Below are 57,671 nucleotides of genomic sequence, written 5' to 3'. Positions count from 1 at the left end.
TCCGCGCAGCCCAAGAAGGCCGGCAAGGGGAGGCGGCTGCCCGGCGAGGCGGCCATACCGTCCTATACCCCGTCCATCGCGGCGCGAAGCATCGACGGGCACCTGTTACGCACCGGTTATGAGGTCTACGCCTGGTACCGGCTCGCGCCGCAGCGCTGGTCGTTCCGGTCGGACTCGCAGCGCCGCGACCTGATCGCGGCCATCGCCGGGCAGTACGCGGAGCTCCAGGGCCGCTGGCTGCACCTGCGCGTGACCAACCGGCCGTACCCGATCCGCATGTGGGCCGAGGCCCACGTGCACAACGCCGTCGGCCGTCCCCAGGACGTCCAGGGCGCGCTGTCCTTCGACGACTACCTCATCGGCGAGCAGCAGCAGCTGATGGGCCGTTCGATGGCCGAAAAAGAGGTCTACCTGGGCGTCCAGGTGCAGACCAGGCGGATGATCGACCGCGCGGTCGAAAGCGCCGCCCCGGTGCTGCGCAAGATCCTCCCGGAGGCCGTCGACGCCGAACTGGCCGCGCTCGACTCCGAGGTCGAGCACCTCGACCAGGTGATCGGCTCAGCCGGCCTCGAAGGCCGCCCGGTGCACGCCGAAGAGATGTCCTGGCTGATGCACCGGTCGTGCTCGCTGGGCCTGCCCGCGCCGCGGAACATGCCCGCGGTCCCGGGCGCAGCCTGGGAGCCGGAGGACCTCGCCAGCTTCACCGACGCGGCGGACTTCCACGCCGAGCCGTACGCGCCGACGGTCACCGTCCGCGGCCGCACCGGCTCGAACGCCGGGGTCTCGCGGCATCTCGCCGTCCTCACCGTCGGCCAGATGCACGGCCTGCAGATCCCCGAGGTCGACGACCCGTGGATCCAGCACGCGGACCGGCTGCCCGCCGCGGTCGAGGTGTCCGCGCGGATCTACGTCCGGCGCCCCGAGGAAGTCGCGGGCGAGCTCCAGCGCCAGATGAACAAGGTCCGCTCGCAGGTCAAGCACTACACCGACGAGCACGAGCTGGAACCGCCGCAGTCGTTGGCCCGCCAGGCGGGCCGGGTGCTGGAGATCGACGACGAGATGACGTCGGGGTTCACCGCGCTGGCCACCCGTGTCCGGTCGTGGTGGCGGCTGGCGGTGTCCGGGCCGACGGAGCGTGACGCGCTGCGCCTGGCCCAGCAGCTCCTCGACCTCTACAAGCCGAAGATCGCCGTCGAGCATCCCGAAGCCCAGTACGCGCTGGCCAGGGAGTTCATCCCCGGCGAGCCGCTGGCCTCGGCGGCGTACATGCGCCGCGGTTCGGTCGTGTGGGCGTCGTCGGCGGTGCCGACGGCGACGGCCGAGGTGGGCGACCGCCGCGGCATCCTGCTCGGCGAGACCGTGACCGCGACCCGGCGCCCGGTGGCCTGGGACCCGTGGATGGCGCAGGAGATCCGCGACGGATCCGGGCTGACCGCGATGGTCGCCGGCCTCGGTGGCGGCAAGTCGTTCCTCGGTGGCGGCATCGTCTACAAGACGCTCCGCGCGGGTGCGCACTGGACGATCCTCGACCCGTCGGGCCCGCTGTCGCGGCTGTGCGACCTGCCCGAACTGCGGCCGTACGCGCGGCCCATCAACCTGCTCAACGCGCAGCCCGGCATCCTCAACCCGTACCGGGTGGTCGCCGAGCCGCAGATCGAGCACTTCATGGACGAGGACGACCCCGAGCGTTCGTGGCGGCGGGAGAAGGCCCTCGCGGGCGCGACCCGCCGTCGTCTCGTGCTCGACGTCCTCACCGGCGTCCTGCCGTACGAGGTCTCGCGGATGGCGCAGACCCGGATCGTGCTGCTGCGCGCCGTCCGCGCGGTCGGCGGCCGGTTCGACGCCGACCCGGGCCAGGTCATCGACGCGCTGCGGCGGGATTCCAGCGAGCACCACGAGCACGCCGTCGTCGTCGCGGACTTCCTCGACGAGATGCGCGAGCGGATGGCGCTGCTCATCCCGGAGACCGACGCGGACCCGTACTCCGAGACCCGCGACGACCGGATGACCGTGCTGACCATGGCGGGGCTGACCCTGCCCAAGGACGGCGTCCCGCGCGAGTACTGGACGGACGCGGAATCCCTCGGCGTCGAGATGCTGAACCTCGCCGCGTGGCTGACCCAGCGGTCGGTGTACGAGAAGCCGAAGGAACTGCGCAAGGGCGTCTGGATCGACGAGGCGTTCTTCCTCTCCGAGGTCCCGACCGGTCGCGTGCTGATGAACCGTTTCGCACGTGACTCGCGAAAGTGGAACGTCCGGGTGCTGCTGTCCTCGCAGATCCCCGCGGACTTCCTGAAGATCCAGGGTTTCGTGGCGCTGCTGGACTCGGTGTTCGTCGGACGGCTCGACGACGACGACGCCCAGGCCGACGCGCTGCGCCTGCTGAAGGTCCCGGTCGGCGTCGGCTACGAGCAGGTCGTCGCCGCGCTGGGCAGGCGGCCCGGTTCGCAACGCGACATCCAGCGCGACGTCGAACCGCGGCAGTTCATCTTCGGTGACGGCGCCGGCGGCGTGGAGCGGATCCGCGTCGACTTCTCCGGGCCGCACCTGGAACACCTGCGCCGGGTCATGGACACCACGCCGGGTTCGCCCGACGCCAAACCGGCGAAGCCCGGCAACGAAATCGCCGTCCCGGAGGAGAAACAGTACGTCCCAGTGCCGCCGGAGGACGACTTCGAACTCGAAGAGGATCTCGAGCTCGCGGCCGAACTCGAGGTCGGCCTCACCGATGAGCAGATGCTCGGCGCCCCGGACCCGTTGGCAGCCGAAACCGGAGAAGTGCAAGGCGCGGTCCAGAACGGACACAGTGCCAACGGGAACGGGAGTCAAGGCGAGCAGCACGCGCGCGCCGGCAAGGGTGGCACCGGCAGGGACGCCGCATGAACACGGTGATGACACTGGCGTTCGTGCTCGCGTTCGCCGCCGGCTGGCACGCGCTGCGCCGCCGCCTGAAAGAGGGGCCGCGGCCGGGCAAGACCAGACCCAGCCGCCGCGCGACGATGTTCGTCGTCATGCTGATCCTGGGCCTGCAGGCCGTGGCGACCGCTCCGGCGGCGTCGGCCGCGGCCTGTGGTGAGGCACCGAACCCGGAACGGCCCGGCGCGGGCATGGTCGGCGCGCTCGACCCGCCCGCGACGGCTCGCGGTGAAGGCGGCAGCCCGTACAACGTCTACGGCTACGCGGGCCACGTCTGGGACACGTTCGAAACCGACTGCGGTCCGCTGGCAGGCATCACCTCGCCCAACTCGACGATCGACACCTGGGCGGGCAACCAGCTGTTCAACATCGGCAAGAACATCGTCGGTGCCACGAACTCGCTGCACTACACCGTCTTGCAGGGCAGCCTGCTCAGCCCGCTGTACAACGCAGTCAAGGCCGGGGCCGAAAAGGTCTACAACAACATCTACGCCCAGTTGTTCGGCCTGGCCGCGCTGATCATGTCGATCATGCTGTTCCGCAACATCTGGCGCGGCGATCTCGCCGCGGTCAGCAAACGGGCGCTCTACGGGCTGGCCGCGGTCTGGCTGGCCGCGTCCTCCCTGGCACTGCTGCGGTTCCTCGATCCGATCGACAACGCGATCGTGCAGACCACGACCAACATCCAGGCCGGGTTCATCGACGAGGCCAGGACGCCTCCGCCGACGACACCGCCGCCGCCCTCGGCGCAACCGTGCCAGGCGACCCCGGAGGCCGTGGCCGCCCGCCAGCCGTGGGACCGCGTCCCGACCGAACTGCACTGCCGGGTCGTCTACGACAACTGGCTGCGTGGGGAGTTCGGCAGCCCGGACTCGCCGCAGGCACTCCAGTACGGTCCGGCTCTCTTGGACGCACGGGCCTTCACCTGGGGGCAGATCCAGCAGGGCGGGGACGCCGACACCGCGCTAGTGGACTCCAAGAAGGCGGCGTTCAAGGACATCTCCACCAAACTCGGCCCGGCGACCGGCTACTTCACCGGTGAGGACGGCAGCCGCGTCGGCGCCGGTTTCCTTTCGCTGGGCCAGGGAATCTTCTACTCGCTGTTCCAGCTGCTGGCCAAGGCCACGGTCCTGCTCGCACAGGTGCTGATCCGGATCTTCGTGCTGACCGCTCCACTGATCGGCTTGATCGCGCTGCTTCAGCCGCAGATCATGCAGCGCATCCTCAAGGTACTCGGCGCCGTCGCGTTCAACCTGATGGTGCTTTCGGTGCTGGCGGGCGTGCACACACTCCTGCTGGAGGCGATCTTCACCGCGGGGAACTCCTTGTCCCTGCTGACGAAGATGGCGCTGGCGGCCATCATCACCGTGCTGTTGTTCATGGTCGGCCGTCCGGTGCGGCGGCTGTGGCAGATGGTCGAGATGTCCGTCGGCATGGTCGGCGGCGCGATGCCGTCGCCGCGCGGCGGGCTCTTCTCGCGCTTCCGCAAGAAGAACAACGAGCCGACCCCGCAGGACGCGTTCTGGCAGAACGTCCGTGACACCGACGACGTCGTCGACGGCGACCTCCGCGGTCCCGTGGGCGCGACGGTCGGCGGCGGTCGGTTCCGGCCCGAGGCGACGATCTTCGCCAGTTCCCAGCGGCTCGACAACGGGTCCGGTGCGATCAGGCCCGCGGCGGCCTGGTCCGGTGCGCCATGGCCCGGTGCGGTCGGCGGTGGCGGCGGTCTGCCCGCCCTTCCCGCCGGTGGCGGCGGAGGCGTCCCGGTGTTCGGCCAGTACAACCCGGCCGCGGGCAATCCGGGCGACTCCATGTTCACCTCGGGCGGGCGGAGCCCGATCCAGGTACCCAGCCGCCGGGTCGACACCTCGCCGGTCGCGGACCGGCGCTGGAGCGACGAACCGGAGCCGGTCGTGGTGCCGTCGAGGATGAACTCCACAGGGGGCGGCTACGCCACTCCCGACTACTCGGGCACCGTGCCGGTGCAGGCGGGGCCGTCGACGCCGCGTCCTCGCCGCGTCGACCCCGAAGTCGTCGCGGGCAAGCCGGTCTTCGTGCTGTACCGGCCTTCGCGCGGGCTGGAGGTCCGCGAGGAAGTCCGCGACACAGACCACGCAGTGGGCCGGTGACCCATGCCGATCCGGACCAACCGCGGGCGCACCGCGGTCTACCGCAGACTCTGGGGCTGGCCGCTGCGCTCGCCCCGCCACCTCGTCGGCACGCTGGTCGTCCTCGCGGTGGTGCTCACCGCGCTGGGCATCCTGCTGCCCAAGGCCATCGGAAAACCGGGGCAGACGGCGAACGGGCCGGGTGCTTCGGCGACAGCCACCTCGCGTCCCGGCGTCGCGGCGCCGGTCACCGTGACGTCGACGCTGCCGCCGAGGCTGACCTCCGTACCGCCGCCGTCTTCCGCGCCACCTGACCAGGACGGTGTCAGGGTCGCCAAGGAGTGGGTGACGGCATGGGCGAACCATCCCGACGGTATGACGACCGAGCAGTGGCTGAACGGATTGCGGCCGTACACCACCGAGGAGTACCTGGCCACGGAACTGACGACGGTGGATCTCGCAAGGATCCCCGCCACCAAGGTGATCGGGGAGCCGCAGGTCGTGACCTCGCTCGCCGGTTCGATGGAGGTGGACGTCCAGACGGACCGGCCCAAGGTCCGGGTCACCCTCACGAAGACGAACCCCGGCTGGCGGGTCACCAAGTTCACGCAAGCGGGCTGACCCGATGAAGATCGGGATCATCGTCGGCGTGCTGATCGCCGCGGTCTTCGCCGCGGTGGTCACCACGAGCACGGTCACCAAGGTGGTGACCGATCACATGGAGGCGCAGGCGGGCGGCGTCGTCAAGACCTCCTGCGACGCGTCGATCGGGCCGACCCTGCCCGGTCAGACCGATCGCGGTTCTTCGGACATCAACAAACTCGACGAAGAACAGAAGGGCATCGTCGCGCTGATCATCTCGATCGGCAAGCAGCGGACGCTGTCCCCGCGCGCGTGGCAGGTGGCGATCCAGGCCGGGATGACCGAGTCGAAGCTGCGGAACCTGACCTTCGGTGACCGCGACTCGCTCGGCATCTTCCAGATGCGGCCGTCGATGGGCTGGGGCACCGTCGCGCAGGTCACCGACCCGCCGTACCAGGTCAACAAGTTCTTCGACGTGCTGCTCGCGGTCCCGGACTGGGAGAACATGCGTCCCGGCGACGCCGCCCAGCGGGTCGAGCGGTCCGGCTTCCCCGACCGGTACCACGACTGGGAGCCGATGGCGGCCCTCCTCGTGCAGAACGAGGGCCAGATCGTCGACGTCGTCGGCTGCGGGTCGAGCGTGGGCAGTGTCGTGCCGCCGAGCCAGGCCGCCGCGCAGGCCATCAAATTCGCCCTCGGCGAGCAGGGCAAGCCCTACATCTGGGGTGCCACCGGACCGAACAGCTACGACTGCTCGGGGCTGATGCTGCGGGCGTACGAGTCGGCCGGGATCATCCTGCCGCGGGTCTCGCGGGACCAGTACAAGGCGGGCGCGATGCTGCCCGTCCGCCAGGCACAGCCGGGAGACCTGCTGTTCCTCGCCACCGTCCCGTCGAACCCGGCCACCATCCACCACGTGATGATGTACCTGGGCGAGGGCAAGATCGTCGAGGCCCAGCAGACCGGCGTGCCGGTGCACATCCGCGACTTCTCCTTCGACGAGGCAGAAGTGGTCGCGCAGGCGGTCCGTCCTGGCGTTTAGCATGGTGACAGCGTGGTATCGCGACAGCGGGACCATCGGATTCACCCGAAGTGGCGGCCTGTCCACCGGCACGCGGCCGCACACTGGCAGAGGATGAAGAACGTGGCACGGAAATTCGGAAGGCGAGGCAAGCCCGCGGCGGGAGGCGGCCCGGAGGTCGATCCCCGCGATCTTTTCGGTACCGCGCAGCCCGCGAGGCAGGCCGCCCGGCCGGCGTCGAGCACGCCGCTGGCGGACCAGCTGAACCAGGGCTGGCCCGGGGTCGACCCCGGCTACGTCGTGTTGCCGCGTTCACTGGCCGAGGGGATGTCGCTGCCCTGGCAGCAGCAGATGGCCGCCCTGCTGGCCCAGTTCCACCACGAGAACGCCCGGCTCGCCTGGCCCGTCTACCGGGTCGTCCCGTCGCGGTACGAAAAGCTCGTCGACCTCGACGAGGAGCAGCTGGCGGAGGCCGGCTACCTGGTCGAGATGGACACCGAAGGCGAGATGATCTACCGCGAGCGCAGCGGCCGGAAGATCGACGACCCGGCCAACACCACGGTGCTCGTCTCCTGCCTCGACCCGATCCCGAAGCCCGCGCAGCGCCAGGCGCCCCCGCCTCCTTCGCAGGCCGCGCCGCCCGCGCCCGGGCAACAACAGGCACCGCCGCCACAGCCGCCGCGGGCCCCGGCGCCGATGAACATCGGACCCGCGCCGGTGTGGCGTACGGTCACCCCGCCCACCGGACCGCCCGCGCCTCCGCTGCCGGGTAATCACACGGCGCCCGCGTCTCAGGCGCCGCCGCCCGCCGCACCGTCCGCGCCTCAGGCTCAGCCGCCGTTGCCTCAGCCCAGCCAGTCGCGGCCCGCTACGGCGAACCAGGCGCCGCCTCCGCCTCCGGTGAGCGCGCCTCCGGCGACGCCGGAAGCGCAGTCCGTCGCGCCGCCTCAGGCCGAGCCACAGCCGGAACCGCCGCCCGCGAGCCCGCCGCCTGTCACACCCCCGCCCGCCACGACACCGCCCGCCACGACGCCGCCGTCGTCCGCGATGCCTCCGGCCACTCGTCCGGTGACCGGGCCGCCTTCGGGGCCCTTGCCGCAGCCGACCTCGTCCGCTTCGCATCCGCAGGGCATCCCCGTCGTACCGGACCTTCCCACCCCGCCGCGCGGTGTTCCGATGGGCCGGGGCTGGTTCGACGAACTCGCCGAAAGCGTGCCGGAAAGTTCGAAGGTGGACTCGTCCGAAGGCGACGAATTCGGGCCGACCGGTGATCCCACGGAGATCCCGTACCGCTATCGCAAGTGATGACAGGACGTCCGGGTGATGTCACGCTTGACCTATGTCGAGCGACCCGAACCCGGATCAGGGCTGGTACTTCAACACCAAGACGAACCAGGTCGAGCACCTGGAACGCGGCCGGAGCATCGACCTCCTGGGCCCGTACCCGGACGAGGCGACGGCCAGGCGTGCCCTGGACATCGCCAAGGAACGCACGCGCCAGGCCGACGCCGAAGACGCCAAGTGGAACGGCGACTGAGGGCGTCCGGGCCGCGCTGACCCGCGAAAAGAGAGCAAGGGACCTTTGCTGTCGCCTGTGCTCTGGGGCTGTTGGGCTTTGGGCGCGGTTGGGCTTTGGCGCGGTCGCGCCTCGGGGCGAGTACATGAAGGCCCCCTTGCTTGCGCCTAGCTACTTGGGCGGCCGCGAAGGGCGAGTTTCCTCGGCTGAGCCGCGTGAAGGGGGCCTTCACGGACTTACACCTCTCTCAACATTAAGAGAAGCGAGAGCAAGGGACCTTTGCTCCCGTTAGTTAGTGCGCTAACGAACGCTAGCAAAGGTCCCTTGCTCTTCTCGGACGAGAAACCGCAGGTCAGGCGTCCTGTCGGGCCAGTGCCGGGCCGAGCACGAACTCCGGGTCCACCTGAGCCGTGAGGTCTTCCCCGGCCCGCCCGCTGCCCCACGCCCGCGCGTTGCGGAGGTGGAACTCGACGCCCTGACGCTGATAACGAGCCCAGTCGCGCTGCTCGGAGTCGACGGTCGCGAGCATCGAGCACAGTGTCGCGAGGTTGTGCGCCTCGAGTTCGCCGATCGGGCGCGCGCGGCCGCGTTCGGCGGCGCGGACGTGTCGCGAGTTCTCCATCCAGCCCAGCAGCGCTTCGCCGACCTCCTCGCGCAGGAAGTCGATGTCCTCGTCCTCGGTCACCTTGTTGCCCACGACGACCAGTCGCACGCCGAAGTCGCGCGCGTAGTCGGCGTACTGCCGGTACACGCCGACGCTGCGCACGGTCGGTTCGCACACCAGGAACGTCACGTCGAACCGCGTGAAAAGGCCGGACGCGAACGCGTCGGCGCCGGCGGTCATGTCCATGACGACGTACTCGCCCGCGTCGTCGATCATGTGGTTCAGCAGCAGCTCCGCCGCGCCGACCTTCGAGTGGTAGCAGGCGACGCCGAGGTCGTCCTCGTCGAACTGCCCGGTGACGCCGAGCCGCACGCCGCCGAAATCGCGGAAGCACGCCTGGAAGATCGGGTTGTCCTCGAACGGCCGGACCAGGCGCGACCCGCGGCCCGGCGGGGTCGTCTTGATCATCGAGGCCGTGTCGGCGATCCGCGGGTTGTCGCCGCGCAGGTATTCCTTGATCAGGCCCATGTTGTCGCCCAGCGTCGGCCACGCGATGGCCTCTTCCTCGCTGGCGCCGAGCGCGACGGCGAGATGCTGGTTGATGTCCGCGTCGATCGCCAGCACCGGTTTCCCGCCACCGGCCAGGTACGCGGTGAACAGCGACGCCAGTGTGGTCTTTCCGCTGCCGCCCTTCCCGACGAACGCGATCTTCACGCCACGGCCCTTCCTGTCGTTTTGAAAAGGGTATCGGTTTTCATTTCGGCCGATAACGTACACCCGACCGGCTCGCACCCGAACGGGCGATCAACCTGGCCGAATCGGGATAGGGTTGGGTGGTGCCTCCACTCGTGATCAGGACACACACGGCCGGAGGGGACTTCGGTCGCCTGCGAGCCGAGTTTTCGCTGCCGGAGTCGTTCGGGCCCGAGGTGCTCGCCGAGGCGGAGGCGGCGGTCGTCGACCCGCTCGAGTCGGCGGGCGGCCGCGAAGACGCCACCGGTCTGCCCTTCGTCACCATCGATCCGCCCGGCGCCAAGGATCTCGACCAGGCGGTGCTGATCGAACGCGTCGAGGGCGGCGGGTTCCGGGTCCACTACGCGATCGCCGATCTGGCCGCGTTCATCCCGCCGGGTGGCGCGCTCGACAAGGAGGCGCGGCGCCGCGGGCAGACGCTGTACCTGCCCGACGGGAACGTCCCGCTGCATCCGCCGGTGCTGTCCGAGGGCGCGGCCAGCCTGTTGCCGGGGGAGACCCGGCCCGCGGTGCTGTGGACCATCGACGTCGACGCGAGTGGTGAACCGACGGCGACCGACGTCCGCCGGGCACTGGTCCGGTCCACCGAGCAGTTCGACTACGAGACCGTCCAGGCCTCGATCGACGCGGGCCACCCGCATCCGTCGGTCGCCGCGCTGCCCGAGCTGGGCCGCCTGCGCCGTGACCTCGCGATCCGGCGCGGCGCGGTCGAACTCCAGTTGCCGGAACAGGAGATCAGTGGCGATCCCGACGGCGGCTGGGCACTGATCCAGCGGCCGCGCAACGACGTCGACGCCTGGAACGCCGAGATCTCGCTGCTCACCGGCATGGCCGCGGCCAAGATCATGATCGACGCCAAGATCGGTGTCCTGCGCACGCTGCCGCCGCCCGACGCCGACGCGGTCGAATGGCTGGGCCGGTCCGCGCAGGCGCTGAACATCGACTGGCCCGAGGGCAAGAGCGTGTCGGAGTTCCTGGCCGCGCTCGATCCCGGTCAGCCCGCGTCCATGGCACTTTTCGCCGACACCACAAGGCTTTTGCGTGGCGCCGGGTACACCGCGTTCGACGGTGAACTGCCCGCCTTGACCACGCACGCCGGGATCGGCGGCGCGTACGCCCACGTCACCGCGCCGATCCGGCGGCTGGTCGACCGGTTCGCCACCGAGATCTGCCTCGCCGTGAGCGCCGGCCGCGAAGTGCCCGCGTGGGTCCGTGCGGCGCTTTCGGAGGTGCCGGAACAGATGACCGCGTCCGACACGCTGGCGGCCAAGGTCGAACGGGCCAGCATCGACCAGGTCGAGGTCTGGGTGATGGCCGAGCACATCGGCGGCGAGTTCGGCGCGATCGTGCTGCGCGCGGAGGAGACCAAGGCCGAGATCCTGGTCGAGGATCCGCCGGTGATGTCCAAATGCACCGGCGAGAAACTGCCCGAAGGCGAGCGGATCCGCGTCCGGCTCACCGCGGTGGACGTCGACAAGCGGAAACTGTCGTTCGAGCGGGCATGATCGACGACCTCGGTGAAGTGGTCCCGCTGCGCGCTCCGGCGGCGCGGGTGGTCTCGCTCGTGCCTTCGCTGACCGAGGCCGTCGAGGTCAGCGCGCCGGGAAGGCTCGCGGGCGCCACGGACTACTGCACCCATCCGGTCGATCTGGACGTGCCGAGGGTCGGCGGTTCGAAGTACCCGAACGTGGACGAAGTCCTCGAACTCGCACCGGATCTGGTGCTGGCGAACTCCGAAGAGAACCGGCCTGAGGACGTCGAACGCCTGCGCGCCAACGGAATTCCGGTCTGGGTGATGGAGGCGTCGGCGACCGTGCCGGGCGCGCTCGCCTCGATCCGGCGGATCCTGACGCAGGCTTACGACCTCGCCGAGCCGGACTGGCTGGTCGAGGCCGAAGAGGTGTGGCGGGAAACCCTGCCGGAACGGTTCCGCGCGGTCGTGCCGGTGTGGCGGAAGCCGTGGATCGTGCTGGGCCGGGACACCTTCGGCGGCGACGTCCTGCATCGCGTCGGGATCGGCAACGCCTACGCGGACGACGAAGAGCGTTACCCGCGCCCGAAGCTCGAAGAACTCCGGGCGCGCTTCGCGGCCGAAGACGCGAACCTGCTCGTACTGCCCGACGAGCCCTACGAGTTCACCGCGGACGACGGCCCCGAAGCGTTCCCCGGCGCGAAGTACGTCCTGGTCTCCGGGCGTCACCTGACCTGGTACGGCCCTTCGCTGGTCGAGGCCCACGCCCACCTCACGCGTTTAGTCCTCTGAATGCGGTAGTTCGCGCCGCGAACCAGCGCATCCAGAGGACGAAATGCGGAGGGGGATCAGAGGGTCAGGCCGGTCAGGACGGTGACGCGCTCCTCGGTGAAGTCCGCCATCGCCGAAGCCGGGCCTTCGCGGCCGACGCCGGAGTCCTTCACGCCGCCGTAAGGCATCTGGTCGGCACGGAAGCTCGGCACGTCGCCGACGAGCACGCCACCGACGCGCAGCTTCGCGGACACGTCGAACGCCGTCGGCAGGTCGCGCGTGAACACGCCCGCCTGGAGTCCGAAGCGCGAGTCGTTGATCCGGCGCACCCCGTCTTCCACCGAATCCACCCGCGTGATCGACACGACCGGCCCGAAGACCTCGTCGGCCATCACCGACGCGTCCTCCGGCACGTTCGCGAGCACGGTCGGCTCGACGGTCGCGCCGTCGCGCTTGCCGCCGGTCAGCAGTTCGCCGCCCGCGTCGACCGCGGCCGTGATCCACGACTCCACCCGGGAAGCGGCGGCGGTGTTGATCAGCGGGCCGACGTCGACGCCGTCAGTGCGCGGGTTGCCGGTCCCGAGCGCGCGCACCTGCTCCAGCACCTTCGCCTGCAGCTCCTCGTAGACGTGGGCGTGCGCGTACACGCGCTGCACCGAAATGCACGACTGCCCGGCCTGGTACATCGCGAACGTCGCGATCCGCTGCGCCGCGAAGTCCAGATCCGTCCAATCGGGACAGACGAGCACTGCGGCGTTGCCGCCGAGTTCCAGCGCGACGTGCTTGCGCGGCACGCTGTCGCGGATGCCCCAGCCCACCGGCACGGAACCGGTGAACGACACGACCGGCAGCCGCGGATCCGCGACCAGCTTGGCCGATTCCTCGTTGCTCACCGGGAGGATCGACCAGCTCCCGGCCGGAAGATCGGTCTCGGCGAGGATCTCGCCGAGCAGCAGCGCGGTCAGCGGCGTCGCGGGCGCGGGCTTGAGCACGATCGGCGCGCCGACCGCGATCGCGGGCGCCACCTTGTGCGCCACCAGGTTCAGCGGGAAGTTGAACGGCGTGATGCCCAGCACCGGGCCCTTCGGCACGCGGCGCACCAGGGCGAGCCGTCCGGTGCCGCCCGGGTCGGTGTCGAGCCGCTGCAGGTCGCCGGAGAACCGGCGGGCCTCTTCGGCGGCCCACCGGAACGTCGACGCGGCGCGCCCGATCTCGCCGCGCGACCACTTCAGCGGCTTGCCGGACTCGGCGGTGATCAGCTGCGCGATCTCTTCGGACCGCTCACCCAGGACTCGGGACACGTGGTCCAACGCGCCCGCCCGGACGTGCGCGGGCAGCGTCGCGAACTCGTCGGAGACGTCGTGCGCGGCCTGGACCGCGGTCTCGATGTCCGAAGTGGACGGAACGTGGTGCGAGCCGGCCTCGCTCCCGTCGAAGGAGTGCCGGACGACGGCGGTTTCGCCGCTGGTGACCGGCTTTCCGGCTACCCAGAAGGGGAAGGTGCTCACTTGACGGCCTCCGTACGGACAGCGTGCTCCAGGACCGTCAGGCCCTCGTCGAGCAGTTCGGTGGACAGGGACAGCGGCGGCAGCAGCCGGACGACGTTGCCGTAGGTGCCGCAGGTGAGGACGACGACGCCGGCCTGGTGGCAGGCCTGCGCGACGCGTTTGGTCAGGTCGGCGTCGGGTTCGGTGGTGCCCGGCTTCACGAACTCGGCGGCCAGCATCGCGCCGCGGCCGCGGACGTCGCCGATCACGCCGGTCTCCTCGGCCAGCGCGCGCAGCCGCGGCAGCACCGCGTTCTCGATGCGCTTCGCCGACGCGGCGAGGTTCTCCTGGCGCATGGTCTCGATCGACCCGAGCGCCGCGGCGCACGCGATCGGGTTGCCGCCGTAGGTGCCGCCGAGCCCGCCCGGGCCGACGGCGTCGAGCAGTTCCGCGCGGCCGGTGACGGCCGCCAGGGGCAGGCCGCCCGCGATGCCCTTCGCGGTGGCGATCAGGTCCGGCACGACGTCTTCGTGCGTGGACGCGAACCACTCGCCGGTGCGACAGAACCCGGTCTGCACCTCGTCGGCGACGAACACGACGCCGTTCTCGGTGCACCAGGCCGAAAGCGCGGGCAGGAAGCCGGGGGCGGGCTCGATGAACCCGCCCTCGCCCTGCACCGGCTCCAGCACGACGGCCGCGACCTGGTCGCCGCCGATCTGCTTCTCGATGCGGTCGATGGCGATCCGCGCCGCTTCGGGGCCGGACAGGCCGTCGCGGTACGGGTACGACCCCGGCACCCGGTAGACCTCGGGCGCGAACGGCCCGAAACCGTGCTTGTAGGGGATGGACTTCGCGGTCAGCGCCATCGTCAGGTTGGTGCGGCCGTGGTAGGCGTGGTCGAACACGACGACGGCCTGGCGGCCGGTCGCGGCGCGGGCGATCTTCACCGCGTTCTCGACTGCCTCGGCGCCCGAGTTGAACAGCACCGAACGCTTCTCGTGGGTGCCCGGCGTCAGCTTGTCGAGCGCTTCGCACACCTCGACGTAACCCTCGTACGGCGTGACCATGAAACACGTGTGAGTGAACCGGCCGACCTGCTCGCGGACGCGGTCCACGACGGCGGGCGCGGCGTGGCCGACGTTGGTCACCGCGATGCCGGAACCGAAGTCGATCAGGACGTTGCCGTCGGCGTCGGTGAGCAGGCCGCCTTCGGCCGAGGTGACGTAGACGGGCAGCACCGAGCTCACGCCCGCCGCGACGACGGCCGCGCGTCGCTCCTGCAGGGCGCGCGAGGCAGGGCCGGGGATCTCGGTGCGCAGCCTGCGCTGGGTCTCGGTGGTGACGGTCACGGCCAAACTCCTGCGGACGCGAGGGACGGGGGGCGCCCTCCAGGATGAGAGCCGGGCCGGTCGGCGTCAGCTCGACATCTTGTCGATATCGAGGCGTAGAGTTGGACAACATGGCACTGACGCTCGCCGCCCTCGTGGCCGAACGCCCGCTCGGCCTGCGCGTGCGGGCGGCGGAGGCCGGGCTCGACCGGCCGATCGGCTGGGTCCACCCCACCGAACTGACCGACCCGCAGGCCTTCCTCGAAGGCGGCGAACTGCTGCTGACCACCGGTCTCGCCCTCGACGAGACCACGTCACCGGGGTACATCCGGCGGCTGGTCGACGCGGGGGTGGCCGGACTCGGTTTCGGTGTCGGCCTCAGCCACGAGAGCATCCCCCGGTCCCTTGTGGACACCGCCGAAGAGGTCGGGCTCCCGGTGCTCGAAGTGCCGAGGAAGACGCCGTTCATCGCGATCACGCGCGCGGTCTCCCGGGCGGTCGCCGCCGACGAGTACGCCTCGCTCGTGCGCACCGGCAAGGGGCAGCAGGAACTGACCAGGACCGCCGTCGGCAAGGGCGGACCCGGCGGAGTGGTGCGCAAACTGGCGAAGCTGGTCGACGGCTGGGTGCTCCTGCTCGACTCCGCGGGCGCGGTCACCGAAGCCGCGCCGTCGTCCGCGCGGCCTTTCGCCGACGAGGTCCGGGACGACCTCGCGCGGCTGCGCGCGGGCACGCTGGTGACCGTGGCGGGGGAGTACGAGGTCGTCCTGCAGACCCTCGACACCCGTGCGCGCGGCGTGCTCGTGGTCGGGACCCGCGAGCCGCTCGACGCCGCGGGGCAGCACATCGTCAACACCGCGGTGTCGTTGCTTTCCCTTGCGCTGGAACAGAAACGGGAACACGTCGTCGCGTTGCGGCGGCTGCGATCGGGGCTGTGCGATCTGCTCGCGGCGGGGCAGGCGGAACTCGCCACACGGACGATGAAGTCGCTCTGGGGCGGGGTTCCGGAGGCACCGTGGTCCGTTCTGGCCGTCACCGGCCCGGCGGGCGGGCGGCGGTCGCTCGCCGACGCGCTCGACGCCGAAGTGTCCGGGGAGCAGGTGTTCTTCGGCGAGTCCGGGCAGTTCGTGGTCGCGTTCGGCGACGTGGACACCGTCGCCCGGCAGGCTTCCCGGATCGGCGGGCTGCGCGCCGGGCTGTCCGATCCGGTGTCCACAGTGGATTTCCCGATCGGGCTCCGGCAGGCGAAACAGGCGGCGGAAGCGGCGAAGGCCGAGCGAGCGCCGCTGGTCCGGTTCGCCGAACACGCCGGACGCGGCTTCCTGGAGATGGTCGATTCCCAAGCGGCGCAAGCGTTTTCGGACAGTCTGCTGGCGCCGTTGCGGCAGCACGACGAAACCGGCCGGGGCGAACTGGTCGCCTCGCTGACCTGCTGGCTGGAGCACCACGGTCATTGGGATCTGGCGTCCGCGCGGCTCGGCGTCCATCGGCACACCCTGCGCAACCGCATGCGCAAGGTCGCCGAACTGACCGGCCGTGATCTCGATTCCCCCGGCGTGCGCGCCGAATTCTGGCTCGCGCTGCAGGTCAGCGCTCGGACCTGACCAGGGCGATCGGCGAGTCCCCGCAGCGCCGCAGCTGGGTGCCGCCCTCCGTCGTGAGCGGTGCCGCTCCGGAGGACCACCACGCCGGGACGTCGACCTCGCGAACGAGCGATCCGGTGGCCTGCCGCGCGTTGTTCGAGACGATCACGCGGCCCTGGGCGTTGACCAGTGCCGCGCGCCCGCCGAGGGCGCGAAGCTTCAACTGCAGCAGGCGCTCGACTTCGCGCACGTAGATGTCCGCGCCGACGACGCCTGCGAACGCACCGTCACGGAGTACCGGGACGGTGAACGTCAGGGTGTACTCGTCTGTGCAGAGGTAGTCGACGTACGGGCCGTTGATGTGGCGGCGGCCGGTGTCGCGCGGGACGGTGAACCACGACTGCCGGGTGTAGTCGAGGAAATTGTCGCTGTCCGGATCGAGGCTGATGACCAGTTGCGCCGGTTCGGCGTCGCCGGTCTCGGTCCACCACTCGAAGCCGAATTCCTGATCGGCTAGCGCGTTCGGCGCGCTGATGAAGCCGGCGCCGACGACCAGGCCGCCGAGGACGTCGAAGACCTGCGGCCGGAGCCGGGTCAGGTCTTCGGCGGTGACATCGGCTGATGCGGCCAGGAGCCCCTCGGCGCCGGCCAGAACCGGCTTCAGCCTGCCGAAGACGTCTTCGACCAGGGCGGAAACCTGATCGACGACCTCGGAACCGGCGGACGGTGTGTCGTTCACGATGCTCACCTCGGATGCGCGGATGCCGCAGCTTAAGGGGCCAGAAGGTCTAAATGCACGTCCGCCAGCCGGTCTATCGCGTCGAGGATGTGTTCCTCGGTGAGCTTCCTGGCCAGCTCGCCGTCGCCCTGGGCGATGGCGGTGGTGATCGCGCGGTGTTCGGCGTAGGCGTTTTCCCTGGTGCCGTGCGGTTCGAGCGGCAACCAGAGCAGTCCGCCGCGCTCGCTCTGCAGCTGCACTTCTTCCCTGGTCAGTCGTGGCGACTGCGCGGCCGCCGCGACTTCGAGGTGGAACTGGCGCTCGGCGCGGGAGGCTTCGGTGCCCGTCGCGGTGCGGATGTCCTCTGTCGCCAGTTCGAGCCGCTCGACGTCTTCGGGCGAACTCCGCTCGGCGGCGAGTTTGGCCGCGGCGCCGGCGATGGCGAGGTAGTGATCGCCGACGTCTCGGAGTTCGGACAGCGAGACCGTGCGAAGGCGCTCTCGCCACGAAGCGGCCGAAGGGTTGGCAGGCGTCTTCACGAAGCTCCCGCCGCCTCGGCCGCGTCGCGTCTCCACGAGGCCCTGCTGCCGCAAGGCCACGAGCGCTTCGCGAACGGTCACGGTGGAGACGCCGAACTGGGCGGCCAGTTCGGCTTCGCTCGGCAGCTGTTCCGAGTCGGCCAGCAGTCCGAGCGTGATGGCGTCGACCAGGCGCGCGGTGACCGCTTCCGCCCGGCCGATCTGGTCGAGCGGCGCGAACATCGCCGAACGCGCGCTGTGCGACATCCCCTTACGCATGGTGGCCCTTCGCCCGAACTACTACCCGATGGAACCAATCTTGCCCCATCGTCTTGTCATTTAACATCTGGACTTATATGTTTTAGCTCCCTCGACGCCCCACAAGGGAGCAAGGGACCTTTGCTATCGCCTCACGCCCCCAGGCCCCTGGAGGTCTCGTGCAGCAGTTGAAGCACTTCATCGGCGGTGAGTACAGCGGATCCGCGTCGGGCGCGGCCGCCGACATCGTCGATCCCGTCACCGGCCGCCCGTACCGCACCGCCGCCGTCGCCGGTCCCGAGGACGTCGACCGCGCGCTCAAGGTCGCCGCCGCCGCCTTCGAACACTGGCGTGAGACAACGCCCGCCCAGCGCCAGCTCGCGCTGCTGAAGATCGCCGACGCCGTCGAAGCGCGCGCGGACGGTCTCGTACTCGTCGAATCGGCGAACACGGGCAAGCCGATCGCGCTCACCGCGGCCGAAGAACTGCCGATGATCGTCGACCAGTTGCGGTTCTTCGCGGGGGCCGCGCGTGTCCTCGAAGGACGGTCGGCGGGCGAATACATGGAAGGGCATACCTCTTTCGTGCGCCGCGAACCGATCGGCGTGTGCGCGCAGGTTACGCCGTGGAACTACCCGCTGCTCATGGCGGTCTGGAAGATCGCCCCCGCGCTCGCCGCGGGCAACACCGTGGTGCTCAAACCGGCCGACACGACCCCCGCGTCGACCCTGCTCTTCGCCGAGATCTGCGCCGAATTCCTGCCACCCGGCGTGCTCAACGTGATCTGCGGCGACCGCGACACCGGGCGAGCACTCGTCGAGCACGAGATCCCCGCGATGGTCTCCATCACCGGCTCCGTGCGCGCCGGGATCGAAGTCGCGGCTTCGGCGGCGAAGGACGTGAAGCGTGTACACCTCGAACTCGGCGGTAAAGCACCCGTAGTGGTCTTCGCCGACGCGGACATCGAAGCGGCCGCGGAAGGCATCGCCGCCGCCGGGTACTTCAATGCGGGCCAGGACTGCACCGCGGCGACGCGGGTCTTGGTCGCCGACGAGGTCCACGACGCGTTCGTCGCGGCGCTGACCCGGCAGGCGCGGGCGACCACCACCGGCAAGCCGGACGACACGTCGGTCACCTACGGGCCGCTCAACAACGCGGCCCAGTTGGACCGGGTCGCCGGTTTCGTCGACCGGCTGCCCGCGCACGCGATCGTCCACTGTGGAGGAAAGCGGCAGGGCGACGAGGGGTACTTCTACGAACCGACGGTGATCTCCGGCGTCCGCCAGGACGACGAGATCAGCCAGACGGAGATCTTCGGACCGGTCATCACCGTGCAGCGCTTCGCCTCCGAAGCCGAGGCCCTGGCCGCGGCCAACGGTGTCGAGTACGCGCTCGCGTCGTCGGTGTGGACCACCGACCACCGGCGCGCGATGCGGCTGGCCGCGAAGCTCGACTTCGGCTGCGTGTGGATCAACACGCATATCCCGCTGGTCGCCGAAATGCCGCACGGCGGCTTCAAGAAGTCCGGCTACGGCAAGGACCTCTCGCTCTACGGCCTCGAGGACTACACCCGCGTCAAGCACGTGATGAGCGCGCTGTGACGACCATCGAAAGGCACGCCATGCCTCATCAAGCGCCCACCGCCTCCGCCGAGGGGGAGCAGGGGACCTTTGCTATCGCCTCCGACGACGGTGGTGCCCCGGCGATCCGGCTGCGCGGACTGCGCAAGGAGTTCGGCCAGGTCCACGCGGTCGACGGCGTCGACCTCGACATCCCGCCCGGCGAGTTCTTCTCGATGCTCGGTCCGTCCGGCTCCGGCAAGACGACCGTGCTCCGCATGATCGCCGGGTTCGAACTGCCGACGGCGGGCACGATCGAACTGCACGGCCGCGACGTCAGCCGTCTCGCGCCCTTCGACCGCGACGTCAACACGGTCTTCCAGGACTACGCGCTCTTCCCGCACATGACCGTGCGGCAGAACGTGGAGTACGGCCTCCGGGTGAAACGCGTCCCCCGCGCGGAGCGACGCCGGCGCGCGAAGGAAGCCCTCGACACCGTCCGGCTCGGCGAGTTCGGCGAGCGCAAACCCGATCAGCTCTCGGGCGGTCAGCGTCAGCGGGTCGCCCTCGCCAGGGCCCTGGTCAACCGGCCGAAAGTGCTGCTGCTCGACGAACCGCTCGGCGCGCTCGACCTGAAACTGCGCCACACCATGCAGACCGAGCTCAAACAGATCCAGCGCGACGTCGGCATCACCTTCATCTTCGTCACCCACGACCAGGACGAGGCGTTGACGATGAGCGACCGCATCGCGGTGTTCAACGCCGGCCGTATCGAACAGGTCGGCTCCCCGGTCGAGGTGTACGAGCGGCCCGCGTCCGCGTTCGTCGCCGGTTTCGTCGGCACTTCGAACCTGCTCAGTGGCGGCGGCGCCGAGAACATCATCGGCAAACCCGGTGTGTTCAGCATCCGCCCCGAGAAGATCCGCGTGGACGCCGATCTCTCGAAATCCGCCGAGGTCGGCGAGACCAGCGCCACCGGCACCGTCACGAACACCGTCTACGCCGGCGCGACCGTGCGCTACGAGGTCACGCTCGACGCCGGCGGCCAGCTCTCCGTGGTCCGGCAGAACACCGCCGAACCCGCGGACTTCGAGGGCGGCCGCGTCCGCCTGAGCTGGTGGCACGAACACAGCTTCCGAGTCCCCGAAGCCGGTTAGCCTCCCCAGCACCGAAAGGTTGTTCGATGAAGAACAGGAAACTCGCGCTCGCCTGCCTGCTCGGCGCCGGCCTGCTCGTGGCCGCCTGCGGAACGTCCGGGTCGAGTTCGACCGCCGCCGCTCCCGGCGGGCAGGGCTTCACCCCGCCGAAACTCGACGCGCTCGCCCAGCTCGGCCAGCCGGAAGGGCAGGTCAACGTGCTGGCCTGGCCCGGCTACGCGGAGAACGGCTCGAACGATCCCGCCGTCGACTGGGTCACCGGATTCGAGAAGGAGACCGGCTGCAAGGTCAACGTCAAGGCGTTCGGCACCTCCGACGAGGCCGTGAGCTTGATGAAGACCGGACAGTACGACGTCATCTCCGCCTCCGGTGACGCTTCGCTGCGGCTCATCGCGTCCGGCGACGTCGAACCGGTGAACACCGCCCTCGTGCCGAACTACGCGGACGTCTTCGACTTCCTCAAGAACCGGCCGTGGAACAGCGTGAACAACGTCTCCTACGGCGTGCCGCACGGCTGGGGAGCGAACCTGCTGACCTGGCGAACCGACAAGGTGACCCCGGCGCCGACGTCGTGGTCGGTCATGTTCGACCCGAACAGCCCGCACAAGGGCAAGATCTCCGCCTACGACTCGCCGATCTACATCGCCGACGCCGCGCTGTACCTGCAGAACCACAAGCCGGAACTCGGCATCAAGAACCCGTACGCCTTGGACGACAAGCAGTTCCAGGCCGCCGTCGACCTGCTCAAGCAGCAGCGTCCGCTGGTGGGGGAGTACTGGTCGGACTACCTGAAGGAAAGCCAGGCGCTCAAGAGCGGTGACGCCGTCCTCGGCACCGCTTGGCAGGTGACGGTGAACGTCACCAAGGGCGAGGGCGCGCCGGTCGAGTCGGTGCTGCCGTCCGAAGGCGCGACGGGCTGGTCGGACACCTGGATGGTCGGGGCGAAGTCGCCGCACAAGACGTGCTCCTACAAGTGGCTGAACCACATCGTCAGCCCGAAGGCCAACGCCCAGGTCGCCGAGTACTTCGGTGAATCGCCCTCGAACCCCAAGGCGTGCGCCGAAACCAAGGACAAGAAGCACTGCGACACCTACCACGCCGGTGACGCCGCGTACGCCTCGAAGATCCAGTACTGGACGACGCCGATCGCGCAGTGCCTCGACGGCCGCACCGACGTCAAGTGCAAGGACTACGGCGAGTGGACCCGCGCCTGGACCGAGATCAAGGGCTGACCTCCCGAACTCCGGGAGCGGGTGGTGGTGCCCCCCAACGCCGCCCGCTCCCGGTCCCATCCCCAGGTGGAAAAAAGATGACGACCACACTCGATTCGCCGAGGCGGAAAGCGTCCGCCTACCTGTACCGCAAACCCAAGCTGCGACTGGGCATCCTGCTGTCCGCGCCGATGCTGTGGCTCGGCCTCGCCTACCTCGGCGCGCTGGCCGCGTTGTTCGTGACCGCGTTCTGGACCACCGACGCCTTCACCGGCCAGGTCGTGACCGAGTGGTCGATGGACAACTTCGTCACGCTGTTCAGCGACGCGGTGTACCGCACGATCACGCTGAGGACGGTCGGGATCGCCGCGCTGGTCACGGTGATCACCGCGATCATCGCCTTCCCAATGGCGTTCTACATGGCCAAATTCGCCTCACCGAGGGCGCGGCGGCTGCTGGTGATCGCCGTCATGACACCGCTGTGGGCGAGCTACCTGGTGAAGGCCTACGCGTGGCGGACCATGTTGTCCGGCAACGGTGTGCTGCACTGGCTGCTGAAACCGTTCGGCCTCGACACCCCCGGCTACGGTGTGCTCGCGACGGTGATCACCCTGTCGTATCTGTGGCTGCCGTACATGATCCTCCCGATCTACGCGGGTCTGGAGCGGCTGCCGAACTCCTTGGTGGACGCGTCGGGCGACCTCGGCGCGCGACCGTTCAGGACGTTCCGCTCGGTGGTGCTGCCGGTGACCTTCCCGGTGATCGTCGCGGGCTCGATCTTCACGTTCTCGTTGTCGCTGGGCGACTACATCGCGGTGAAGATCGTCGGCGGCACGTCGCAGATGCTCGGCAACGTCGTCTACGACAACATCGGCGCGGCCAACAACCTGCCGTTCGCGGCGACCGTCGCGACCGTGCCCGTGGTGATCATGCTCGCCTACCTCGCCGCCGTGCGCCGCACGGGCGCGCTGGACAACCTGTAGGAGCGCGCGATGCGGCTTTCCCGGACGACCAAGTACCTCCTGCTCGCGGCGCTCGTGCTCGGCCTCGCGGTCATCTACTTCCCGCTGCTGGTGGTCCTGCTCAATTCCTTCAACGCGGACACCACCTTCGGCTGGCCGCCGTCGAGCTTCACCCTCGAATGGTGGGAGCGGGCCGCGGAGAACGAAGGCGCGCTGAACGCGCTGGGCACGAGTGTCCAAGCAGGACTCGCGGCGACGGCGATCGCGCTGGTACTCGGCACGATGGCGGCGTTCGCGCTGCAGAAGTACCGTTTCTTCGGCCGCAACCAGGTGTCGCTGCTGATCATCCTGCCGATCGCGCTGCCCGGCATCGTCACCGGTATCGCGCTGAACAACGCCTTCCGCACGATCCTCGGCATCGACCTCGGCCTGTTCACCGCGATCGTCGCGCACGCGACGTTCTGCATCGTGGTGGTGTTCAACAACGTCGTCGCGCGCCTGCGGCGAATGGGCGGCAACCTCGAAGAGGCGTCGATGGACCTCGGCGCCGACGGGCTCACGACGTTCCGGCTGGTGACCTTCCCGATGCTGCGCTCGGCCCTGCTGGCCGGCGGCCTGCTCGCCTTCGCGCTGTCGTTCGACGAAATCATCGTCACGACGTTCACCCTCGGGACCGGGCTGGAGACCCTGCCGATCTGGATCCTGAACAACCTGTTCCGGCCGAACCAGGCGCCGATCGTCAACGTCGTGGCGGCGGTGCTGATCCTGGCTTCGACGGTGCCGGTCTATCTGGCGCAACGCCTCTCGGGCGACACGACTTCCGGCGGACGGCTGTGAAAGCGAAACGCCGGTGCGACCCTGGTGGGCCGCACCGGCGTTCACGAATTCACTCAGTACCGACGGTCTGCGACCGCTCCTGTCGTCGCGTTGTAGGTGATGTAGCCGTTCTGGAAGTCACTGCGCTTGCCGGTCGGGGTGGTGTACTCGCCGCTGATCGGGAAGCCGAGATACGACGTCTCCCAGCCGAGGTCCCGCCAGCGCAGCCGGATCGCTCCCTTGACCTCCCAGGCTTCGTTCGTGCCCCAGCGCCAATAGATCGAGTGGTCGAAGCCGCCCTGGCGGAAGTGGTTGAACTTCCCGCCGTTCCCGGGCACCCACGTCTCGTCGGTGATGGGATAGCCGAGCCCGTACTGCCAGCCGAGCGCCTCGTAGCGGTTACGGATCGATCCGTGCACTTCGAAGGCGTCCGTCGACGGCGACCAGTAGATCGAACCGTTGCCGCTGAAGTGGTTGTACCGGCCGACGTTGTCGGGCGTGGCCATTTCGTCGGTGGTCGGGTAGCCGAAGAACGTCTCCCAGCCCAGCGAACCCCACTTCTGCCAGATCCGGCCCATCAAGAAGTGCGCGCCGGTCGCCGCGGTCCAGTAGATCGAAGCGTTGTTTCTGAAGAAGTGGTTGACCCGGCCGATCCCGTCCGGTGTGCTCACCTCGTCGGTGGTCGGGAAGCCGAGTGGCCCGTTCTCGGCGTCGGTCTCCATCCACTTGGCGCGAATGGTGCCGTAGATGGCCATGGCACCGATGCTGGAAGTCCAGTAGATCGAGCCAGCACCGGTCGTCGGGCCGCCTGTGAAGTCGTTGTAGCGGCCGTTGTCCTTCCGGGCCACCAGTTCGTCGGTCTTCGGCGACCCCAGGAACGCGTGCGCCCCGAGCGCGACGTACTTGGTCAGGATCTCCCCGGCGACGACTCTCGCACCGTGCATCTGCGTCCAGTAGACCCGTCCCGTCGTGTACAGCTGCCAGTGCCCATCGCCCTCGATGAGTTCGAGGCCCACCGGAGTGCCCACCAGCGCCCGGAGAGGCGCTTCGTCGGCGTACCGCTTCTCGATCGGGGTTTGATAGTCCGCCCGCAGACCGAGACCACCGCCGGGCACGACGATCTGGCGCACCGGATCCGTGCTCTGGTTGTCCGCCCAGCGGACGAAGTTCGCCGCGTCGAGGGAGACGGACGGCGCGGTCATGAGCACCGGGGCGCCCACCGTCACCAAGCGGCTGGCTTCTTCGTTCGCGCCGACCTTGATCTGGGCCGGATGGTTCCCGACGACGGTGAGACGCGCTAGCCGCGGGTTCGCGGTGTACCGCTTGCTGGTGGTGACATTGCGGTTGTTCGTCGTCGTGGCGGTGATCAAGACGCGGGTGTCGGTCTCGCTCGGGAAGCTGATCGAGAACGCGAGCCCGGTGCCGGTCTTGAGCTGGTTGACCTCGCAGGCGGAGTTGCGAGGGCAGTGCAGTCGTTCCGCGCGCCAGCTCACGGTGAGCGGACCCTCGGTCGGATCTTCCGCGTTGGCACCGACCGAGACCGTTTCATTGACGGAGAAGACCGTCGCCGTCGGCGGGAGGATCTCGATCGTGGGGCTCGCCTCGGCCGGGACCACCGTTTGGCTGATGTTCGACACGGCGCCGTGCGGATCGCTGACCGCGAGGCTCACCGTCACCGGGTCTGCCGCCGAGTACGAGTGGCTGACGGTCTTCCCGGTTCCCGTGCCGCCGTCACCGAAGGTCCACTGGTAGGTGAGACCTTCGCGGTCCGGGTCGTCCGACGTGCTCGCGTCGAAGGAAACCGTGCGGGTGGCCGGATCGGTGGTCGCGGTGAACGACGCACGGGGAGCCTTGTTGGCGGGTTTGTAGCTCAACCTGCGCAATGTCGCCGTGGTCGCGTCGGCCACGACGATGTCACCGTTCGGGGCGGTCAGGACGGCCACCGGGTCGCCGATCGCGGAAGCCACGACGGCGAGGGATTGGGTGACCGTGCCCTTGGAGTCGAAACCCAGCGTGGAAAGGGTCTGCGCGCCTTTGTTGGCTACGAAATGAATTCCGCGGAAAGCCTCTGGGTAGGAGACTCCGGTGTAGGGAACGCCGCCGACGATGGTATCCGCGGTGCCGTGCACCGTTTCGCCGAGCGGATTGACATTCGCGACATTGGCGCACGCCGGTGCGTCGCGATAGCCCGGCGTCCGGGTCGTCCCTTCCCAGCAGGGCCATTTCAGATTCTGGCCGGGGAAGGCGAGATCGACCTCGTGGCGGGACGCCCAGCCGATGTCCGTGACGACCACGCCACCGCGGGGGTCCAGCGCGATCCGCGGATCGCGCAGCCCGCTCACGTAGTTGCGGCTTTTCCAGGACTGAGGGGCCGTCGAGTCGTAGAACGGGTTCTCCGGCATTCCTCGGCCGTCGAGGTCGACACGGAGGATCTTGCCCGTCGGATGGGCCGGGTCCAAGGCGCGCAACGCGAACGGGTCGACGTTGTCCTTGGTGGCGTCGCCGGCGGAGCGGACGGTGGCGTTGTCGCCGACGGCTACCCACAGCGAGGTGCCCGACGGGTCCACGGCCACGTCCTGGATGCCCTTGTTGTCGGCGTTGACCGGGAACTCCAGGACCGTGGACTCTTCCGCCAGCGAGGTGGGGGCGCCGGTGCCGCCCGCCTTCCACTTGCTGAGCCGGAACGCCGCGGTGGAGCCGGTCGTCACCGCGCGGGTGGTGTAGACCGCGCGGCTGGTGGCGAAGTCCGGCGCGACCGCCACGCCGGTGAGGCCGAGCGAGCCCGCGGTGTGCACCGGAAGTGAGGCGATCTGGACCGGCTGGCCACCCTGGGGCGTCAGCTGGACGGAGCCGAGCCGACCGACGGTCAGCGCGCTCCCGTCCGGGAGGTAGGCGGCGTCGGTGAGATCACCGGCCTGCTGGCCGGTGGGTGTGTCGAACAGGGCGAACCCCGTCGGCAGTACCGGTGCGGCCTGTGCCGAGGGGGCCGTCGCGACCACTGTGCCGATCAGCACCGTGGCGGCCGCAGAGACGACCAGGGATCTTCGAGTCCGCATTGGACCTTCCTTCTCCGAATACGGAGAGTGCCTTGTGCGGAAAGTGCTCACGAATGCACAAAAACTGCGACGCGCGACAGAGCAGCTCATTCTGTAACGCGACGCGACGATCCGCCCCCAGCGCCCTCGTTTCTGGTTATGAGCAAGCCGGACGCTAGCGCCTGGTCAACGCGTCGTCATTCGGCCGAAAGTGTGATTCGATCTGCGGTCGGCGAAGTTTCGTGATGTGCGCCACCCTTCTTCGTATGAATTGAGGAATCGAACTGGTGTTCGATGCACGCTTGGCTAGGTAACTGTGTCCAATCGTTCGCGGCCATTCGGCCCAACTTCGTTAAAGGGGCTTGCCCGGACACTTCGCGGCCCACCAATATCAACTCGCCGGCCTGCTCTGAAGGAGCCGAGGGCCGTTCTGGGTGGGCATCCCGAGGGGGGAAGTCATGAAGCGGATCCGTCGTCGACCTGTCCTGCGCGCGAGACTCCGGGCGGCGCTCGCGCTGCTGCTGATCGTCGCCTTGGTCGCGACGCTGGGGCCGGCGGGCTCGCAGCGGTTCTCCTCACCGGACGACGCGGAAGTCGCCGCCGGCGCGCCCGAACAGCAATCAGGCTCGGCGGAGAACGTTCCGGACCGGCCGACTCCCGACAGCGCCGCCGCACCCGCGGTGAACCGCGCGACGGCCGCGTCGCTGCAGTCGAAGTATCCGCCCCTGAACTTCCCCGAACCCTCGGCGGACAAGCGCAGCAGTGCCAAGACCGTTCCGCCGCCCGCCACGCAGGTGCGTGGGTTCGATGACAAGGCGAGCAAGGAACTGCCGCAGCAGCGCACCTCGCACAGCAGCGTCTACGACAACCCCGACGGCACCCGGACCACGGTGTACGGCCAGGATCCGCTGAACTATCCGCTGCCCGAAGGCGGCTACGGCGTCATCGATGCGCGTGCGGTGCCGGACGAGGCGGGCGGGTGGCGCAAGGCCGGTGACGCGCTCCAGGTCCACATGGGGCAGACGGCGGGCTCGATGCGGGTCAGCCCGGGTGCCGGGCAGGAAGCCGGTTTCACCCTGCTGGGTGCGCGGGCTTCGGCCGGACGCGCGGAGGGCAGCACCGTCGGCTACCCCGACGTCCTGCCGAACGCGGACCTTCAGGTCGAATTCACCGCGGGCGCGGCCAAGGAATGGTTCGTCCTCAAACGTCCCGACGCTCCGCACGCCTGGGAGTTCGCCCTCGATCTGAAGGGGCTCGAAGCGAAGATCGTCGACGGAGCGGTGGTCTTCGTCGACCAAGGCGGCGCGACCGTCCTGCGGGTTCCGGCGGGCTACATGCTCGACTCGAGCCGCCAGGAAAGCGGCGAGCCCGCGACGTCCTACGGCGTCACCTACCGGCTCGTGCCTCGCGACGGCCGCCAGATCCTGCGCGTGGAACTGGATTCCGCGTGGCTGCGCGACCCGGCCCGGGTCTATCCCGTGCGGGTCGACCCCACCGTGGTCAAGGAGTCGGTCAGCACCGGAAACCTGGTGGTGGAGAACGGGCAGCGGCGAACCAACGTGAACGAGCTGCGTATCGGCCGCAGCGGTGGCAAGACGGCCTCGAGCTATCTCCGGTTCGGCGGGATCGGCGGGGACCTGAAGGACAACCGGATCTTCGGCGCCCAGCTGCAGCTGACCAACTTCTGGTCCGGCTCCTGCACGCCGCGTCCGATGTCCGTGCACCCGGTCACCGCGGACTGGGGTTCTTCCGGGACGCCGCCGGTCGGCGCCCCGCTCGGCGGCGGTACGTTCTCGCACGGCTACATGGCACCGCTGGCGACCAGGTCCAACTGCCCGACCGCGCACGAGCTCATCGATCTGGGCGTCGGTGGCCGGGACCTCGTCCAGCAGTGGGCGGCCGGTGCGGCGAATCACGGTCTCGCCCTGCAGGCCCCGCTCGATCCTGCCGCGTGGAAGCGGTTCACCGGCTTCGGCACGGCGAACCCGCCCCGGCTGTACGTGACGCACTCGCCCTACAACGCCGAGTACCGCGTCGATCGCGCGACGCCTGAACCCCCGGTGACCCGGGCCGCCCCGGGCAAGGTCAAGATCACCGTGACCAACCGGAGCGCGCAGGAGTGGAATCCCGCCGATTTCGCACTGGGCTACCGCGTCTTCGACCGGGGTGGGAACCCGCTCGGTTCCCAGGTGGCCGCGGAGCTTCCCGGCCCGGTGGTGCGTGGGGCGTCCGTGACACTCGACGCCGAGATCAAGCCGATCGGCGTGGGCAGCTACCTGCTCGACTTCAGCATGATCCGCAAACCCGGCGACTACTTCACCGACCACCAGGTCGCGCCGGCGCGGATCGGGCTCGACGTCTACGACGTGCCGCCGTTCATCAAGCACCAGTACCCGCCCAACGGCGCGTCCGTTCAGACGCTGACCCCGCAACTGTGGGCCAACGGCATCGACGTCGACCCGCCGCCCGGCAGCACCTTGAAGTACCGATTCGAGGTGTGCCGCAAGGGTGACGACGACAATCCGGTCGACTGCTTCAGTTCCGCGTACCAGTCGAATCCCACGTGGACGGTCCCGGACAAGAAACTGTTCTGGAACAAGATCTATCTCTGGCGGTCGTTCGCCTACGACGGTGCCAACGAGAGTGAGCCGCTCCCGTTCAGCGCGATCCTCAGCGCGGTTCCCCAGCCGGCGATCACCTCGCATATGGCGATGACGCCGCACAGCGGCTCCGATCGCGACTTCGACCCGATGGTGGGCAACTACTATTCGAGCGCGGTCGACGTCCAGCTCCCGACCGCGGGCCCCGAACTGAGCGTGACCCGCACGTACAACTCGCTGGACCCGCGGCGTGACCACTGGTTCGGCACGGGCTGGGCGACGAAGTTCGACATGAAGGTGGTCCGCGACTACGCGGGGAACACTCTCGTCACGTATCCCGACGGACAGCAGCTGCGCTTCGGCCTCAACCCCGACGGCAGCTATGTCCCGCCGCAGGGCCGTTTCGCGGACTTCGCGTCCACATCGGACGGTGGATGGCGGCTCACCGACAAAACCGCGACCACCTACCGCTTCGACTCCTCTGGCAGGCTGACCGGTTACACCGACGGGGTCGGGCGTGGCGCGATCGTGCAGTGGGACGGGTACAACCTGTCCCGTGTCCTCGACATCGCCAGCGAACGTCAGCTGGTCTTCCTGGTCCAGGACGGCAAGGTCGCCAGTGTCTTCGCCACCGAGGTCAACGGCCAGGTGCGGAACTGGAGATACATCTACGAAGGAAACCGGCTGCGGCGGGTCGAAGACCCCGAGGGGAACGCCACCCAGTACGAGTACGCGGACCAGTCCAGGTTCCGCACGGTCGTGAACGACGCCTCGCCCGACGCGTATTGGCGACTCGGCGACCTGACCGGGGACGTCGCGGTCAGCCAGGTGGCGTTCAACCGGGGCAAGGACAACGGGAAGTACAAGAACGTCGTGCTCGGCGCCCCCGGCGCGCTGCCCGGTTCGGCCGACACCGCGGCGACCTTCAACGGCTCGAGTTCGGTGCTGCAGCTTCAAGACGGCGTGGTCAAGAAGAGCAGGGACCTCGCGGTCGAGCTGTGGTTCAAGACCACCGGATCCGGCGTTCTGCTGGGCTACCAGCAGAACGAGATCACCGGCGGGCTCCAGAACGCCTACACCCCGGCGCTCTATGTCGGTACGGACGGCAAGCTGTACGGCCAGTTCTCCGACGGCACGACCAACCCGATCCGTACCGCCGCCTCGGTCAACGACGGCAAATGGCACCATGTGGTGCTTTCCGGGGCTTTGGCGACACAGACGCTCCACCTGGACGGCGTCCAGGCGGGGACGAAGCAGGGCGTGATCGACCACGGCAACCAGACCAAGGTGTACGCGGGGGCCGGGTTCATCGCAGGCAACTGGCCGGCGAAGCCCGCCAACGATCACGGGTACTTCGCCGGTGCGATCGACGAGATCGCCGTCTACGGCAAGCCGCTCAGCGACGCCGTGGTCCGCGAGCACTTCCAGGCCGCGCAGCCGTCCGAAGGGCTCAGCAAGATCGTCATGCCCAGCGGCAAGGTCGCTTCGCAGGTCGAATACGACACGGTCAACGAGCGGGTGAAGACCTACACCGACCGCAACGGCGGGGTGTGGCGGCTCGGCGCGCCCGTGATCACCGGTGAGGAGAACAACCTGATCCGGACCGTGAAGTTCACGGATCCGGGGAACCGTGACCACACCTACGACTACGACCCGGTCCGGGGCCGGATCCTGCGGACGGTCACTCCGCTGGGGCTCGGCGTGCGTCCGGAAGACAAATCCGGCGAGCCGGCAGGCGAGACCGCCTACGGGATCCGTAGCTACGACTACGACGACGAGGGCAACCAGAGCACCATCGTTTCCGAGAACCTCAACGAGGTCGTGCTCGGTTTCGACAAGCGCGGGAATGTGGCCAGCAAGCGGACCTGCCTGATGGCGACGAGGTGCCAGACCGAATACTTCGGCTACTTCCTCGACCCGGGAAATCCCCTGGACCCGAGGAACGACAAGGTCGTGTGGAGCAGGGACGGCAGGTCGACGGACGCCGCCGACAACCGGTACCTGACGACGTACACCTACACCGCCAAGGGTGATCTCCTCACCCAGCAGATGCCCGACGGCGGCTCCGTCACGCACACCTACACCGACGGTACCGAGCTGGCCCTCGACAACCCTCTGCACCACGTCCCGGCGGATCTGCTGGCGTCGACACGCGGCGCGTTGGGCGACAACACGTTCTACCGGTACTACCGCTCAGGCGACCTCGGCGAGATCCAGGAACAGGCCGGGATGCGCACCCGCTTCGGTTACGACGCGGGCGGGCGCAAGACCTCGGCCACGGTCTATACGGCGGCTCATCCCGACGGCGTCAAGACCACCTACGAGTACGACGCGTTCTCCCGGGTGATCGCGGAGACCGGGCCGGAGACGACGAACCCCGTCACCGGCGTGAAGCACACAGCCCGGACCACGACGTCTTACGACAAGGACGGGAACGTCGAGCGGGAAGAGGTCTCGGACCTCACCGGCGGTGATCGGCCACGGGTGACGACGCGTGGGTACGACGATCACGGCAGGCTCGTCCACGTCGTGAATCCCGAAGGCAAGGAAACCCGCTACGGCTTCGACGTCTTCGGCAACCGGACGTCCGTGATCGACGCGAGCGGCGTGAAGAGGTCGTACGCGTACACGGCCAGGAACGAGGTCGCCGAGGTCCGGCTGCACGGCTGGCACGGCGGGGTGGTCGACCCGGCCGACGGTGACGGCAGGCCCGGGGACGGCGAGGGCGACCCCGATCCCGGGAACTCCAAGCCGACGGTGCTCGAGTCCTTCCGGTACGACGAATCAGGCAGGCAGATCCTGCACGTCGACGCGATGGGCCGGACGACCCGGAACAACTACTACGCCAACGACCTCATCGCGCAGGTGGTGGCCGAGGGGTACCGCGACCCGGTCACCGGGAACGTGCGCGATGTCCTGCTGGAGAACAACACCTACGACGGTGCCGGAAACCTGATCAAGCAGACCACCGCGGGAAACCGGACCACGACCTACGAGTACGACGCCGTCAGCAGGCTGACCGTGACGAACGAGGACTCGGGCGGGCTGGAACGGCGTACGCAGTTCACTTACGACCGCGGTGGCAACGTCGTCCGAACCGAAAAGTCCGGAAACCCCTCGAACACCGTCACCGGGCAGGCGAACCTCACCGAAACCACGGACTTCGTCTACGACTCCACGGGTAAACGCATCGAACAGACTGTCCACAATGGTCAGGAGAAGCTGATCACGCGGTGGTCGTACGACGAGCGCGGCATGCCGATCAGCATGACCGATCCTCGTGGCAACCTCGGTCAGGATCCCTCGGCCGCGTTCACCACGAAGATGGAGTACGACGAGCTGGCCAGGCCTATCCGGGCCACGGGCCCGCGGGTCCGTACGGAGTCCGGTGGCGGTGCGGCAGCCGACACGCAGGCGACCATGGTCACCGGCTATGACACCTTCGGATCGGTCACGCACACGAAGGATCCGCTGGGCCGGGTCACCACGGCGGAATACGACCGGCTCGGCCAGCTGGTCAAGTCGAGCCTGCCGGCGTACACGCCACCCGGGAGCTCGGCTGCGATCACCCCGAGCAAGGAGATCCGGTACGACTCCGTGGGGCGGGTGATCAAGCAGATCGACGCGCGGAGCCACACCACCGAGCTGCGTTACGACCAGCTGGGGAGGCTGCTGGAGCGACAGGATCCGAAGGCCGACGGCACGGCCAGCGGAGTGTGGAAGTACTCGTACACGATGACCGGTCTCCCGTTGTCGGCGACTTCTCCGACCGGAGCCCGTGTCGAGGCGACGTACGACGAACTGGGACGCAAGGTCACTTCGACCGCGATCGAGCGGTTCCCGAAACCGGCCTCGGCCACCACCAGTTACACCACCAAGTACCGGTACGACGACGCCGGCAATGTCGTCTTGGTCGAGAACCCCGCCGGGGAGAAGGCCAAGAGCACCTACGACAAACTGAACCAGTTGATCACCGCCGTCGACCCGGCGGGAGTGACCACCCAGCGGGGCTATGACCGGCAGGGCCGCGCGGTCCGGGAGAGCGACGGGGCGGGCGTCACGAAGCGTCTCGACTACGACCTGGCCGGTCGCCGGGTGTCCGAGTTCGACGTCGACGCCGGCTGGAATCCCACCAAACCCGCTTTGCGGGAACGTAAATTCACCTACGACCTCGCCGGCAACGTGAAGACGGCCGAGGACTGGGAGAAGCGCGTCACGACGTTCTCCTATGACGCGGCGAACCGGCTGTCCAGCCAGATCGAACCCGTTGCCGACGGCAAGACGATCACGACGTCGTTCGGCTACGACGCCGCAGGGAACCGCACCAGGTTCACCGACGGCCGGACGAACAAGACCGTCTTCACCTACAACAGCCTGAACCTGCCCGAGTCGGTGATCGAGCCGTCGACCGCCGCGCATCCCGCGGCGGCGGACCGGACCTGGACGCAGTCCTACGACGCGGCGGGGAACGCCACCCGGTTGACCGCGCCCGGCAATGTGACCCGGGACCGGACCTTCGACGCCCTCAACCGCATGCTCACCGAGTCGGGCACGGGCGCGGAGACTCAGACGAAGACCAAGGAGCGTGCCTACGACGCCGACGGCAGGCTGCTGGTGGCCGGCCAGAACGGGTTCACCTACAACGACCGGGGCGGTCTGCTGACCGCGACGGGCACCTCCGGAAACTCGTCGTTCGAGTACGACGCCGCCGGGCGCGTCAGCACCCGCAAGGACGCCGCCGGGACCACCGGCTACGGCTACCTCAAGGGGCGTCTGGATTCCGTCACCGACGGCGCGACCGGCGGCCGCCTCACCTACGGCTACAACGAGGCGGGGAAGGTCAAGACCGTCGACTACGGCGCCGGCCGGGTCCGGACCTACGACTACGACAACCTCGCGCGGCCGAAGTCCGACGTCCTCAAGGATGCCAACGGCACGGTTCTCTCGTCGATCGCCTACACCTACGACCCCAACGACCGGGTCAAGACGAAGACCACCGCCGGGCTGGCCGGTTCGGGGCAGAACAGCTACGCCTACGACTACCAGGGGCGGATGCTGTCGTGGACCGATCCGGCGGGCAAGGCGACCGAGTACGGCTGGGACGACTCCGGGAACCGGATCAAGGCGGGCGGCAAGAACGCCACCTACGACGAACGGAACCGTGTCCTCGCGGACGGCGACTACACCTACGCGTACTCGCCGCGCGGCTCGCTGGCTTCGCGCACCTCGTCGGGACTCGAGGAGAAGTACTCCTTCGATGCCTTCGACAGGCTGGTGAAATTCGGTTCGACCGAGTACACCTACGACGACCTCGATCGGCTCGCGACCCGTGGCGGCCAGCAGTTCTCCTACGCGGGCATGGAAAGGGACGCGGTCAGCGACGGTTCCTCACGCTTCGGCCGCGGTCCTGACGGCTCACTGCTGTCGCTTTCGCAGGGAACCGATTCCCGGCTCACGCTTTCCGACCGGCACGGCGACGTTGTCGGCGCACTGGCACCCGCGTCGGGCGGCGTCGTCGACTCGACGGCGTACGACCCGTACGGCAAGCGGATCGCGTCGACCGGTGCTTCGCGGTCGGTCGGTTTCCAGGGCGACTGGACGGATCCCGACAACGGGAACGTCAACATGGGGGCGCGGTGGTACCAGCCGGGTTCCGGCACCTTTGCCTCCCGCGACAGCATCGAGCTGCCGTTCTCGCCGTCGATCAGCGCCAACCGGTACTCCTACGTCCTCGGCTCGCCGCTGAACTTCTTCGACCCCGACGGTCACGGCTGGTTCAGTGATCTGTGGGACAAGGCGGGCGGCATCGTGCACACCGCGCTGGACGTGGCGGGCATGATCCCCGGCATCGGCGAGATCGCCGACCTCGCCAACGCCGCGATCTATGCGGTGGAGGGAGACTGGGAGAACGCCGCTTGGTCGGCGGCGGGCGCGATCCCGTTCGGCGGCAACGCCGCGACCGCGGCGAAGTGGGCACGCAAGGCCGGTGACTTCATCGGCGGCAGCCGCCGGGCCGGCCGGTACGCCGACGACGCCATCGATCTCGGTCGTCGGTATGGCGACGACGTCGCCGGCGCGGCGCGCCGAACCGCAGGTGACGCCGCCGCTTCCGCTGCTCGCAAGGCTTCCGCTGTCGCGGCCGCACGTAAGGCCGCTGCTGCGGCCGCGGCCGCAGCGGCTCGACGGGCAGCGGCGATCCTGGCGAAGAAGAAGGCTGTCGCGGCCGCCGCCCGCGGCGCCGCGGAGAAGACGGCGAAGCGGAATCCGATCCCGACGTTGAAGGCGGCGCTGAAACCGGTCTTCAAGGGCACGGATTTGGTGTCGTCGTCGCCGCTGACGCCGGCGCGGGTGGTGCAGTCGTTCAAGGCCAACGTGCAGGACGCCGGCCGGGTCACCGACTTCTTCAAGAAGCAGGTGGTCGGGGACGGGAACATCATCCAGAACGTCGCCGAGACCGTGACCGCGGTGTCGGAGATCGCCCAGTCCGGTGCCACTCCTGAAGACGCGCTTTCCGCGCTTGGCGGTTTCGCCGGCCGGAACAAGGGGCGGGGCAAGCACCACGACGAATCTTCGAGTAGTCCTGCCGGGAAGTGCGCGACCAACAACAGTTTCGACCCGAACACGCTGGTGGTGATGGGCGACGGATCCCGTAAGCCGATCAAGGACGTCAAGGTCGGCGACAAGGTCCTGGCGAAGGACCCGACGACAGGTCGCACTGCGGTCCGGGTGGTGACGGATACCCGCTCACACGCGAGTCAGCGGACTCTGGTGGAGGTCGGTGTCGCGAGTGGTGCCGATCGTGGGTCCCTGGTGGCGACGGACGAGCATCCGTTCTGGGTCGAGTCGGAGAAGCGGTGGTCTCACGCTGTTGATCTGAAGGCCGGGCATCGGCTTGAGACCGGGGATCACCGGGATGCAACTGTTACGGGGACGCGGTCTTGGTCGGAGACCCGGCGGGTCTACAACCTGACCGTCGACACGGACCACACGTACTTCGTCGTCGCAGGTCAGACGCCAGTCCTCACGCACAACTGCGGACGTGAGGCTAGAGCAGCAGCGCAATCGGCGCCCGCGGACGCCACAATGAGCGCGGCAGCTCGGTTCCGGGGTACGGATATGGTTTCCACAGGTCACTCTGGTCATTCGTCTCGCCCCGCCTATTTCGAGCCCGAGATTGATTCCGTTCTTGCGGATGGTGGGCAGATCGCTGGCCGCGGAGCCGATAACTGTGCCGAGATCCGGGCATGCAATGCTCTAATCGCCGAACATGGAGCCGATTTTGAGGAACAAGTCGGGCGCTCGCTGCGGTTGAGCGACATCGAGTTCTTGACCGTTCGCAGTGCCACGGGTGCCCCAGAAGCGGCGTGCTTATCCTGTCAGAGTGTTCTTGTTCGGCGTGGAGCGACAGACCTATCGAGGTGAAAAAGGATGCGCGAGTCGGAGTTGGAGAAATTCCTCAGGTCGTGTGGCTGGGAGGGGGCTGGGTTTCGCCGTGAGACGGATGCCATCGTGGCGGGCCTGGAGCGTGTCGGTTTCGCCTGTCATGAGGAGGCAAGGAAGTTCTTGGGTGAATATCTTGGCCTAAGGATCGACCATCTCCCAGCCCTCGTTATCGCGGAGGAGAGGATCTCAAGTTGGACGAACTTTGATCCGTCCGCGGTCTGTACCACCCGTGATGCAGACGTGGCTCGCCGATGTGCAGAGGTGGCTGACACCCCGCTATTTCCGATTGGCGTGGACAGCTTTCATCTGACCGTGTACTCGGGAAGTGACGGAAGGTTCTATGCAGGGTTCGATTCATCGGTCTATCAATATGGGGAAGATCGCAATTCAATGTTCTCGATGATGAAGGCTGGGGCTCGGCCAATTGCGTTGGGTGAGTGGACGCTTCAGTGAGAAGGATGCGTGGCAGCCTTGATGAACTTGGGTTCTTCAGAAAACGACACCCCCTCGGCTGAGGATTCATAACCCTGAAAACCGCACACGAGCCCTCATCGACAGGGATGTCGATGAGGGCTCTGCGGTGTTTGACGGCACGTCAGCGGACGGCGGCTGTGGCGGGTGGGTCGTCAGGATCGTCGTCTTGGTCGCCGGGGCGTCCCCGTGGCGTCGATGGCTCGGGGCCCCTTGATGAGACTGACATTCGGATCGAATTTTGATCAGGGAATTGACCATCGGGCAGTCTGAGTGGCTTGTGTGAGGCGTAGAGCTTTAAGTTGTTCCAGGTGGCTACACTTCGGGATGGCAATTGGGGCTTAAGGTTGAGGTCGCCGTCCTGATTTGGCTGTGTAAGTGTGAGGAAAGTAGATGGAAAGCTCGTCGAGTGCTTTCCCTTGCTCGAGGCGCAAAATTCTCTATATTTTGCGCGATGAGATTGTCATGATTTCGTGCGATGACTTGAAGTGATTCAGCTTAAAGGGCTCACTTGCAGGAGTTCCAGGTTTCACTGCCTGGCAGGCGCGGGCACCTCGACTCAGGGGCCTTGGTCAAATCGGCCGGAAAGAATCCGTCGCTTCCCGAAGCGCGGCCAGCATCCCCGGATCCGTCACCGCATGCCCCGCCGCTTCAACGAGTTCCAGCTTCGAGTCCGGCCAAGCCCGGTGCAGCTCGTAAGCGGTCGCCGGCGGGCACACCGCGTCGTACCGCCCCTGCACGATCACGCCGGGGATCCCGGCGAGCTTCCCGGCTTCCCGGATCAGCTGCCCTTCCTCAAGCCACGCGCCATGACAGAAATAATGTAACGCGAGCCGCGCAAAGGTGACAGCGAAGTCGGGCGACGCGTACTGGTTGTGGAAGGCCGGATCCGGGCGCAGGCTGACGATCGCGCCTTCCCAAGTGCTCCAGGCGATGGCGGCCCGCTCCCGGACCACCTGATCGGGGTGATAGACGAGTTCCCGGTAGGCCGCCATCGGGTTGTCGCGGCGCTCGTCGGGGATCGGCGCGAGGAAGGCTTCCCACTCGCGGGGGAAAAGGTTCGCGGCGCCGCCGCTGTAGATCCAATCGAGTTCGCTGCGCCGGACGGTGAAGACGCCGCGCAAGATGATCTCGGTGACGCGGCTCGGGTAGGCCTCGGCGTAGGCGAGGGCGAGGGTCGCGCCCCACGAGCCGCCGAAGACCTGCCACTGCTCGAGATTCAGCCTTTCGCGTAGTTTTTCCATGTCCGAAACGAGGTGCCAGAGGGTGTTGACGGACAGGTCGACGTCCGGCTCGCCGATGTGCGGAGTGCTGCGCCCGGTGCCGCGCTGGTCGAACAAGATGATCCGGTAGGCCTCGGGATCGAAATGCCGCCTGGCCATCGGAGAAATGCCGCTACCTGGGCCTCCGTGCAGGACGACCACGGGTTTGCCGTCCGGGTTCCCGGCCTCTTGGCAGTAGATCCGGTGCCCGTCACCGACGTCGAGCATGCCCTCGGCGCGCACATGGATCGGCGGGTAGAGGTCGTCCATATGACCACTGTGCCCGAATCGGCGAACGCGCGAAGGGTGGGGGCCCGCCCCCGCCGCCGGGCTGAGCGGGCCCCCGGTCTTCGATCGCGTCAGCAGCCTGCCGTGGCGGCCACGTTCGCGAATCCCTTCCCGGCACCGGTCACCTTGTTGCTCGCGCAGACCTTGTTCCCTGTAGCGGCCTTCACGAGATAGAAGCCGTACGCGTAGCTGGACCGCACGTCCGCGGTGTTGCCGGAGAAGGTGTTGTCGCGGCCCCAGCCGTCCAGCTGGACATGGACCTCGAAGCCGCCGTAGGTCGCGTCGTGCACGAAGACCTTGCTGCCCCGGTTGTCCGCGACCACGTAGTTGTTGCCTTTCATGTCCACCCAGCTGTCGGCGAAGTGCTCGCCGCTCTGCCCGGTCCCGTCGAAGACGTTGCCGCGCAGTTCGCCGCCGGTGGTGCCTTCCTTGATGTCGATCGATTCGGCCCGCACGTTCGGGCCGATCTTGTTGTTCAGCGCCTTGTTGCGGTCGCTGCGGTCGGGCGTGCCGCCGGGCCAGTTGCCCTTCGCGGAACCGAAGTAGATGCCCTCGCCGTAGCCCGCGTACTCGAGGCCGGTGTCGGTCACCTCGGAGTTCTTCACGACGTTGTCGGTGCTCGTGTACTGGAAGTGGATGCCTTCGTGGCCGACGCCGGTGACCTTGACGCCGTCGACGACGGTGTTCTTGACGCCCGTCGCCATCAGGCCCTTCTGGCCGCCGGTGAGGGTGAAGCCGGTCAGGTTCCAGTAGCTGCCGGTGAGTTCGAGGGTGCGGCCGGCCGCGGCCTTGATGACCGCGCTTCGCGGACCCTTCAGCGTGATGCGGCTGCTGGAGGTCCCGCTCTTCGCCGCCTTGAAGTTGCCAGCGAAGGTCGTGTTGGCCGCGAGTTCGATGACGGTGCCCGGAGTGACCGAAGCGAGCGCCGCCGAGAGCTGCTCCGAAGTCCCTACGCGGACCGTCGCGGCCTGTGCGGGGTACGCGCCCAGCGTCGACAGCAGAGTGGCACCGATCGCGATGGCCAAAACCCGCTCACGAACACGCATCCGTGGTCCTCCTCGTCGAGGGATCGAAGCTCGGTCGTGGCGGCGACGGGCTAGACGTTAAGCCTCTTTACGAACGTGAGTCAAGGACATGATTGAAGTTCATATACGTGAACAACTAAAGGAGGGTCGGCACACGCGGCCTACCCCGGAAGAGAGCAAGGGACCTTTGCTATCGCCCTCCTCAGCGGGGAGTGATAGCAAAGGTCCCTTGCTCTCTTTTAGCAGGTCAGAGGCGGGTCAGTCGTGGAACGAGTGTTCCGAAGCCGGGAATTCGCCCCGCCGGACGTCCTCCGCGAACGCCGACGCGGCCCCGGCCAGCACGCCGGCGAGGTCGGCGTACTTCTTCACGAAGCGGGGCGTCTTGCCGCGCCGAAGCCCGGCCATGTCCTGCCAGACGAGCACCTGCGCGTCGCAGTCCGGCCCGGCCCCGATGCCGACGGTCGGGATCTTCAGTTCGTGCGTTATCCGCTTCGCCGCTTCGGCGGGCACCATCTCCATGACGACCGCGAAGGCGCCGGCCTCCTCCAGGGCGAGCGCGTCGGCGAGCAGCGAGTCCGCCGCTTCGCCGCGTCCCTGGACCCGGTAGCCGCCCAGATTGTGTTCACTCTGCGGCGTGAATCCGATATGTCCCATCACCGGGACACCGGCCGACGTCAGTGCCTCGACATGGGGAGCGAATTTCCGCCCGCCTTCGAGTTTCACCGCGTGCGCGCGGCCTTCCTTCATGTACCGCACCGACGTCTCCAGCGCCTGCTGCGGCGAAAGCTGGTACGAACCGAACGGCAGATCGGCCACCACCAGCGCCCGTTTCACCGACCGGGTCACCGCGCGGACCAGCGGAAGCAGCTCGTCCACGGTCACCGGAAGAGACGTGTCGTAGCCGAAGACGTTGTTCGACGCGGAATCCCCGACGAGCAGCACCGGAATGCCGACCTCGTCGAACAGCGCGGCGGTGTACATGTCGTAAGCGGTGAGCATCGGCCAGGTCTCGCCGCGCTCCTTCATATCGCGAAGGTGATGTACGCGGACCTTCTTCCCAGACGTAGCCTGGGGCGTCGCGCCGGTCCCGTATGGAGCCGCGAGCTCGCCGGAATCCTTTTCGGTGGCAGACATCCTTGTCGACCGTCCTTCCCTCGAGGCCTCGAAGAGGTCCCCGGGTCGTGGAGCTGAACATCTCAAAGCGTGACACGCGGGATTACCCCTCCCAAGGCCCTGCGACCAGCTTCACACCGGGACGTCACGCCTGCGGTGGATGAAATTCAGACCAGAGGATGATGTTCGTTGACAACCACACGGGGTTGTGTGACGTCAAGTAAGAACAGCTGTCGATCACCTGTGAGTACCGCGAAAGGCCAGAATGGGAAACCCAGCGAGCCGTGTCTCGCCGTGGAAGGCGAGGGCGGGCGGAATCGTCGCCACCCTCGTGCAGCTCGCGGCCGTGTTCTCGGTGATCCTTCTCCTCGCCGGCGGGGTGAAGGGACCGGTACTCAGGGTCGGCGATATCGCCTTCTCGGCGCTGAGCATCCCGACGAACGCGAGCCTCGTGATCGTCCTGCTGCTCGTCGTCCTCGGCGCCGCGCTCCGCCGCCGCAAACGTGCCGCCCTCTACACGCTGCTGCTGTTCCAGGTCGGCGGCCTGGCGGTGACACTGGCCTTCCAGGCCGCCCTGCTGTGGTCGCCTGAGCTGCTGAAACTGGGTCCGTGGCAGGTCCGGCACATCCCGCACCAGGTGTGGGTGCTGGCCATCGCCGACCTGATCTCGATCGGCATGTTCGCGTTCCTCTGGATCCTGCGTCCCGCGTTCCCCGCCCGGCTCGCGCCGGGCGCCTGGCGCGACGGTCTCACCGTGCTGTTCGGCGGCCTGGCCGCGGTCATCCTCGTCGGCTGGGGGCTGAGCGAGGCCTTCCCGGGACGCCTCGCGGACACCTGGGCGAGGTTCGCGTGGGTCGTCAACCACACGACCGGTGAGAACATCCAGCTGCGTCGGGTCGGCATCGGCGAAGGGCCGGCGTGGCTCGACCTCGTTCTCGACCTCAGTGCGACAGCCGTGGCGACAGCCGCGTTGTACACACTTTTCCGCGGTGTGCGCAGCCGTCGCTTGAGGACAGACGAGGAAGAACTGCACGTACGCCGCCTTCTTGCCGAACACGGCGAAGACGACTCCCTGGGCTATTTCGCCACCAGGCGCGAGAAGAGCGTCGTCTTCTCGCCCAATGGCCGCGCCGCCGTGGCCTACCGCGTGCTCGCGGGCACCAGCGTCGCGAGCGCGGACCCCATCGGCGATCCCGACGCCTGGCCGGACGCGGTTCGCGCCTGGCTGAACGAGGCCCGAACCTACGGCTGGACTCCGGGTGTACTCGGCGCGAGCGAACGCGGCGCGAAGGTCTACGCCGAGGCGGGCCTGCGCGCGCTGGAAATCGGCGACGAAGCGGTGCTCGACGTCCGCGACTTCAGCCTCGCCGGGCCGGAGCGCCGCTCGGTCCGCCAAGCGGTCAAACGGATCGAACGGGCCGGATACACCACGAAAGTCCGGCGGCACAGCGAGATCCCGGCCGACGAGATGGCCAGGCTCCTGCTGCAGGCGCAGCAGTGGCGCGGCGCCGAGACCGAACGCGGGTTCTCGATGGCGCTCGGCAGGCTCGGTGATCCGAGCGACGGCCGCAGCGTGATGGTGGAGGCGTACGACGCCAAGGGCGAGCTTCGCGGCATGCTGTCGTTCGTTCCGTGGGGTCGTCGTGGCCTGTCCCTCGACCTGATGCGGCGCGACCGCGACGCCGAGAACGGGCTCAACGAGTACATGGTCGCCGAGGTCGTGGCGGCGAGTTCACACCTTGGCGCGCAACGGATTTCGTTGAACTTCGCGATGTTCCGCGCGGTCTTCTCCGAGGGGGAGCGGATCGGCGCGGGCCCGGTGCTGCGCGCGTGGCGCGGCGTGCTCAGCATGGCGTCGCGGTTCTTCCAGCTGGAATCGCTCTACCGGTCCAACGCCAAGTACGGACCCGACTGGGAACCGCGATTCCTGTGCTATTCCTCGGCTCGACGGCTGCCGCGGGTCGGCATCGTCGCCGGCGCGCTCGAAGGATTCGTCCCGACAGGACGGTCGGCGCGGGCGCTGAAACTGGAGACGGTCACCGACGAATTCGTCGCCGAGGTCCACCGCATCGACGCGAGCGCGGCCACCCCGACACCGAAACAGGTGCGGCGACCCGACCAGGTCCGCGTGCGGATGGCGAAGCTCGACAGCTTGCGGGAAGCCGGGATCGACCCATATCCGGTCGGTTTCGCCCGGGAGGATCTGCTTGGCGACGTCGTCTCGAAGTTCGGCGGCCTGAGCCCGGACACCCACACCGATCACCGGGTCCGCGTCGCGGGCAGGGTGCTCGCGATGCGCAACCTCGGCGGGCTCTGCTTCGCGCGGGTCAAGGATTTCAGCGGCGAGATCCAGCTGATGCTCGACGCCTCCGTGCTCGACCCCGGCGGCTGGCGGCGGGGTGTCGACCTCGGCGACCACGTCGGCGTGAGCGGGCGGGTCGTGACGTCGCGGCGCGGTGAGCTGTCCGTGCTCGTCGACGACTGGACCGTCACGGCGAAGAGCCTGCATCCGTTGCCGGACAAGCGAAAGGGCCTCACGGATCCGGAAACGCGGGTGCGGCAGCGCTACCTCGACCTCGCGGTGAACCCCGATTCGACGGCGATGCTGCGGATGCGTTCGACCGTCGTGCGCGCGGTGCGGGAAAGGCTGCATCAAGGTGACTACCTCGAAGTCGAGACGCCGATGCTGCAGACCGTGCACGGCGGCGCCAACGCGCGCCCGTTCGTCACCCATATCAACGCCTACGACATGCGGATGTATCTGCGGATCGCCCCCGAGTTGTACCTGAAACGCCTTTGTGTGGCCGGGGTAGAGCGCGTTTTCGAGCTGAACCGGAACTTCCGCAACGAGGGCGTCGACGCGACGCACAACCCGGAATTCACCATGCTGGAGGCGTATCAGGCGTATGCCGACTACAACACCATGCGGAACCTGACGCGGGAACTCGTGCAGCACGCCGCGGAGGCCGCGTACGGCGCGCAGGTCGTCCGCCGTCCGGAGCCGGACGGGAAGGTCGTCGAGTACGACATCTCCGGTGACTGGCCGGTGATCCCGGTGCACGAAGCCGTTTCCGCGGCGCTCGGGGAGAAGATCGACGCGGGGACCTCGGTCACCGAACTCCAGCGGCTCTGCCGTGTGGCGGGCGTGCCGGTGAACGAGGAGGCCGGGCACGGGGATCTCGTGCTGAAGGCGCACGAGCACCTGGTCGAGGGCGCGACCGTGCTGCCGACCTTCTACACCGACTACCCGACCGACGTGTCGCCGCTGACCCGGCAGCATCGCGTGGATCCGCGGCTGGCCGAGCGCTGGGACCTGATCGCGTTCGGCTCCGAGGTCGGCACGGCCTACACCGAACTGACCGACCCGCTCGAACAGCGGCGGCGGCTGGAGGCCCAGTCGCTGCGCGCGGCGAGCGGGGACGTCGAGGCGATGGAACTGGACGAGGACTTCCTGCTCGCGCTCGAACACGGCATGCCGCCGACCGGAGGGCTCGGCATCGGCGTCGACCGGCTGCTGATGATGCTGACCGGTGCTTCGATCCGGCAGACGGTGCTGTTCCCGTTTGTGCGGCCGCAGGGGTAGCGGCGAAGCAGGGGACCTTTGCTATCGCTCGTTAGCCTCACTAACGAGCGATAGCAAAGGTCCCCTGCTCCCTTCCCGGCCGAATCGCGACGGGAAGCCGCGACCGGATGTAAAGATCCTTCCCAACGGAAGGAGCCACCCATGGCTGGAAACGTCCCCCCAATCGCCGACGAGCGCGAAGGTCTTCTCGCCTACCTGGAGCAGCAGCGCCACGTCCTGCGCATCGCCGCGCACGGCCTGACTGAAGAACAAGCCAGAGCGGTCCCGACCAAAAGCTCACTGAGCGTCGGCGGCCTGATCAAGCACACCGCGTTCACGGAAGACGGCTGGATCGACATCCTTCTCCAGAAGCCTTCGAAGCCCATGGAAGAGGCGATGAAGGACTACGAAGCCGGCTACGTGATGGCTGACGGCGAAACGCTCGAAGACGTCTTCGCGCGCTACGACGAGGTCGCCCGCCGCACCGCGGACGTCATCGCGGGCATCGCCGACCTGGGCCAGCCGGTCCTGGTGCCGAAGGGCGTGCCCTGGTACCCGCAGGACGTCGAGGCCTGGTCGGTCCGCTGGGTGCTGTTCCACCTCATCGAGGAGACCGCGCGGCACGCCGGGCACGCCGACATCATCCGCGAGCACATCGACGGCGCGACCGCCGTCCCGTTGATGGCCGCCGCGGAAGGCTGGCCGGAGACACCGTGGCTCAAGCCCTGGGCGCCCGCCGGCGCCGTTTAGAACAACGTGGGTTCGTCCGCCAAAGCGCCTTCGATGACCAGCATCCGGCGCTTGGTGGCGACTCCTCCGCGTGCGGAGAACCCGCCGTCCTTGCCGCCCGCGGCGAGCACGCGGTGGCACGGCACGATGATCGGGAACGGGTTCCGGCCCATCGCCTGCCCCACGGCCTGCGCCCCACCAGGCATGCCGAGGATGTTCGCGATGTCGCCGTAGGTCAGCGTCTTGCCCGCGGGGATCGTGCGGATGAACTCGTACACCCGGTGATGGAACTCCGGTACGCCCTCGTAATCGAGTTCGACGCCGGTGAGATCCGTGCGCTCGCCGTTCATCAACGCGACCATGCCGTCGATCGCCTGCCGGACTTCGGCCGGAGGCGCGGCTTCGGCTGCTTCGGGAAGGCGCGCGGTCAGTCGCGCCCTCGTCTTCTCCGCACTGCCCTCCGGTAGCTGGACCGCGAGGACCCCGCGTTCGTTCCACGCGATGCCGCAGTCGCCGATCGCGGTGCCGAACACGACGTAGCCCGGTGCCGTCATGTGTCCAGGGTACGAGAGGGGGCCGACAGTTTCGGCCTCGCCGCTTTTCGGGCGACACTTCGATGCCGCGGTGCCGCCGGGACCGCGGCTGCGATAGGACTAGGGGCATGAGCGATCTCGTGCTTGATCACCTCGTCTACGCCGGGCCGGATCTCGAAGAGGCCGTCGCGCGTGTCGTCGATCTGACCGGCGTCACGCCCGTACGCGGTGGCAGGCACGTCGGGTTCGGCACGGCCAACTATCTGGCCGACCTGGGCGCCGGTGCCTATCTCGAGGTGGTCGGTCCCGACCCGGACCAACCCGAGCACGTCGGCCCGCGGCCGTTCGGCATCGACGAGCTCACCGAACCCGCGCTGGTCACCTGGGCCGCGCGGGCACAGGGCATCGACGACGCCATCGCCGAGGCGCGCGAGCGTGGTTACGACCCGGGGGAGGCGTCCGAGATGTCGCGCGCCACCGACGACGGCGAGCTGCTGACCTGGCGCCTCACCGGCGCCGGCGGCCTCGACGGGCTCGCGCCCTTCCTCATCGACTGGGGCGGCACCCCGCATCCGACGTCCCGGGAGCTGCCGTCGATCCCGCTGCTCCTGGTCACCGGTGTCCACCCCGAGCCCGTCGCGGTCGAAGCCGCGGTCCGGGCACTCGGGATGGACATGCTCGTCCGGCGTGACACCAAGCCCGGCCTGGTGGCCGTGCTGACGAACTCAGCCGGGAAGCAGGTCACGCTGAGCTGAGCGGGCCACGACCGTGCCCTCGCGCCAGCCGTTGGTCATCGGCAGCCGCCGGTCCCGCCCGAACGCCTTGAACGTGATCTTGGTGCCCGGCGGGTACTGGCGGCGCTTGTACTCCGCCTTGTCGACCATGCGCACCACGCGATCGATGGTCTCGGGTTCGAAGCCCGCGTCCACCAGGTCGACGTAGCCGCGGTCGCCCTCGATGTAGTCGTCGAGGATGTCGTCGAGCATCAGGTAGTCGGGCAGCGAGTCGCTGTCCAGCTGACCCGGCCGCAGCTCGGCCGACGGCGGCTTGGTGATCGAGTTCTCCGGGATCGGCGGGGTTTCGCCGTTCTTCTCGGCTTCCTTGTTGCGCCACTTGGCCAGGTGCCAGACGTGCGTCTTGAACAGGTCCTTGATCGGCGCGAAGGCCCCGACGGCGTCGCCGTAGATCGTCGAGTAGCCGACGGCGAGTTCGGTCTTGTTGCCGGTGGCGAGCACCAGGTGGCCGTCCTGATTGGAAAGTGCCATCAGCAGCATGCCGCGGACACGGGCCTGGATGTTCTCCTCGGCGAGACCGGTCAGCTGAAGCTGCTCGACATAGACCTTGACCATGTCCGCGATCGGTTCGACGCGATAGTGCGCGCCGATGCGGCGGGCGAGGTCTTCGGCGTCGCCCTTCGAGTGCTCCGAGGAGTACTCCGAAGGCATCGAGACGCCGTAGACGTTGTCGCCGCCGAGCGCGTCGGCGGCCAGCGCGGCCACGACCGCGGAGTCGATGCCGCCGGAGAAGCCGAAGGTTACCGACGAGAAGCCGTTCTTGTGCACGTAGTCGCGCAGGCCCACGACGAGCGCGTGCCACACCTCGGCTTCGTCCGAGAGCGGCTCGCTGATCGCCGAGTCGGTGCTCGGTTCGTAGGCCGGAACCGGCTCCTCGCTGAGAACGTGGCGCTTGACCCGCAGCCCCTCGAACTCGCCCTCGGCGGTGTGGCCGCCCGCGACGAGATCCGTGTCGACGATGAGCAGGTGCTCGACGAACTGCGGCGCGCGGGCCAGCAGCCGTCCGTCCGCGCCGACCACGATCGAGTCGCCGTCGAAGACGAGGTCGTCCTGACCGCCGATCTGGTTCGTGTACACCAGCGGCGCGCCGGCCTCGGCCGCGCGGCGGGCGATGAGCGGCAGGCGGATGTCGTCCTTCGCACGCTCGTAAGGCGAAGCGTTGGGCGCGACCACGAGGTCCACCCCGGCCTTGCCCAGCGCGGAGATCGGGCCGCCGTCCTGCCAGACGTCTTCGCAGATCACCATGCCGACGTCGATGCCGTGGAAGCGGACGACCTCGAGGTCGTGGCCCGGCTTGAACCAGCGGTGCTCGTCGAAGACACCGTAGTTGGGCAGGTGGTGCTTGAACTGGCGGGCGACGACTTCGCCGCGGTACAGCGCGGCCGCCGCGTCGCGCGGGCCGGTCTCGTCCAGGTCGAGATACCCGATGTAGGTGAGCACCTCGCCGCAACCGGCATCGTCGAGCCGCCGGGCGAGCGCTTCGACCATCTGCTTCGAGGCGGAGGCGAAGGTCGGGCGGAGGGCGAGGTCCTCGACGGGGTAACCGGTGAGGGACATCTCCGGGAACACCACGATGTGGGCGCCTGCTTCGGCGGCCTTGCGGGTCCACTCGACGGTGAGCTCGGCGTTGCCTTCGAGGTCCCCGACGGTGGTGTTGACCTGGGCCAGTGCGATGCGCAGTTGCGGCATGCCGACATTCTCACCCACCGGCCTCCGCTGGGACGAGTGGATGTGTGGAATCGCCCACCTGGGTCCGGTCCGCCGGGTCACGACCGGCGGGGAGCAAGGGACCTTTGCTATCGCCGGGCGTCTGACCAGGGGTTTCGCCCGAGAAGAGAGCGGGGGACCTTTGCTGTCGCTCTCCAAAAGAGAGTGATAGCAAAGGTCCCCCGCTTCCCGCTCAGGACCGGCGCGCTACTTGCGCTTGATCATGCTCCGCACCTTCTTGATGGTCTGCTCGAAGTCGGAGTCGAACGGGTTGTCGTGCACCAGGTACGTCCACGTCGTGTTCGCCCGCCGCACTCCCGCGTCGCCGAGATCGATCCCGTCATCGGTGATCTCGGCCTCCTCGAGCGTTTTCGCCGCCCGGTCGGCCGCCTCCGCGATGATCTTGTGGAACTCGGGGATCGCCGCGCGGTGGAACTCGTCGATCGGCGTCTCCCGCGCCAGCGCCCGCAGGTGGATGCTCTCCCGCACGTCGGTCAGGAACGCCAGGTGGTCCGACCACAGCTGGTCGATGTGGAACAGCAGCACCTCGCGGCTCAGCTGCTCCACCTTCGCCTCGTCGTCGACCTTCTCCGAAAGCTCCTTGAACTTCTCCGGGTGCGCCTTCTCCAGCACCTCCGCCGCGTGCGCGGTCCGAAGCACCGTGCCCCGGTGTTCGAGCAGCTCACCGCGCTGCCGCTCGATCAGCCGCGTGTAGCGCCAGGTGTTCCGGTGGATCTCCAGGTCGACACCCTCGGCGACGCGCTGCGCGTGGTTGATCTGCCGTAGCGCCGCCGGGTCGACGATCTCGCCGCTGCCGACGTCCGAGCTGATCCCCTCGGGGACGTCCGGCGCGTTGGACAGCACGAGCTCGTCGTTCAGGCTGGCGAAGAACACCGCGCTGCCCGGGTCGCCCTGCCGTCCGGACCGGCCGCGCAGCTGGCCGTCCAGCCTGCTCGACGGGTAGCGGGCGGTGCCGATCACGTGCAGGCCGCCCAGCTCGACGACCTCCTCGCGGCCGTCGCCGTCCTTACCGCCCAGCCGGATGTCGGTACCGCGGCCCGCCATCTGGGTCGAAACGGTGACCGCGCCCTTCTTGCCGGCGTCGGCGATGATCGCGGCTTCCTCGGCGTCGTTGCGCGCGTTGAGCACGACGCATTCGAGTTCGACCTTCGCCAGCTTCTCGGCCAGCTCCTCGGACTCGGCGACGTCCTGGGTGCCGACGAGGATCGGCCGCCCGGTTTCGTGCACCCGCCGGATCTCCTCCTCGATCGCGCGCAGCTTCTGCGACGGCGATCCGAAGATCCGGTCCTCCTGGTCTTCGCGGATGTTCGGCGTGTTCGGCGGGATGACCGCGACCTCGAGCTTGTAGAACTCGCGCAGCTGCTCGGCGACCGCGACCGCGGTACCGGTCATCCCCGCGACCTCGGGATAGCGAGCCAGCAGCGCCTGCACGGTGATCGAGTCGAGGATCTCGCCCCGGTCCGTCGCCTTGACCTGCTCCTTCGCCTCGACCGCGGCCTGGAGGCCGTCCGGCCAGCGCTGAAGTTCGGCGACACGGCCGCGCGCGGCGTTGATCAGCTGCACCTTGCCGTCGCGCACGAGGTAGTCGACATCGCGGGTGAGCAGCGCGTGCGCGTGCAGCGCCACGTTCACCGCGGGCAGCCGGTCCGAGCCGGTGTCGTCGTAGAGGTTGATGTCGTCGCCGAGGGCCTTCTCGACCACCGACGCGCCCGCCTTGGTCAGCCAGGCGTTGCGGCCGTCGGCGTCGGTCTCGTAGTGCAGCCCGAGCCGCAGCCGCCGGACGATGTTCGCGACCTCTTCGTCGGCGTCGGTGTGGTCGATCGACCCCGCCATCACCAACGGCACGCGCGCCTCGTCGACCAGCACGGAGTCCGCCTCGTCGACGATCGCCACCTCGGGCTCGCGCTGGACCAGGTCCTCCTCGCGGGTGACCAGGCGGTCGCGCAGCACGTCGAAGCCGATCTCGCTGACGGCGCCGTAGGTGACTTCCTTCGCGTAGGCGTCGCGGCGTTCGTCGCGGGAGTGAGCGGGCTCGATCCAGCCGACGGAGACGCCGAGCAGGTCGTAGATCGGGCCCATCCACTCCGCGTCACGGCGGGCGAGGTAGTCGTTCACCGTGACGACGTGGACGTGCTTGCCGCGCAGGGCGTACCCCGCCCCCGCCAGCGCACCGGCCAGCGTCTTGCCCTCACCGGTCTCCATCTGCACGATGTGCCCGCTGAGCAGGCCCATCGTGCCCAGGAGCTGGACGTCGAAGGCGCGCTCGCCGAGTGCGCGCCGGGCGGCCTCGCGGCCGAGCGCGCAGACCTCGATGAGCTGCTCGTTGCCGAAGGACGCCGCGTCCCGAAGCTTGCCGGCCCGCTCTGTCAGCTCCTCGTCGGAGAGCTTCTCCAACTCGGGCTCGAGCTTCTCGATGGCCGGCAGCAGCGCCTCGTAGCGGGTCAGCTCGACGCTGCCCGGCCGCTGGATGATCCGGCGCAGCTTCTTGCCCACCCGGCTGATCAGTGCTGCCACCCCTGTGCTCCCGTCTGTTCTTCTGCCGTCCGCACCCGTATCACCAACGCAGTGGTGGTGCGGCCGAGTTCCGCGGCCGATGGCACGATCCAACCGTGTCCACTCATGTCAGCGCCAGGTCCCGCGCCCGTCGATTCACCGCGATCACGCTGTCCGGCCTGCTCGCCGTCACCGTCGCCGCGTGCTCGTCGGGAGAGGGTAGAACCCAGCCGCCGCCTCCGGCCACCGAGTCGCACGCTCCGTCCGGACCGGTGCCCGCAGGACTCGAGAAGTTCTACGGACAGAGTCTGACCTGGGCCGACTGTGCACCCTACGCGACATCCGATGACGCAAAAGCGGCGTTTCGAGTGAAGGACGCACAGTGCGCACGGCTGACCGTGCCGCTCGACTACGCGAAGCCCGAAGGCGACTCGATCACGCTCGGCCTCCTGCGCCGGAAGGCGCTGAAAACCGACGAAAGGATTGGGGCGCTCGTGGTCAACCCCGGCGGCCCCGGCGCCTCCGGCATGACGGCCGCGGCCGGTCTCGCCTCCCGGACGGCGACGAACGAGCTGGGCAAACGCTTCGACATGGTCGGTTTCGACCCGCGCGGCATCGGTGCCAGCGAGCCGCAGATCCGCTGCCTGACCGACGCCGAACGCGACGCGGACCGGGCGGACGACAGCGAGACGGACGGGTCACCCGAGGGAGTGAAAAAGCAGGAGGCCGAGTCCCAGTCCTTCGCGGCCAAATGCGCCGAGCGGACTCAACACGGCGCCGCGATGCTCGCGAACGTCGGTACTCGTGACGTCGTCAAGGACATGGACATCCTGCGCTCGGTCCTCGGCGAACCGAAACTGAGCTATCTCGGCTACTCCTACGGGACGCGGATCGGATCCGCCTACGCGGAGGCCTTCCCGGCGAACGTCCGCGCGCTGGTCCTCGACGGGGCTGTCGACCCGGAGCAGGACTCGGTGGAGTCGCTGGTCGGGCAGGGGCAGGGCTTCGGCAAGGCGTTCGGGGAGTTCTCGAACTGGTGCGCCGCGCGCGAGGACTGCGCCCTGGGACGCGACGCCGCCGGCGTGACGAAGGCGTTCCAGGACCTGGTGCGGCCGCTGATCGACTTCCCGGTCCCGGTCAGCGACGGCCGGAAACTGTCGTACGAAGACGCGACGACAGGCGTGATACAGGCCCTCTACCAGGAGGATCTCTGGGAACCGCTGAACACCGCGCTCAACGATCTGAAGCGTCAGCGCGGCGACGGCCTGGAAAAGCTGGCCGACCTCTACAACGAACGCGGCGCCGACGGCCGCTACGGGACGACGCAGGACGCGTTCGTCGCGATCCGCTGCGTCGACGACCCGCGGGTCACCGATCCGGCGAAGATCCTCGACGCGCAGAAGCGGTACGCGGAGGCGGCGCCGTTCCTCGATGACGGCAAGCCGGACGGTGCCGCGCGCGATTCCTGCGCCTTCTGGCCGGTGCCGAACACGTCGGAGCCGCACCTGCCGAATGTCGAAGGCCTGCCGAAGACGCTGGTCATCTCGACGACGAACGACCCGGCGACCCCGTACCAGGCTGGCGTCAACCTCGCGAAAGCGATCAAGGGAGCTTTGCTGACGTTCGAGGGCAACCAGCACACGGTGTTCCTCCAGGGCGTCTCGTGCGTCGACCAGATCGGCATCGACTACCTGGTGAACGGCGCCCTGCCGGACGAGGGCACCCGCTGCGCCGCCAAGTGACGAGGCGATAGCAAAGGTCCCTTGCTCCCGCCGGCACCGGCAGGGGAGCAAGGGACCTTTGCTATCGCCACACCCGCTGACCAGGCATTTCCCGCCCCAGCGAAGCAGGGGACCTTTGCTATCGCCCGCCCCCGACGACCACCGCGTTATGCCTGGTCAACGCCAGCTCCAGCATCACCGCGAAGTCCTGCGGGCTCGTCGGCGGCACCTGCAGCCACACTCGCACCAGCCGCCGCGGCTCGTCCTTCGAAATCCACAGCTTCACGAACACGTCCGACTTGATTTCCGGCACGATCCCGCCGATCACCGCAGCCGGCACCTTCGCGCCGATCCGGACCGAGTCGGTGTCCTGCACCCGCTCCCACCGCTCGCCGCGCAGCTCGGTCGCCCCGGTAAGCAGCCGCCGCAGCCCACCGCCTGCCCCGAGCATCGCCTGCGGCGTGTAAGCCGCGGCAGCCGGGATCACCCGCTTCCCGCCGGGCCCGCTCAGCGTGATCTCGGAGCCGGACAACCGATACTCGACCTTCATCCGTCCGCTGTCGTCCTGCAGGTCGGCTTTACCGACCGCGCCACCCTCGAGGCTGATCTCGCCGTCGAGCCCGCGCACCGGCAGCCCGCTGACGACGCCGTTCACCCCGAGCGTGAACCGCACGCTGCGTAACGAGACGAGGGAGTCGGCCGCCGCGCTCACGAGTTCCTGGGCAGGGGGCAACGGGGGAGACCCCGCACAGCCGCCGATGAGCCCGATCGTGAGCAGCAGCGCCGGCACGAGGTGACGGCAGCGCATGGCCAGAGCCTATGACCTTGGCCCGAATCTTTCGCACAGTGTCCTTCCAGCCACTTCCGCTGGAAGACGACGGCGATGACGCTGTACTCGTGCAACCTGAGACCCGACTCCACCGCGCGTGGTTCGTCGCCGCCGCGGCGTTCATCGCCCTGCTCGCCGCCGCAGGTTTCCGCGCGGCCCCCGGCGTGCTCATCGACCCCCTCCACGACGAATTCGGCTGGTCGCGCGCGACGATCGCGTCGGCCGTCTCCGTGAACCTCGTGCTCTACGGCCTCTTCTCGCCCTTCGCGGCAGCTCTCATGGAGCGCTTCGGCATGCGACGCGTCGCCTCGACGGCGTTGTTCGTCGTCGCGATCGGCGCGGGTGGCACGGTGTTCATGAACGCGAGCTGGCAGCTCATCCTCTGCTGGGGCGTCCTGGTCGGCGTCGGCACCGGCTCGATGGCGATGAGTTTCGCCGCGACGGTCGCCGCCCGCTGGTTCGTCCGCAGCCGCGGCGTCATCACCGGCGTCCTCACCGCGGCGGGCGCCACCGGCCAGCTGATCTTCCTGCCGATCGTCGCGAACCTCGCCATCGGCGAAGGCTGGCGGACGGCGTCGCTCGTCATCGCCATCGCCGCGCTAGCCGTCGTCCCCGTCGTTCTCCTGGTGATTCGCGATCACCCTTCCGACGTCGGGACGACCGCTTACGGCGCCGAACCCGGCGAAGTCGCCCCCATCGCCCGCACGGGTGGTTCCGCCCGCCGTGCGCTGTCCGTCCTCGGTTCGGCGGCACGGACGAGGACGTTCTGGCTGCTCGCTGTCGGCTTCGCGATCTGCGGCGCCACGACGAACGGCCTGGTCAGCACCCATTTCGTCCCCGCCGCGCACGATCACGGCATGCCGCAGACCACCGCCGCCGGCCTGCTCGCCCTCGTCGGGATCTTCGACGTCGTCGGCACCATCGCCTCCGGCTGGCTCACCGACCGCGTGGACCCGCGGATCCTGCTCGGCGTCTACTACGCCCTTCGCGGTGTTTCGCTCGCCTTGCTGCCACAGCTGCTGAGCGGATCGGTGGAGCCGAGCATGTGGGCGTTCATCGTCTTCTACGGCCTCGACTGGGTGGCGACGGTTCCCCCGACGGTCGCGCTCTGTGTCCGTCAATACGGCGCCGCCGGGCCGATCGTCTTCGGCTGGGTCTTCGCCAGTCACCAGCTCGGCGCCGGTCTCGCGGCTTTCGGCGCAGGCGCGATCCGCGACTCGTCCGGCAGCTACGCCCTCGCTTGGTACATCGCAGCGGGCCTCGCGGTACTGGCTTCGGTCGCCTCGTTGGCGATCAGCAAGGCGGCCAAACCCGAACCGGTCCTGGTGGGGACGGCCACCACTTCCGCTTGATCGGCGCGTCGCGAAACATGTCGTTAACACCTTCTCGTTAGGGTGCGGCCATGGATCGCCAGCAGGAGTTCGTGCTCCGTACCTTGGAAGAGCGCGACATCCGTTTCGTCAGGCTCTGGTTCACGGATGTGCTGGGGTTTCTCAAGTCCGTCGCGGTGGCGCCCGCCGAACTCGAGGGCGCCTTCAGCGAGGGGATCGGCTTCGACGGATCGGCCATCGAGGGGTTCGCGCGCGTCTACGAATCCGACATGGTCGCGAAGCCCGACCCGGCCACCTTCCAGGTTCTGCCCTGGGAGACCCCGGATGGCGGCCCGTATTCGGCGCGCATGTTCTGCGACATCGCGATGCCGGACGGCTCCCCGTCCTGGGCGGACCCTCGGCACGTCCTGCGCAGGCAGCTCTCGAAGGCGGGCGAAGCGGGTTTCACCTGCTACGTCCATCCCGAGATCGAGTTCTTCCTGCTCGCGAGCCTGCCGGACGACGGCAGCGAGCCCGAGCCCGCGGACAACGGCGGGTACTTCGATCAGGCCAGCCACGCGACGGCGACGCACTTCCGCCGCCACGCCATCGAGACGCTCGAAGCGATGGGGATCTCGGTCGAGTTCAGCCACCATGAGGGCGCGCCCGGTCAGCAGGAGATCGACCTCCGGTACGCCGACGCGCTGACCATGGCCGACAACGTGATGACCTTCCGCTACGTCGTCAAGGAGGTCGCGCTCACCCAAGGCGTCCGCGCGACCTTCATGCCGAAGCCGTTCACCAACCAGCCGGGTTCGGGGATGCACACCCACGTAAGCCTGTTCGAGGGTGATCGCAACGCCTTCTACGACGCGGAAGACCCGTACGAGTTGTCCGCGACGGGCAAGGCCTTCGTGGCGGGCCTGCTGCACCACGCGAAGGAGATCTCGGCGGTCACCAACCAGTGGGTGAACTCCTACAAGCGGCTGATCAGTGGCAGCGAGGCCCCGACGACCGTTTCGTGGGGCCGGGCCAACCGCTCCGCGCTGGTTCGGGTGCCGATGTACTCGCCGGGCAAGGCGTCGTCACGCCGCGTGGAGATCCGCACGCTCGACTCCGCCTGCAACCCCTATCTGGCGTACTCGGTCATCCTGGCCGCCGGCCTCAAGGGCATCGAGAAGGGCTACGAGCTGCCGCCTCCGGCCGAGGACAACATCTGGCAGCTCTCGGACGCCGAACGCCGCGCGGCCGGATACGCCCAGCTCCCGCAGAACCTCGGCGAGGCGCTGGCCGAAATGGAGAAATCGGAACTTCTTCCCGAAGCGCTCGGAGAGCACGTTTACGACTTCTTCCTCCGCAACAAACGTGTTGAATGGGATAACTACCGCAGCGCGGTGACCCCGTACGAGCTGCGGACCCTACTTCCGGTTCTCTAGACGAAGGAGACCTGATGGTGCGGCGGCCGGTGTTCGGAGTTCTGACGACGTTGGTCGCCGCGACCATCGCGGCGAGTGCCGCTCCAGCGGCGTCAGCGGGCGGAAAACCTCTCGATCTCGACGCCGCCGACATCCCCGCGCTCCAGGCCCGGATGTCCTCCGGGCGGCTGACCGCGGTCGGCCTGACCTCGGCTTATCTCGATCGCATCCACAAGGTCGACCGGACGGTGAACGCGGTCATCGCGGTCAATCCGGCCGCGATCGCGCAAGCCGCGGAGAGTGACTCGCGGCGTCGCGCCGGCAAGACGCGGGGACCGCTGGACGGCATCCCGATCCTGGTGAAGGACAACGTCGACACCAGGTCGCAGCCGACGACGGCGGGTTCCCGGGCACTCCGCAGCAAGCCCGCGAAGGACGCGACCCTGATCCGCCGTCTGCGTGACGCGGGCGCGGTCGTCCTCGGCAAGGCGAACCTGTCCGAATGGGCGAACTTCCGTGCCGCCAAACCCACCTCCGGGTGGTCGGGCGTCGGAGGACAGACGAACAACCCATACGTGCTCGACCGGAACCCTTGTGGGTCTTCCGCCGGATCCGCGGCAGGGGTGGCCGCGTCGCTCGCCCAGGTCGCGATCGGAAGCGAGACCGACGGCTCGATCGTCTGCCCGGCCGGGATGACTTCGACGGTGGGGCACAAACCGAGCCTCGGCCTGGTCAGCCGTACCGGCGTGGTGCCGATCTCGGCCGAACAGGACACCACCGGCCCGATGGCCAGGCACGTCGTGGACGTCGCGCTCACGCTGTCCGCGCTCCAGGGCCGCGACCCGAGCGACCCGGCCACCGGCACGTACCCGCCGAACCAGCCGACCGACTACGCCTCGCTTCTGCGTCCCGGAGCGCTGAAGGGCTCCCGCATCGGGCTCTGGCGGTTGCCGGTACTCGGCCCGGACGTCGACGCCGTGATGACGAAGACCAAGAACTCGCTGGTCAAGGCGGGCGCCGAGGTCGTCGAGGTGACGCCGCCGTACCAGGCCAGGCTCGGCGAACTGGAGTTTCCGGCGCTGCTCACCGAGTTCCACCGGGACATCGATCGCTATCTGGCCACGCGTCCCGAAGGTCCCCGCGACCTCGCCGCGCTGATCGCCTACAACCGGTCGGACCCGCTGGAGCAGACCTGCTTCGCCGGGCAGGAACTCTTCGAACAGGCGCTCGCCGCGCCCGGCCCGTCCGACCCCGGCTACCTGGCCGGCCGTCGCGAGCTGACCGACCTGGCGAAACGCTCGATCGACGAGACCCTCGCCAAGTACCGCCTCGACGCGATCGCCGCGCCGACGAACCCGCCTGCCTGGAAGACCGACTGCAAGACCGGCGACAACGACGTGATCCCGTCGTCGACGCCGGCCGCGGTCTCGGGATACCCGGCCGTGACCGTGCCCGCCGGTTTCGTGGGCGAGCTCCCGGTGGGGGTTTCGTTCATGGCGGGGCTGTGGACGGACGCCCGGGTGCTCGCCTACGCGGCCGACTTCGAACGCGTCGTCCCCGCCCGCAAACCGCCTCGCTACCTGAAGACCGTCGGCTGATGGGGGTTTACACCGGCTGACCTGCGGCAATGTCGTTAAGGGACCCCCCTGTTTTCGGGGGGTTCCGGGGCATGTAATCTTCTCTTCGTCGCCAGGAACACCGGGCCGCCGGGGCCGAAAAGCCCCAGGCCAGGAACCAGGGCCGAGCGGGTTGACACCGCGAACCGGACCAGGTAATGTTCAGCGTCGGCCCACGAGCGGCCGCCGACCCCCTACGACTAAACCCGTAGGATTCGGCATGCTCGACCAAAAGCTTGTGAATATCGCTTGAAGCAAAGCGTGTTGCTTGAGAACTCAACAGTGTGCTAGTGAACTAAGCCAGTAGAGCTTATTTTGAACCTCGTTTGAGGTTCCTTTGAGAGCATTACTTTTATGCCTCGATC

Annotated in this window: 36 protein-coding genes (1 of these 36 running past the window's edge); 23 read left to right on the top strand and 13 right to left on the bottom strand. The window is 68.4% G+C overall.

The annotated features are described in order from the left end of the window. The 6 genes from IE302_RS39635 to IE302_RS39610 all read left to right on the top strand — a co-directional run. Window positions 1-2,883: the 3' portion of an ATP-binding protein gene (locus tag IE302_RS39635; RefSeq protein WP_191259604.1), read on the top strand. Its footprint begins 81 nt before the window's first position; 2,883 of the gene's 2,964 nt are visible here — the last part of the coding sequence; the start codon falls outside the window, past its left edge; its stop codon occupies window positions 2,881-2,883. Then, window positions 2,880-5,045, top strand: coding sequence for a magnesium transporter (locus tag IE302_RS39630; RefSeq protein ID WP_191259603.1), 2,166 nt, complete (start codon window positions 2,880-2,882; stop codon window positions 5,043-5,045). Before IE302_RS39635 ends, IE302_RS39630 begins: the two co-directional genes overlap by 4 nt. 3 nt (window positions 5,046-5,048) lie before the next feature. Continuing rightward, window positions 5,049-5,645 carry a hypothetical protein gene (locus IE302_RS39625; RefSeq protein WP_191259602.1) on the top strand — a complete coding sequence of 199 codons (597 nt, stop codon included), beginning with the start codon at window positions 5,049-5,051 and terminating at the stop codon, window positions 5,643-5,645. A gap of 4 nt (window positions 5,646-5,649) precedes the next feature. After that, window positions 5,650-6,648, top strand: a complete 999-nt coding sequence (locus IE302_RS39620; RefSeq protein WP_191259601.1) for a C40 family peptidase — start codon at window positions 5,650-5,652, stop codon at window positions 6,646-6,648. Window positions 6,649-6,750: 102 nt separating this feature from the next. Next, on the top strand, window positions 6,751-7,932 hold the full coding sequence (locus IE302_RS39615; protein WP_191259600.1) for a hypothetical protein: 1,182 nt from the start codon (window positions 6,751-6,753) through the stop codon (window positions 7,930-7,932). 34 nt (window positions 7,933-7,966) lie between these two features. Next, on the top strand, window positions 7,967-8,164 hold the full coding sequence (locus IE302_RS39610; protein ID WP_005168701.1) for a hypothetical protein: 198 nt from the start codon (window positions 7,967-7,969) through the stop codon (window positions 8,162-8,164). 331 nt (window positions 8,165-8,495) lie between these two features. Here the strand turns inward: IE302_RS39610 and IE302_RS39605 are convergent, their stop codons facing one another. Continuing rightward, entirely contained in the window at window positions 8,496-9,461 is a 966-nt protein-coding gene (locus IE302_RS39605) for an ATP-binding protein (RefSeq protein ID WP_191259599.1), read from the bottom strand. Between the two features lie 134 nt (window positions 9,462-9,595). On the opposite strand from IE302_RS39605, the gene IE302_RS39600 reads away from it, so the two are divergent. Beyond that, window positions 9,596-11,005 carry an RNB domain-containing ribonuclease gene (locus tag IE302_RS39600; RefSeq protein ID WP_191259674.1) on the top strand — a complete coding sequence of 470 codons (1,410 nt, stop codon included), beginning with the start codon at window positions 9,596-9,598 and terminating at the stop codon, window positions 11,003-11,005. Then, window positions 11,002-11,763, top strand: a complete 762-nt coding sequence (locus IE302_RS39595) for a helical backbone metal receptor (protein ID WP_191259598.1) — start codon at window positions 11,002-11,004, stop codon at window positions 11,761-11,763. Before IE302_RS39600 ends, IE302_RS39595 begins: the two co-directional genes overlap by 4 nt. Before the next feature lie 56 nt (window positions 11,764-11,819). Here the strand turns inward: IE302_RS39595 and IE302_RS39590 are convergent, their stop codons facing one another. Together IE302_RS39590 and gabT are read right to left on the bottom strand one after the other, a co-directional pair. Next, window positions 11,820-13,250 carry an aldehyde dehydrogenase family protein gene (locus tag IE302_RS39590; protein WP_191259597.1) on the bottom strand — a complete coding sequence of 477 codons (1,431 nt, stop codon included), beginning with the start codon at window positions 13,248-13,250 and terminating at the stop codon, window positions 11,820-11,822. Continuing rightward, window positions 13,247-14,578: a 4-aminobutyrate--2-oxoglutarate transaminase gene (gene gabT, locus IE302_RS39585; RefSeq protein ID WP_191259596.1), complete on the bottom strand. Its 1,332-nt coding sequence runs from the start codon at window positions 14,576-14,578 to the stop codon at window positions 13,247-13,249. The genes IE302_RS39590 and gabT overlap by 4 nt, the downstream gene beginning before the upstream one ends. A 110-nt stretch (window positions 14,579-14,688) precedes the next feature. Here gabT and IE302_RS39580 point away from each other — a divergent pair, with 110 nt between their 5' ends. Beyond that, complete coding sequence (locus tag IE302_RS39580) at window positions 14,689-16,161, top strand: PucR family transcriptional regulator (protein WP_191259595.1); 1,473 nt, start codon at window positions 14,689-14,691, stop codon at window positions 16,159-16,161. On the opposite strand, the gene IE302_RS39575 is transcribed toward IE302_RS39580, so the two are convergent. Continuing rightward, a complete protein-coding gene (locus IE302_RS39575) occupies window positions 16,145-16,879 on the bottom strand; it encodes a cache domain-containing protein (protein ID WP_191259594.1) in 735 nt (244 codons plus the stop codon). The genes IE302_RS39580 and IE302_RS39575 overlap by 17 nt on opposite strands. A 32-nt stretch (window positions 16,880-16,911) precedes the next feature. Then, window positions 16,912-17,655 carry a FadR/GntR family transcriptional regulator gene (locus IE302_RS39570; RefSeq protein WP_191259593.1) on the bottom strand — a complete coding sequence of 248 codons (744 nt, stop codon included), beginning with the start codon at window positions 17,653-17,655 and terminating at the stop codon, window positions 16,912-16,914. A gap of 158 nt (window positions 17,656-17,813) precedes the next feature. Here IE302_RS39570 and IE302_RS39565 point away from each other — a divergent pair, with 158 nt between their 5' ends. From IE302_RS39565 to IE302_RS39545, 5 genes are all read left to right on the top strand, one after another. Further along, window positions 17,814-19,235 carry a gamma-aminobutyraldehyde dehydrogenase gene (locus tag IE302_RS39565; protein WP_191259592.1) on the top strand — a complete coding sequence of 474 codons (1,422 nt, stop codon included), beginning with the start codon at window positions 17,814-17,816 and terminating at the stop codon, window positions 19,233-19,235. 20 nt (window positions 19,236-19,255) lie between these two features. Beyond that, a complete protein-coding gene (locus IE302_RS39560; RefSeq protein ID WP_373308081.1) occupies window positions 19,256-20,350 on the top strand; it encodes an ABC transporter ATP-binding protein in 1,095 nt (364 codons plus the stop codon). A 26-nt stretch (window positions 20,351-20,376) separates the two neighbouring features. Next, the gene (locus tag IE302_RS39555) at window positions 20,377-21,582 is read left to right on the top strand and encodes an ABC transporter substrate-binding protein (protein ID WP_191259590.1); all 1,206 of its coding nucleotides are present in this window, start codon (window positions 20,377-20,379) and stop codon (window positions 21,580-21,582) included. Between the two features lie 77 nt (window positions 21,583-21,659). Next, on the top strand, window positions 21,660-22,544 hold the full coding sequence (locus IE302_RS39550; RefSeq protein ID WP_191259589.1) for an ABC transporter permease: 885 nt from the start codon (window positions 21,660-21,662) through the stop codon (window positions 22,542-22,544). Window positions 22,545-22,553: 9 nt separating this feature from the next. Then, entirely contained in the window at window positions 22,554-23,360 is an 807-nt protein-coding gene (locus IE302_RS39545; RefSeq protein WP_191259588.1) for an ABC transporter permease, read from the top strand. Window positions 23,361-23,413: 53 nt separating this feature from the next. Here the strand turns inward: IE302_RS39545 and IE302_RS39540 are convergent, their stop codons facing one another. Continuing rightward, window positions 23,414-26,395 (bottom strand): PQQ-dependent sugar dehydrogenase, encoded by a 2,982-nt coding sequence (locus IE302_RS39540; protein WP_191259587.1) that lies wholly within the window; start codon window positions 26,393-26,395, stop codon window positions 23,414-23,416. Window positions 26,396-26,832: 437 nt separating this feature from the next. On the opposite strand from IE302_RS39540, the gene IE302_RS39535 reads away from it, so the two are divergent. Continuing rightward, complete coding sequence (locus IE302_RS39535; RefSeq protein ID WP_191259586.1) at window positions 26,833-36,396, top strand: RHS repeat-associated core domain-containing protein; 9,564 nt, start codon at window positions 26,833-26,835, stop codon at window positions 36,394-36,396. Window positions 36,397-36,402: 6 nt separating this feature from the next. Then, the gene (locus tag IE302_RS39530) at window positions 36,403-36,870 is read left to right on the top strand and encodes an SUKH-3 domain-containing protein (RefSeq protein ID WP_191259585.1); all 468 of its coding nucleotides are present in this window, start codon (window positions 36,403-36,405) and stop codon (window positions 36,868-36,870) included. Between the two features lie 590 nt (window positions 36,871-37,460). On the opposite strand, the gene pip is transcribed toward IE302_RS39530, so the two are convergent. The 3 genes from pip to panB all read right to left on the bottom strand — a co-directional run bounded on the left by pip (window position 37,461) and on the right by panB (window position 40,597). Continuing rightward, window positions 37,461-38,420, bottom strand: a complete 960-nt coding sequence (gene pip / locus IE302_RS39525) for a prolyl aminopeptidase (protein ID WP_191259584.1) — start codon at window positions 38,418-38,420, stop codon at window positions 37,461-37,463. An 89-nt stretch (window positions 38,421-38,509) separates the two neighbouring features. Then, the gene (locus tag IE302_RS39520; protein ID WP_191259583.1) at window positions 38,510-39,484 is read right to left on the bottom strand and encodes a right-handed parallel beta-helix repeat-containing protein; all 975 of its coding nucleotides are present in this window, start codon (window positions 39,482-39,484) and stop codon (window positions 38,510-38,512) included. A 237-nt stretch (window positions 39,485-39,721) separates the two neighbouring features. Beyond that, a complete protein-coding gene (gene panB / locus IE302_RS39515) occupies window positions 39,722-40,597 on the bottom strand; it encodes a 3-methyl-2-oxobutanoate hydroxymethyltransferase (protein ID WP_191259582.1) in 876 nt (291 codons plus the stop codon). A 244-nt stretch (window positions 40,598-40,841) separates the two neighbouring features. Between panB and lysX the strand changes: the two genes are divergently transcribed. Both lysX and IE302_RS39505 read left to right on the top strand, forming a co-directional pair. Next, window positions 40,842-44,159 (top strand): bifunctional lysylphosphatidylglycerol synthetase/lysine--tRNA ligase LysX, encoded by a 3,318-nt coding sequence (lysX, locus tag IE302_RS39510; RefSeq protein ID WP_191259581.1) that lies wholly within the window; start codon window positions 40,842-40,844, stop codon window positions 44,157-44,159. 141 nt (window positions 44,160-44,300) lie between these two features. After that, on the top strand, window positions 44,301-44,888 hold the full coding sequence (locus IE302_RS39505) for a DinB family protein (protein WP_191259580.1): 588 nt from the start codon (window positions 44,301-44,303) through the stop codon (window positions 44,886-44,888). Here the strand turns inward: IE302_RS39505 and IE302_RS39500 are convergent. Beyond that, complete coding sequence (locus IE302_RS39500; RefSeq protein WP_191259579.1) at window positions 44,885-45,421, bottom strand: methylated-DNA--[protein]-cysteine S-methyltransferase; 537 nt, start codon at window positions 45,419-45,421, stop codon at window positions 44,885-44,887. The genes IE302_RS39505 and IE302_RS39500 overlap by 4 nt on opposite strands. A 107-nt stretch (window positions 45,422-45,528) precedes the next feature. On the opposite strand from IE302_RS39500, the gene IE302_RS39495 reads away from it, so the two are divergent. Then, window positions 45,529-46,155, top strand: a complete 627-nt coding sequence (locus tag IE302_RS39495; protein ID WP_191259578.1) for a VOC family protein — start codon at window positions 45,529-45,531, stop codon at window positions 46,153-46,155. On the opposite strand, the gene IE302_RS39490 is transcribed toward IE302_RS39495, so the two are convergent. Both IE302_RS39490 and secA2 read right to left on the bottom strand, forming a co-directional pair. After that, a complete protein-coding gene (locus tag IE302_RS39490) occupies window positions 46,126-47,883 on the bottom strand; it encodes an NAD+ synthase (RefSeq protein WP_191259577.1) in 1,758 nt (585 codons plus the stop codon). The genes IE302_RS39495 and IE302_RS39490 overlap by 30 nt on opposite strands. Before the next feature lie 225 nt (window positions 47,884-48,108). Further along, window positions 48,109-50,436 (bottom strand): accessory Sec system translocase SecA2, encoded by a 2,328-nt coding sequence (gene secA2 / locus IE302_RS39485; RefSeq protein WP_191259576.1) that lies wholly within the window; start codon window positions 50,434-50,436, stop codon window positions 48,109-48,111. Between the two features lie 149 nt (window positions 50,437-50,585). Between secA2 and IE302_RS39480 the strand changes: the two genes are divergently transcribed. Next, a complete protein-coding gene (locus tag IE302_RS39480) occupies window positions 50,586-52,157 on the top strand; it encodes an alpha/beta hydrolase (RefSeq protein ID WP_191259673.1) in 1,572 nt (523 codons plus the stop codon). A gap of 118 nt (window positions 52,158-52,275) precedes the next feature. Here the strand turns inward: IE302_RS39480 and IE302_RS39475 are convergent, their stop codons facing one another. Next, window positions 52,276-52,944, bottom strand: a complete 669-nt coding sequence (locus IE302_RS39475) for an LppX_LprAFG lipoprotein (RefSeq protein WP_191259575.1) — start codon at window positions 52,942-52,944, stop codon at window positions 52,276-52,278. Between the two features lie 89 nt (window positions 52,945-53,033). Here IE302_RS39475 and IE302_RS39470 point away from each other — a divergent pair, with 89 nt between their 5' ends. The 3 genes from IE302_RS39470 to IE302_RS39460 are packed head-to-tail and all read left to right on the top strand — an operon-like array spanning window position 53,034 to window position 57,288. Continuing rightward, the gene (locus IE302_RS39470; protein ID WP_191259574.1) at window positions 53,034-54,317 is read left to right on the top strand and encodes an MFS transporter; all 1,284 of its coding nucleotides are present in this window, start codon (window positions 53,034-53,036) and stop codon (window positions 54,315-54,317) included. 50 nt (window positions 54,318-54,367) lie between these two features. Continuing rightward, a complete protein-coding gene (glnA, locus tag IE302_RS39465; RefSeq protein WP_007035311.1) occupies window positions 54,368-55,711 on the top strand; it encodes a type I glutamate--ammonia ligase in 1,344 nt (447 codons plus the stop codon). A 14-nt stretch (window positions 55,712-55,725) separates the two neighbouring features. Beyond that, window positions 55,726-57,288 carry an amidase gene (locus IE302_RS39460; protein WP_191259573.1) on the top strand — a complete coding sequence of 521 codons (1,563 nt, stop codon included), beginning with the start codon at window positions 55,726-55,728 and terminating at the stop codon, window positions 57,286-57,288. The last annotated feature ends 383 nt before the right edge of the window (window positions 57,289-57,671 follow it).

The sequence above is a fragment of the Amycolatopsis oliviviridis genome (genome assembly GCF_014654365.1).
Classification (GTDB): domain Bacteria; phylum Actinomycetota; class Actinomycetes; order Mycobacteriales; family Pseudonocardiaceae; genus Amycolatopsis; species Amycolatopsis oliviviridis.
This window is presented reverse-complemented; position numbering and strand designations above follow the sequence as displayed.

Coding starts and splice junctions, on each gene's coding strand:
- IE302_RS39630 (WP_191259603.1), top strand. CDS start 2,880: ATGAACACGGTGATGACACTGGCGTTCGTGCTCGCGTTCGCCGCCGGC.
- IE302_RS39625 (WP_191259602.1), top strand. CDS start 5,049: ATGCCGATCCGGACCAACCGCGGGCGCACCGCGGTCTACCGCAGACTC.
- IE302_RS39620 (WP_191259601.1), top strand. CDS start 5,650: ATGAAGATCGGGATCATCGTCGGCGTGCTGATCGCCGCGGTCTTCGCC.
- IE302_RS39610 (WP_005168701.1), top strand. CDS start 7,967: ATGTCGAGCGACCCGAACCCGGATCAGGGCTGGTACTTCAACACCAAG.
- IE302_RS39595 (WP_191259598.1), top strand. CDS start 11,002: ATGATCGACGACCTCGGTGAAGTGGTCCCGCTGCGCGCTCCGGCGGCG.
- IE302_RS39580 (WP_191259595.1), top strand. CDS start 14,689: ATGGCACTGACGCTCGCCGCCCTCGTGGCCGAACGCCCGCTCGGCCTG.
- IE302_RS39570 (WP_191259593.1), bottom strand. CDS start 17,655: ATGCGTAAGGGGATGTCGCACAGCGCGCGTTCGGCGATGTTCGCGCCG.
- IE302_RS39560 (WP_373308081.1), top strand. CDS start 19,256: ATGCCTCATCAAGCGCCCACCGCCTCCGCCGAGGGGGAGCAGGGGACC.
- IE302_RS39555 (WP_191259590.1), top strand. CDS start 20,377: ATGAAGAACAGGAAACTCGCGCTCGCCTGCCTGCTCGGCGCCGGCCTG.
- IE302_RS39550 (WP_191259589.1), top strand. CDS start 21,660: ATGACGACCACACTCGATTCGCCGAGGCGGAAAGCGTCCGCCTACCTG.
- IE302_RS39545 (WP_191259588.1), top strand. CDS start 22,554: ATGCGGCTTTCCCGGACGACCAAGTACCTCCTGCTCGCGGCGCTCGTG.
- IE302_RS39540 (WP_191259587.1), bottom strand. CDS start 26,395: ATGCGGACTCGAAGATCCCTGGTCGTCTCTGCGGCCGCCACGGTGCTG.
- IE302_RS39535 (WP_191259586.1), top strand. CDS start 26,833: ATGAAGCGGATCCGTCGTCGACCTGTCCTGCGCGCGAGACTCCGGGCG.
- IE302_RS39530 (WP_191259585.1), top strand. CDS start 36,403: ATGCGCGAGTCGGAGTTGGAGAAATTCCTCAGGTCGTGTGGCTGGGAG.
- pip (WP_191259584.1), bottom strand. CDS start 38,420: ATGGACGACCTCTACCCGCCGATCCATGTGCGCGCCGAGGGCATGCTC.
- IE302_RS39520 (WP_191259583.1), bottom strand. CDS start 39,484: ATGCGTGTTCGTGAGCGGGTTTTGGCCATCGCGATCGGTGCCACTCTG.
- panB (WP_191259582.1), bottom strand. CDS start 40,597: ATGTCTGCCACCGAAAAGGATTCCGGCGAGCTCGCGGCTCCATACGGG.
- lysX (WP_191259581.1), top strand. CDS start 40,842: ATGGGAAACCCAGCGAGCCGTGTCTCGCCGTGGAAGGCGAGGGCGGGC.
- IE302_RS39505 (WP_191259580.1), top strand. CDS start 44,301: ATGGCTGGAAACGTCCCCCCAATCGCCGACGAGCGCGAAGGTCTTCTC.
- IE302_RS39500 (WP_191259579.1), bottom strand. CDS start 45,421: ATGACGGCACCGGGCTACGTCGTGTTCGGCACCGCGATCGGCGACTGC.
- IE302_RS39495 (WP_191259578.1), top strand. CDS start 45,529: ATGAGCGATCTCGTGCTTGATCACCTCGTCTACGCCGGGCCGGATCTC.
- IE302_RS39490 (WP_191259577.1), bottom strand. CDS start 47,883: ATGCCGCAACTGCGCATCGCACTGGCCCAGGTCAACACCACCGTCGGG.
- IE302_RS39475 (WP_191259575.1), bottom strand. CDS start 52,944: ATGCGCTGCCGTCACCTCGTGCCGGCGCTGCTGCTCACGATCGGGCTC.
- glnA (WP_007035311.1), top strand. CDS start 54,368: ATGGATCGCCAGCAGGAGTTCGTGCTCCGTACCTTGGAAGAGCGCGAC.
- IE302_RS39460 (WP_191259573.1), top strand. CDS start 55,726: ATGGTGCGGCGGCCGGTGTTCGGAGTTCTGACGACGTTGGTCGCCGCG.